This window comes from Bacillus sp. AFS012607, from assembly GCF_002558005.1.
In the GTDB taxonomy this organism is placed as follows: Bacteria; Bacillota; Bacilli; order Bacillales; family Bacillaceae_G; genus Bacillus_A; species Bacillus_A thuringiensis_S.
Window position 1 is genome coordinate 1 of record NZ_NTVM01000038.1, and the last position, 41,904, is coordinate 41,904.

Here is a 41,904-nt window from a genome sequence, read left to right on the forward strand (position 1 = left end):
AATAGAAGTTTTAAATCCATCTGCGTTTTGCTCAGATTTCGTCATACGTTCCGTAAGCTTTCCTTGTTCGTTTTGAACATTAGAAACAGTAGTGTTAATCCCTTTAATAGTAGTCTCAATTTCTACTGTCTTTTTGGTGAAGTCAGTTGTTGTTACTTGATCTCCTGGTGCTGGAATCCAGTCTGTAGGCTTGTTTCCAAACTCGATTTTCCACTCCCTAAAATCCACATAAATATCCGTTTGTTGGACCGTTGGAGTTGAAAGGATAAATCTAATTCCAGTATATTTAGACAGGTCACTTGGCATTGTAAGAGTGGTCGATATAGTAGCCCAACTACCATTAACTTCAAATGTTTTATTTCTATCAGGAAATGGAAATTCTGAGCCACCATATAACAGTGCCATCAATGTCATACTCATTGCTTTTGATGCCCTAACTTTGTGAGAGAAAGTAACCTGCCTACCAGCAATGTTATCCGATACGTTTGATAGTAAAAATCCATTATACAAACTAAGCGTAACAGTATCTGTACCTTTTTTAGAGTTATTAACCCTTAAAAACTTAACTGTACCTTCCGTTTGTTCAGATACATCTATTGGATAGATAGGTGCATTATTAGAATAAATAGCTGGCAATTGACTATTTAGTAATATATTACGAACACCAATTTCAGTATTATCAACTTTAGTTTTAAGTTCAGTAAGGGTTTGTTTCGTACCCTCAGCTGTTGTCTTAATCTCGTTTGTCTTCTGCTCTAGCTGTGATAAACCTTCATTCGTTTTCTTTAATTCAGACTTCTCCGCTTTCTGTGTAAGAGCTTCATTCGTTTGACCAATAGACGTATTAATATCCTTGAATTTCTGTACGTTCCCTTGTTTATCAGTTTCATAAATTTGTTTACCTATGAAACCATCTTTAATTTCATCTTTCGTATAAACACCAGATTTATCAGCCTTATCTTTCAGCTGATTATCAATCCAGGTTTGATCCACTTTGTCATTAACTTGCTTTTGAACATCCACTATTTGTCCAGCTATTTCTTGTGCTTTACTTTCCACACTTTGAACCTTTTGATTTAGCTCCGTTTTAGCTATTTCAATATCTTTCTTAACATCTTTAATACTTTGCTGCAATGGTTCTGTATCAGGGACGACAGGTTCCCACGCTATGCCTGTCCATATTTTTAAAATACCAGGCTTACCATTACTAATATCACGCCATAGCGTTTTATTAGGTTTAAGACCAGTAGTAGGTGGATTAGCTCCTTCTATAATATCTACAAGGTTTTGATCCATATAATCTTTAGTCTTTTCTGCTATATCCTTTGCTACTTTACTTTCTTTTTGAGCTTGTTCGGCTGTACCCTTCGCTTCTTCTGCTAACTTTTCTAGTTGTTCTAATAGTTCTTTATTGGCTTTATTACCTAAAGAAGCAAGCACTCTATTGTATAATTTTCGCATTTCTTCATTCGGATCGGTAATTTCACGGTAGTCACCAAATATATATTTATCTTGTGAAGGATCAGTAAATGATTCATCACCAGCGATTGCCCGTGCTTCTAGATACAGTTCAGGAGTAAAACCTGTATCTTTAATTCGGATTGTGTCACCTTCATTAATCAGCTCGTGAGCTAGGCCAAATACACGTCCAATGCTTTGTGCTTGAACATCGTAAGAAATAGAGGAATTTATCCGTTTGGCTAATTCTGTTTTCATAAGAGTCATTAAACGTTTCGGTGTTATATCGCCTTCTGTTTCTGGTGTATAAAATCCAAATTTATGTTGCCCACGTTCGTTCCATCGTTGGAAAGCATCACTGTCCACAAGATAAGGAATACCGTCATTTATGTCAGTAATTGTAATAAATCCGTCTCCTTCTTTTTTGGAGAAACCAAGTAATGCTGTACAAATGTTTTGTGAGTTCTCAACACGTTTAATTCCCACTAAATCTTTGCCAAGTGTTACTTCTTTCCCTGTTTCTTGACCGCGTTTCTTTACCATGTCCACATAGCGACTGACAATTTGAGAACCAACTACTTCAGCACGGTATTGGATTTCTAACTCGAACAAAGAAGCGATATCTTTTAAAAATTTCAGTGGATCTATGAATTCATCAATTGTCATTGTGTGGAAACCAACGTATTCTGTTCTTCCTCTTTTCCACTTCGTACCTACAAGAGCCATATCAATAAACTCATTTACTGTTTTACCTTCCACCTTCTGTGGAGTAATAATGCCAGCTTTCGCAAGTTGAATCCATTCACCAGATGCATAAGCAATGACTGATCTATCATTAGAATCCTTTTCGGTTTCAGTAATAACATACGGAACGATACGCCCGTCACGCACTTCTTTTAATACTAAATTTTGCTGCATGAGTGTAGCTGCATGTTCCGTATTATCAAACACTTTAAATTCTAATGTATCTATATTGTTCTTAATTTCCCAATGTCGTTTATCATCCCAATAATCTTTTGTTTGTATATTAGAAACGATTTGACTCGTTTTAAAATCAACAACATGTAATGTTCCGCTTGGTGTTCTCATCTAAATCGCTCCCTATACGTTATTTTGGCTATTCCCACATCGGAAGGCATAATTTCAAGCTTGTTTAATCCTTTGTTAACAACTGGATAATCACTGAATATATCTTTTAGATTAATCGCCTTTTTACCATTGATTGATACAAGGCTTCGCTCGGTATCAATAACTACTTTATCTCCAACATCAAAAATATAAGGCGGATTATCTTGGGTATTCATATTGACTTTCCAAATTTTTAAGTCATCGATGCTCATGTCTGTACAAAACATGTTATCCGAAAATTGACTGATGCTTATTTGAACTTGTGCCACTTTATCCATATTCATATTGTTTTCATCTTCCCACACGACAAAGCGTTCCGAATCATCCTTTTCGGTATTCCATAAAAACTTAGAAATATAAGCTTCCCATCTATTGCCGGTACGTGCTAACCATAATCGACCACGATATTGATTCCATGTAGTAGGATGATCTCCAGGTTCATTTATAAGCACTTGCTCGCTGTTTGGTTTCTTTTTGTTACCAAGCTTAGCGAACCCTGTATTCTGTTCTGCTTGCCAATGAACATCATTCATAGAAATACGAGCCACATAGTCGCTATTTTCATCTAACAAACCTATTTCAACACGCCCCATTTGATCGGGGTGAGAGCTTCTTACCCCAACATACGCCTGCATAATAAAATCTTGTAGCGGGCCTTGTGGGATGTTCTTTTTAGCTATGCAACCATGCCATCCTTTTATATTTGTTTCACCTAAATAAACCGGAACTAGGCGTGAGCCTGCATCTACTTTAAAAGCCCCGCCCCCTACCATATCTTCTGCACTCGGAACATCCGTCCATCCTATAGTGGTAGACATTTCATCCCACATTACCCGCTGATTTCTTTCGACAGGTATCTGATTTACGCTAAGCGGCCATCCGATACGAAAATAATTGTCTCCATTCCATACATCAAGAAATGTGGAAGGCTTTGTTACTTCAACTTCTATAATTGGATTAGATTCTACACTACCTTTGTTTTGAATATTTGCTATTAACCCACGCCCATCCATTTCAAATTCTACTGTTTTAGTAGGCCCTAACTTATATGGCATTGGACAAACGAAATTCAAAGTACCTTTACCTAAAGTAACGAAATCATCAGGATTAAAATCCTCATCAATTATAGCTAAATATGTTCTATCAGGGGTTGCATCAAATACTAGCTCAACTGCTTCTTCTGTAATTAACCATGCTGCTATTTCTTCTTTTAATGTTTCTAAATCTGTTCCATCTGGAACGATAATTCCTACAGGGACAGGAAGTGGACGAGGATCTGTATCCGTTCCTAATAATCTTGCGCCTGGATATCCAGGTATTTTTAAGAAATTACGTTTTAGAGGTGCCCATGTTGGTGGGCTCCATCCTTTTTCTATTTGGATATATTCTTTTCGTTGATTGTTGAATGTAAAAGAGCTCATTTTGACACCCCGTTTCTTTATAAAATAAAAGAAACCCAAACCTAAAAGGCTGAGTTTCTCTTGTTTTCTCTATCTTGATATTCAGTTGTGTATCGATAAGTACCACGTGCAACTTCTCGTCCATCTAAATTAACAGGCACTTCAATTGCTAATCCACCACCTGGAACCGCAAATTCACCATTTATTCCTTGAGTTTGATACAATCCATTAGCTTGCGCCCCTAAATTGCCTACATTAACTGTTGGTACTGCCGCTGCACTCATTGTTTTAGAAGCTTGATTAATAATCCCTATTGAATTCTTCATTCCCTCCGCAAGTCCATCCCCAATACTTTTCCCAGCTCTGTTACCCATATGACTAAACTGTTTAAAAGTATTATTCACAGTATTAAAGATGTTTTCAAATGCGGAGGATAACATGTTATCTTTATTTGGATTTAAATTCGGATCATTATAGAAATCTTTAAAAATTTGTTCTCTAAATCCAGCAACTTTTTTACCGATTTCTAGCCACTTTCCGGATTCTACAAATTCCTCTTCTAATATTTCTTGAAATGGATTGCCACTCTCTAACACACTACGTATATAACGTGCTACAGGGTTATCAGCACTCATACCGCTATTAACATCATAACCCTCTAGTTCTTTACCAACTGCTTTCAATGCATCTCTCATGTCCACTGGTAAATGTGTAATCCAGTCATTTAGATAATCACCGTCTTCAAATATTGCTTCAAAGTATTTTTGAAGTGGATTATTATTCATCATTCCATTCATATTTGAACGATTAAATGCATTTAAGGTGTTTTCTAGAATACCAAATACAGAATTTGATAGGTCTTGTACTACTTGAAGAACCCCACCTGAAGATTGTTGAATACCGACTGCAAGACCACTACCAATATGTTTACCAACTTTATCACGCATCACACGTGATGGACTGTGAATATCAAAGAATCCAGTAAAACCATCTAAAATGCTGTTACCAATTGATCTAACTTTGTCCATTACTTTTCCAGCCATACTACCAAGACCGTCAATCAGACCACTTATAATGTCTTTCCCTATCTTAATTAAATCAACTTTTCTTAAAGTATCAACAATCTTCGGTATAATATCTGTTACAATTGTAGAGCCTAATTGTCCTACCATGCTTACAATCCCTTTTATTAAAGCCAAAATCAATTGAACACCAGCTTCAAGGATTTTTGGTAAATTCTTAATTAATTCTCCAGCTAAAGTAATAATAAGTTTTAATGCTGCGGCTATTAATTCTGGTAGAACTTTTATGATACCAGCAATTAACATAAGCAATATATTGATACCAGCTTCAAGGATCTTTGGCAAGTTAGCGATTAATGTGGATGCTATTTTAACAATTAAATCTAAGGCTGCATTAATAAGTTGCGGTAAGACTTTCACAATCCCATCGATAATAGCCATTAGAATTTTTATACCGGATTCAATTATTTTAGGTAAGTTTGCTAGTAATGTATCTGCTATTTTCGTTATAAGATTTATCGCTAAATCTATTAATTGCGGTAACATTTTAATGATTCCATCTATTAAGCTAATTAATACTTTTACACCAGCTTCAATAATCTTTGGTAGATTTGATGTAATTGCTTCAATCAAAGTTGTAATGACGGTAATAATTGCTAAAGCGATCATAGGTAATGCTTGTGTAATACCTGTGATTAATGAAACTAATAAATTTATTCCTATTTCAATTAACTGAGGTAAAAATGACATAATTCCATTAATAATAGTTTCTATAATCGTTACAGCTATTGGTATTAATTGCGGAATCATCTGCATAATTCCATTAATTAAAGTCATAATTAATTGAAGACCAGTTTCTATAAGAGTAGGTAAGACTTGTACAATTCCAGAAATTAAGGTTTGAATAATTTGGATTCCTGTTTGAACGATTATAGGAAGATAAGTTACAATCATTTGCGAAATCGTATTAATGATTCCAACAATGGCTTCAAGAATAATTGGAGCCGCTACAACCAAACCATTCACAAGACTTGAAATCATTTGAGATCCAGCTTCAAGAAATTGCGGTAATGCTGTTGTTACGAAATTAGCTATATTGGTAAATATATTTGTTATGGTTTCAAGAATAATTCCTGAATTTGCATTCAAATATTCTGCAATCGCTGGTAAATAACGAGATACAGAAACAAGGACACCAGGAAGACCACCGATAATTGCCCCCGCTATAGAAGGACCAATTGTTTTAAAAATCTCTCCTAATTGGCTAAAATCTCCTGAAAATACCGCTTTTATAGCATCAAAAAGATGTAGACAAGCGTCACGTATTTTAACAACAGCTAAGCCAATTTTCTCCGCTGCGGCTTGAAAACTCTCAGGTAGATAACCTACCCATTGATTCATATGATCTCCTTCAGCCGCTGTAGTAAATAGATACTTACCTAAAGCGATAAGAATCCCAATAAAGTTCTGTATACTAGTAATCACACCAGATAGACTATTATTGAAACCTTCATTTGCCTGCCATAAATGTTTCATCCACACGACTACTCCTGCTATAGCTGCAGTGGCCGCTATTAATCCTCCAACTACCAATGCAACTGGACCAGCAACAGCCCCAATACTTACACCTACTATTCCGGCTATACTGGATAAGGTGACAAATACCGGAGCTAGAGCCATGCAAGCTCCAATTAATATTCCTAATGCTACAGCAACCGTTGTTAATGCTGCGGCTAATGCTGGATGTGCTGAAACCCAACTTGCAAAAGCTCCGATAATATTAGCTACAATACCCAAAAGTGGCTCAAGTGCCATTTTTAAGTCACCCATTGCTTTTTGGAACTTCACAGCTGGACTTGCATCCATTTTCTTTATCATGGCATTTAACTCTTCTTGACTTACGTTTAAATCAATGACCTTATCTTTAGCATTTAAAAGCGTATCTATAATATTCTGTCCTTGGTCTTCAAACATGGTCCCGAATAGTTTTACACCAATCTCATTCCGCTTGGTTTCATCCTCAATCTGATTTAAAGCTTTAGCGATATCTGTCATAGCGGCTGAACCTTCTTTACCGCCTTTTGCTACAGATTGTCCCCATTTTTGTAATTGATCGGCTGAAATTTTCGTACCTTCAAGGGATTCCTTCATTGATTTATCGACTTCTTTACCAAACTCAGCTGCTTTAATACGCCCTTCTTTCAAACCATCTAAGAGATTATCGATCATTTACATTCAACGTGATTCGCAAAGTCACGCCCGTTCTCTCATGAACTGCTATACGTCACCGCATAGATTAGACTATATCTTCAACTACTCGAGTTGCTCCCCGTTTCGAGTGTCATTTGCTTACACCCTACGTCTTTCGACTAGTCGTTGCACGTTCCTTAATTAAAAGGCTTCGCTCAGTATTGTCTCACTTGAGAGTTTCACTGAATTAAAGGAGTTTTTCATTGTATGTCGCCATACAAGGGAACTATAATCTAATTCCAGGTTCCTGTATCTACCCCAGCTGCCATAATCGCTTGTACTTCTTCAGCTGTATACCCAGCTCGTGTTAACTGCCCGCCATATTCAGCAATGATATCTAACTGTTCTGGGGGGAATCCCATTTTTAATAAGGCATTTGTTAAAGCTAGCGCACTATCATTGGTTATCCCCAATTCACTACCAACTTCATTGGTTTCTTGGATTAATTCGGTAAAATCAATACCTGCATAAGAAGCTGATATTGCGGCTGCTCCCTTTACAATTGCTGCATTCGCTTCATCACCAACTGTTTTATTTAAAGCCCATTGTCTACGAGTTCCTTCAAGAGCTTCTTCCACATCTACACCATATGCTTCGATTCCTCGAACCGCTTGTTCAACTGATTTCTTAGATGATGCTGGGACTTCAAAAGTTACATCAATTTTCGTTTTTAATTTTGAAGTATCAAGAGCCTTTTCAATTACACCTGAGATGCCCCCAGCCGCCATCGCTCCGCCTAACATATTTTCTAAACCGATATCTAATTCTTTGAAGCTTTTCCCTGCTCTTTCAGCTTCACGTGAAAGGTCCCTTAAATCATTTCGAACTTGTTGTATTGAATTACCATCATCAACAGAACGAAGCGCACGTTGTAATTTTTCAATATCAGCTTCCGCTCCCAATGCTTCACGACCAATAAGACCAATGGCTTGATCTAACTGCCTACTGGTAGCCGTGCCACTTTTAATTGCATTCACAAGACGATTTCCTAACGCTCCTGCAAAATCATCAACACTTTTACCTGTAGCTCTAAATAATGTTTCTAATTGCCTTGTTGAACTCGCTACATTCTCTTGCTCAGCTTTCATGTTTCCAAGTTTATTTTTCAGACCATTAAGCGATCCTTCTGTAAATTCAATTTCACGCCTGAATGCACGATATTGTTCTTCAGAAATTTTACCGTTTTGAAATTGAGCTTGTACTTGTTGTTCCGCTGCTTTCAACTTATCTAGTTTTTGCGTTGTATTTTCAATCTGTTGTGTAAGTAACTGTTGTTTTTGCGCTAATACTTCCACATTACCTGGATCAAATTTTAGCAAACGCTCGACATCTTTTAATTCTTTAGCCAAAGCATCACTTTGTTTATTTACATCTTTTAAAGCATTTTGTAACGGCTGAGTATTCCCGCCAATTTCTATCGTAATTCCTTTAATTTTTCCTGCCATTTTCTCACCTCTCTTCTTTAGAAACTATTAAAGTCTGCTTGCGTTGCTTTACGTGTTTTTTCTTGTGGTGGTTTCTGCATTTCTAAATATTCATCGATATAATCAAGGCACATACCAATCGTCATATCCTCTAAATCAGCCTTTGTAAGTTTGCATTTATAACACAAAACAAGGAACGTCTCAGTGGTGAATACATCACCCTGATTCGCTCCTTGTTGACTATTATTACTATCTACAACTTTTTTTTAGATTGAATTGTGGAAGCTATCATATCTTGAATATCTTCTAAGATTTCAATGATCGGAAATTCATCAAATGAATCTAACCATACCATCGGTTCTGGTATCTTTGGATCAGCTGTTTTCGCCATAGTCCAAACAAGATTATAAAACACTTCGAAATCCACACTATCTAACTTACTTGGATCTAGATTTTCCATATCGATTTTCCCAAGTGGTGCTAACTTGAGAAGTTGTGCAAAATAATCCTTTCCAAATTGCGCTTTAAATCGGACTGGTGTTCCTCCTGTACTTTTCAAACGAATATCTTGACCATCTACTGTAATTGTCTTTTCCATTTACTATTACGCTCCTTTTGGTGCTGCTGGTTTTTTAACATATACTTCTTTGTACCAATTATCATAAATTGCTTGAGTTGTTTTAGATGTTGTTTTTGTTTTAACCATTGGTCTTCCACCAGGAGCTAAAACGATTGGACTAGAAACAAACTTCAGTTCATTTGTATTTGGTTCAGCTGAATTTGTTTTTGTTTTAGATGCAATTGTTGGACGACTCGCTGCACAGTTATACATAACATGTCGAGTAGCATTTACATCGCCATCGAATTCAAATAGTAATGCAAATGGTTTCCCTTTAGCATCAGCTAATTCATTTAATACACCATCTGTCTCATCTAATTGTTCGCCTAACGCATCAATAGCAAATTGCTCTGGAATAGTGGCAATATTTAATGTTCCATCGTAACCTTGGTTATTACTTGCTGCGTAATAAAGCATGTCATCTGCATAGAATTCAATTAAATCACCACGCGGCTCAAATGTTAGTTCAACCCCACCAGGCAATGGAATAGGTGTCGCAAACTTTACTAAAAAATCTTGAGTATCAAATGGGACATAATGTACATTCTTTAAACCAAACGTAACTTTATTTTCTTTAAGCATTTATATCAACCTCATTTCATATATTTTCTGATACATATTTTCAGATTCAATAATTCCTTCAATCGGTGAGTCATAAGGAATCTCATGATCGTCTAGAACTTTTTCAAGTTTGGCTTCTACAACTAAATTTTTTTTAGTAGTGTAAAGCTCAATATTTACATCATTTATTTTGTGATAAACCTTGTTATCTGCCATTAGGTTTGCTGATCCATCCACAAGGAAACAAATATATGGAGGACTTGGCACAGGATTACCTGGTGTTGCTGTGAAATGCGAATAAGCCACAGGATAACCTGTAGCTTCAAGAATTTTTGTTAATTCAACTAATGTCATTGTTGAACCGCCCTTTCGATACGTCTTGGCAACTCATCAATTACATACTGTTCAACTGGAAGGATATGAACTTGTGCCGGAACACGCCCACCCCCGACTTTCGCATGTCCATTTTCTAAAAGATGCGTTAATTGTCCTTGTGAATTGTGGACGACAACACTATTACCTTCTTTTTTCTTACGCCATCCTTTACGATATGCCCCTGTTTTTTTAGGACTACCTTGCTTTAATTTTTCTACAGCAACATCAGCAACTTCTTCTTGCGCTGTCAGTAATTCTTCTTCCACAACATTTGCATATCTTTGCAATTCTCTAGCAAGTTCGCTCGCAAAATCATTCATATCAAATATGCTCCTTTGCGATAATAGTCAATGTTTGATACATTTCATCATCATTCATTGGCGGTTCGATAATATCAAAGATACGACCTTTCATATTGATTCGCATTAATTCTGTAATACCTGCTGTATAAGGCGTCACAAACCGATAAATCCGTGTAGATTGTGATGCTGAAGCTTCAATGTACTCCGAACCTTTTACCGTTTTTATCATTGCCCATGCTTTTTTTACTTCTTGCCAATTACCTGTTTCAACTTCTTGATTTAATTCATCTTTTATTACTTCAGGTTGTTCAATGATAATTCGATTTCTACAATCGCCTGTATTCAGTGGTTTTTTATACTGAAAAGGACGCATATTAATCACCGTCCAATTTAATTTCTTCTAATGCTTTATCGATACCTAAACTATTAATCTGACTTAAAAAATTCTTGTCAAAATACTCTAATGCATCGTTATAGACATAACGAGAACGTTCAAAGACTAATTCTTTGAACTCCTCGTCTTTATTTAAATCATAATTCCCACAAACCCTAAGTAATGCCTTGTTAGACGTAGAAAGGATGCGCTTTAGGTTATCATCTTCCTCAGCCCCTAAGTGCATCCTATCTTTAAATTCTTGTAATACTACATCTGAAATTACTGTTTCCATTCACATCATCCTTGTGTCGGTGGCGTTACTTCTTCAAGTTTCAGTGTATAAACTTGTGAAGTGTATTTATCCTTCGGTTTACCTGTAGCATATTGTTTAGCAATATAAACAGTTGCATCTTCTAAAGCTAATGTTTCTTCATACTTCTTGATTGGCTCTGTTCCACCCATTGCTGCAACATATTGACCTTTAACAAAGAATAATACTTTTCCTTGAGGTACAAACACTGATTCTGTAAGGATTGGGTTAAATGGCAAGCTAGTTACATATACTCCGGCCGCATTTTGAATTGTCGCGTTTGCCTGAATATCAAAAGTATCAAACGGATTAGTTACCATAACTACTTTACCAGCAATATTTTTTGGTCGATCTGCGTCTGAACCATCAGCATTTAATTTTTTAGCTAACAATTTAACAACGCCTTTTAATTCGTTGATTGTTTTACGACCTGGTTCAAATGTTAAAGTACCTACTGGCTTTTTATCTGGATACACTCCGCCAACAACACTTCCACTTGGATCTTTTAATAACCCAATAGGTTCATTCTTACCTGTACCAGCTACAAATCCACGTTCTAAGCCTACTTTCATCGCTTCTGTAATCATTGTACGAACATAACGTTCTACCCATACAGGTCCAAGTTTCAACATGTCATTTGCTAATGGAATAAACGCCGTTAATTTAAGTTGTGAAATGCTATCTTTACGGAATGTAGCGTTTAATTGACCTTTAATACCATCAAATAATGGCCCCCATACCGCTGCACCTTCTGGATCTCCGTAAACGAATTCTGTTACTGCACCTAAATTCTCTAAACCAATATGTTGTAAGAAAGGATGATCTTCAACTAAGTCATCAAAAATACGTTCTTGAGTTGTTTTAGGTAAAGTTTCAGTAGACTTAAATCCACCTTCTTCAACTACTGCATTAAAGAATTTCATTTCGTCACTTGTTAATACATTAGCGCCACGAGACTGCATAATAGAACGATCTACCATTGATTCATTTACTTGATTTAAAATATCTGCTCGTACATCTGTAGCAAGTGCTCCAATCATAGAATTTAATGCTGCTGTTTGTTCTTCTGGAGTTCCCTCCTGTGTTGCTTTCGCAAATGCTAGTTTCTTTTCTTCAAAATTATTAAATTTAATAACCATATTTTATTTTCCTCCTAAATTTAAAAAGAGCGTACTCAAATTCTGTTTTGTATTAACAGGTTCTTGAATAGGCTCTTTTGGATTTGTATTTGTTTGTAAATCATTCAGAATTTCATTTTTTAGTCCTAATAGTGCAGCGTTTAAATCTTCTTTTGTAATCCCTTGGCCTTTATTCATTGTTCCATTTCTAAAACCATCGATTACTTTCTGTGGAAGCATGGAAGCAGTAGTAGTTGAAGCTGTCATTTTAACTGGATTCTCCATAAACATAATTTCATCCACAAAGTTATTTTCTAATGCTTGTTGTGGACCCATCCAAGTTTCTTCAGCCATCATATTAAGTAGTTCTTCTTCTGATTTACCACTCTTAATGACATAGGCGTTTACAATTGCTCGATCTGTCGTTTTCAACATTTCAGCCGCTTTTTCCATATCACGATGATCTCCACCGTTCCACATCGAAGCGTTATGAATCATGATTTGTGCAGTTGGAGAAATTCGGACTTTATCAGCAGCCATTGCAATAACAGAAGCCGCACTTGCAGCCAAACCAACAATTTGAACTTCCACATGACCAGGATAATTCTTTAACGCTGTGTAAATCTCTGAACCTTCGTGTACATAACCACCAGGACTATTAATTGATACAACTAAGTCATCGCCATTTGCATCATCAAGCGCTTTTGAAATCTTACCTGGGCTTGCAGCATCCATTTCAAACCAATCATAAATCCACGCTTCATCATTTGAAATAATTGGGCCTTTAACGTCAATTTTCACCGTCATTTTGTTTCTCACCTCCTTCTTCTGTATTCATTTCAGCGTAGTTTTTCGTAATATAATGCTTGTTCAAGTTAGGATCATCCGATATTTCATAGTCTACTTCTACCCTGATTTCATTTCCTTTAAATACACCAGAAGCAATCAATTTATCTATTTTTTCCGCCAAATCAAATATACTTTGATAAGAAACAGCTTTTACTTGAATCCTTTGTCCTTTTAGATACTCTTCTTTTTCAAAAAATTTAACGTTTGCTTCATCTGATATCTTTTTTAGCAAAGGTTTCACTGTGAAAAGCATGTAATTTTTCGTTTGCTTCTCTACATCAGCCATTTCACCATATAATAAAGCTGTCGGAATACCAAAAGCCATTGCTACTTGATTTAGAAAGCCATTAGTTACTTTATTGATTTCTTCCACACTAGGGCCATTAGCAGAACCATTATAAACTTCTTTGTACTCAATCCCTTTTTGTTGTGGAACAATAGCTATATCTTTCTTACCGATCGCTTGATACATGTCATCTATAAATTTTTGTAACTTATCGACCTGTTCTTGTGTTTTAGCACCAATCATATCCATATCAACCGTGCCACGAATTTGATTTTTTCGTTTCTGAGAACTTAAAATTCTTCCGAATAAGTCGCCATAATCAGCAAAGAGTCCATCAATAAGTGGTGATAACTTATCATTTCGATATCTCAAATGAATAACTTCACTTTGTTTAAAACTTCTTTTAAACTGATAATCTTTTACTGTGACATTCGTAAAAGTATCTTCAAACACGGCATATTCGTTATGTTCAAAATCATCAGCAATAAGTAAATCACCATCATCAGCTTGGATAACTAAACACTCATTATCATAAACAAGCTTCTGAATGAATTTTTCCCAAAATGTACTTGCTGTCATATTCTTATTAGGTCTAACATTTAACCGGTAGTAAAGTTCATTCTTTTCAAATGCTTCACCATTTTTAACTCTAAATTCCGATTGACTAATTGTTCTTCCTAAAAATGATATACAGGTATCAATCGCTAGTCGCTTCATGTGGACTCTGTTCGCTGTATCAATGAACATATCTACATCAAACATAAACGCAATTTCTTTGTTTTTGTTTAATACATCACTGATCCATCCAATTGTCATCACCCCCTTTATTAGAATTTAATGTCGCCTATAACAAAATCAGTTACTTCTTGTATTTCATCAGCCCTATAAAGAGCATGTACAAAACACTGGAAGCCATCAGTCTTTCTACGAACCGGCTCTTTCTTCTCATAAACTTTGTTACCATCGGCTTTAATAACAACCAATACGTTTTGTGTATACCAACGCATCATAGGATTATCATCAAAAACGATTTGTTTATTTGCGAATGCCATTTCAATTCGAGGTGCTAGTAAACTATGAATTGCTCTAGGATTTCTTATAACTTCTATTTCGAATCCTTCCGCTTCTAATAACGGTCTTATTGCTTCCATACGGAAATTATCAGCAATAATTTTCTTCAATCCATAAGAGTCACGCATTTCAACAAACCAATCGACAATATGTTGAGGATTAATTGTTGGTTCATCCACAACAGTTAACAAACCTTGTTCTTCCCATTCTCTAATTGGTGCATATTTTTCTTTTTTAAATTCTTTCGCTTTTTTAGAGTAGCCATAGTAAATATCAACAAATTCTTTACGAACAAAAGAATGCGTTTTGAACACATATTCACCATCTACTCTAAATAAAAGCCCACAAGCAGCGAAATCTCTAATACTAGCAAAATCTAGGGCTCCAATACATTCTCGCCCATACAAATCAGGAAACGGACGGTTTGTTGCTTTAATCTCTTCCCACTTCGCAACCGAACGTTCTAAATCTGACACAGGTAAATTCATTCGTTTTGTCATGAATTCAATTCTGTTGTCTGGATCGTCTTCTAAATCTTCATATTCTTCCTTCATCGTTTCAAATAAGCCTTCAGCATATTCACTTAATGGCTTTGATAACATAGGATTTGCGAATTCCCATTTATCTAAATCGTCAACTTCTCTTTCGTCATTAAGCTTACATATAAAGGGGAAAACAGCGTTCGGACGCGCTTCACCTCTTAAAACTTTCATTGCTTTTTCTTTTAATTTATCTAAGAAACCATCTCGTACATATCCATCTGTACCAATATAAAACTCACGCGGATTCTTTCTTTTTCCCAAGCCGCTGATGTGGACGCGGACATCTTTATTACTTTCATATCGATGTATTTCATCGAAAACTACCGCACCGTCTCGCAAACCATCTTTTGTATCTCCGTTTGATGTTCTAAACTTCAATACACTTGCAGTAGCTCTTGAAGTAGTTTGTGTTTCAGTTGCTTTGAAAGCCTTTTTTAACGTTTCATGTCTGCGAACTGTTTTCTTTACTTCATCAGGGCTTGTCTTCGCTTGTTCTTCACTATTTGCAACAACAGATATGTTATATTCAGGTATTCCATGTAATTCACTAATTAAAAAATGAGCGATAACTGATATTAAACCGTTTTTACCGCCACCGCGCCCTAACATCCACAAGAACTTGCGATAAAATACACGGCCATTCTTCTTATAAAGTAAAAAAACGAATGCTATTAAGAATTTTTGAAATGGTTGCAAAGGAAAATACCACTTCTCACCGAAGTTGATACAATCCTGAATCATTTCATCATCAAAATACAAATCTTCTCTGTTTAAAACATATTTTTCTAGATAATTAATTAACAGTTCTCTTTCTTTGTTGAACTTTACCTTTCCTGAACGATAAAGCTCAATGTATTCTTCCACATACTTTTGCTTAATCATGTTAAATCACTTTTGCTATATCCAGTATTAGAATTATCAGTCTTAGGAGGATTAAAATCTAATCCTAAATCCTTTCCTAATGCAATTAATGAACTGTTAATTTTATTTTTCTCCGCAATCGCTGGGTTTGGTTTGGTGAACTTTTGCGATCCGTTAATTGTAGTAATCATTGTCCCAAACTCTTCAATAGCTTCATCCAATTGATAGTACAATTCTAAGAGGTTTAAATACCTCTCAACCTTCTCAACTTGAATGCTATTTTCTTCATCTATTCGATTTAATAGTTCTCTTTTTACTTTCGCTTTGTTCTTCACAGTCACCACCCCCCTTACGTGCGTAAATTTAGTAAAAAAACTCGACAGTTAACCCCCTCCTCCGGTGCCCCTTAGAGCATTTTTTGATGAAATTTTTTAAGGGGGGGTGTTATTATCGAATCATTTTTACCACTTTTCATCGTTTTCCCATTTGTTTATCTTTTTTACAAACACTCTACCGTGTTCTTTATTATGACAATCCACACAGACTGTTTCTAAGTTATCTATTTCTAATGCAAGTTCTGGATGATGTTCTAGTTCTTTTATATGATGGACAATAAGTTGAATCTTCTTACGCTTTGCACTCTCACTGTACTCATTGGTATCTGTTTGTACTCGACCATTGCGTTTACATTCCTGGCACTCATAAGAGTCTCTCTTCTTTACTTGCTCACGTATCCTCTTCCACTCACCACTGTCATAGAACTTACGCTTCTGTTGTCTGGTTTTATATTCATTCATGAAGCTTACCTCTTTGTTTATAAAACAACTTAGCTATATCAAGAGCTAACAGGATAATCCAGAATGGAATTAAAAAGAAGATAACAGCAATTGATATAACAATTGTCGCTATCAACCATACAGCATCGTCCACATTCTTATATGCAACCTCACATATCGATGGATATAACCTGATTGTTGTATATAGTAGCCCGACAATAAGATAAGCTAATAGCCATAACATCTACCTCACTCCTTTTAACCTTGATTTATCAATCACCCACGTCTTACCAATCTTCTTTGCTACAATCTTTCCTTCAGCGCATAAGTTCTTAATATGACCAGGTGATACATTAAGAATAGATGCAGCTTCATTTACACCGATTACATTGTGTAAGAATATATTCATTCACAACCACCAGAATATAAGTGTTGTTCCAACTCTAAGATTCTTTTATAGCTTTCAATGTAAGCTGGATTACAATTGTTAATAAGCAAACAATACTTCTTTACTTTAGTTAAATCGTATTTAATAGCCCATGTTTCTTTTGTTGTATGATTGATTTGTACATCTTGCTTTAGCTTTAAGGCTTCAATAAGATCCTCGGTTGAGAACTTAGCTAATAATTCTGTTACACTTTTAGATTCAGCCTTCTGTTCATATACACCATCCATCTACTCACCCCTTACACTTAAATCTTTTCTCCATTTATCTTTTTCCAGTAATTCTTTTATTGATGTTTGCATGAGATATTCCACAGAATAAAACATAGGTTTCCCGCCATACAGCTTGTAATACTTAACATCTATTCCAGACTTTTTGTGTGCTTTTTCAAGTGGTTTAAGGTATTTGATATATGCTTTCTTATCAATAGGCATAAGACCAAGTGCAGCAATCTTACCGTTTAAAACACTGTCCATCTATCTTCACTCCTTAATCGCTCGACATTTAATAGAATCTATAGATTCCGCTATAATCTTTCCATCTAATGCAGTACTGATCTGTATATCTTTTAATTCATTCTTATTAGTAAACCTACCCATAACCTTATCCAACTTCTCAAATGCTTCCACACATGCATAAGCTACGTTTGTTAATTCCTTCATTTGTTTCAATGCTTCAGTCGTATCAACATTCACCTGAATTGCTAATTCACTAGTTGTACTTTGATCAGTTTGCTTCTTAACCGGATTATAAGGTTTAGGTGTTGCTGGTCCGCCACACTTGACACATCTCATCCCATCTAAAAAATGTCCAAACATCACGGTACGACACTCATTGTCCATACATTCTAATTGCGTTTTAAATTTCATCTTTCATCCTCCTCCAAAATAAAAAGCACCCGAATGGATGCTAAAAGAATCTTATTTTAATAATTTTGTAGTCTGATTTAATTTATACAGGGAAATGAATGAACACAACATCCTATTATCTGTAAGAATGGAAAGTAAACTTAACATTAACTTCCGATAATAAAAAATTATGTAAACAAGATATTTTCTCGGAATGTAGTGATATCAGTCATTTCCCCGTTTTACCTATTTTATTGTTTAATTTGTAATTAAATGTAATTGTATGCAAATTTCATACATTGCTGTATTTATAGGTGTTTTCACTGTCAATAGCTAATTTGCTATGCATAAACTTCACCTTGTTAACTAACTATATTTTCGTTCATTTATTTTGTAACATATCGATAATACATGTAAAGGATGATTATCCATATTAGAATTCCGAAGAAGTCTACCCAACCCATTCCCTAATCACCATCTTTATCTCTTCTATTTATATTCCGGTACGTGATATTTTAATATCCACTCATAAACAAAAGAGCAACCGTTTCGTTCAGTTGCCCTTCCGTTAATTCTTTATGTTATTACTATAAACCCTTTTTGCAATAGTTAACATGAACTGAAGTGAACTTAACATTTTGTTAACTTAACTTCTGAGCATATTCAATCATACGCTTTATTTGTGCGTGTTTGTTATAAATGTATCGTGGACTATAATCTAACTCTTCAGCAAGCTTTTCCAATGTCTTGCCTTCCACATACTTACCATACATAATCTTATGTTCCAAACCGTGGAATGTACTGATTACCTTTTTGAAATCAAACATGTCGTTCATTTTGTGAGCTAAGTCATGTTCACGTACAGCAATACGATCTTCCAGTTTCCCGCCTTCTGAACCTTCAGTTAATCGAACTTCTTGCAAGTCGCCATACACCCATCTTTTTAGTTCGCGCTTACTTCTATCTAAATCATTTTCTAAGTAGATAATTTCATCTTCTAATTTATGATAATCTTTTAACCATTCCAATGTGTATGCCACCTCACTTATTTTAGGATGCCAGCTTGTACAAATATATTTCTCCATGCATCATTCGTTCTTTGTTTATCAAATAATTTACCTCTACGAGCAATCGCCTTCTTTATTTTCCGTTTTTTAAGCTTTTTCATCGTTTTTCCCCCTTGCATTTTCACCTCAAACCGATGAATCATTTTATACAGTGTTATTACACGTTTTTAGACGTTTTATATTGTCCAAGACCTATTACATTCGAAATTAATTTAAACGTTTAATTTCCTTATTATATAGAGCCGTTTTTTCGTGAGAAATGAAAATTAACCTTTTCCATTCCTATAACTCCTATTTTTCAGAAACATATTCATAAAATTCGATTTCTTTATCGATTTTTTCAATTGACCATTCATCAAAATAATTAAATTCAATATTTGCACCTTCAACGAATTCAATCAAAGACATTAAATGTAAAACCTTTTTATATCTATTCATTCCTCTACCTCCTATTTCAAATCCTCAATCATCCATTGAACTTGTTTCACCATTTCATGAACATCAAAATCATTTTCTTTACAAATTTTAATTGTTTCCATTTCTAACACTTGAAAGCTTCCACAATCTAGAAAAATATCTGTTAACCTCCTAACGTGGTCATCAAACGTTTTACAATCTTGTTTATTTATCGGTTTACAGTACATTTTCCTAACCTCACTTTCTATTCAAATGAGGCATTTCAGTCATTCCAATTATGAAAGTATTGATATTTTCAGGTGTTCCAGTAATAATTATTTGCCCTAAATCAACAGTCACTTCATCCTCTTTTCGAGATAGGTTTATTACGGTTTCTGGCTTCTTATTAATAATTCTTAACTTGCTTAATATCTTAAAATTAAGATTCTTCATATTAATTTCCCCTTTTCTACAAAATGAAATTTTTATACTAATCTTCATCAAGAACCGTAACAGTTAAGTAATTCCTAGCTCTCTTTCGCTTTGCTAACTTCCTTTGATAAGTTGGTGTTGTATAATAACGAACTGTTGCAGGAAGTACACCCATATGTTGAGCGCATTCCTTTGCAGTTCCAATACATACGAATGATTCACCTTTATAAACGACGTACTCCTTTAAGTTCATTTTTTATTCTCCTTTTCTATTAAAATGAAGTTTTTGTTTAGTTTTCTTTATCCCACCCTTGATACTTTCTGAATAATTCAGCCATTGTCATATTGTTATGTTTTGCTAGATCTTTAGTTAGGGCACATACATTTTTAAAAGATGTACATCCTTTTTCTATATCGAGATATTCTAGCAAATTAACATGCCAACCATTAAAATATGGTCCCTCACCGTCATTAACTTCTTCCGCCCAACAAAATAGCCTTTGATTATTAACCGTTATCGTGACATTCGGTATACCTTGATTACTTCCCTCACACCAACGCCAACCGCCGCTTTCCCAATGACCATCATCCGTATCTCTTTTGCTTGCATCATCACTCAGTATCTTAAAATCCTCATCCGAAACTTCATATACTTGATATGATGTTGTTTCGTCACCGTATGTTCGTGTAGCATTAACCCCTAATCTTTTTAAATCTTCAGTTATGTTTCCTTGTACTAATATTTCTTCCATTTTAATTTCCTTAGTTAAATTAACAGTTCCGATTTCTTCGTAGGGTTGTACTTTGTAACCTTTTTCTTGTAGTATTTTTAATACTTCTTGTGCATCCTTCCACGCTGATATACCTTGTCCAAATTTAATAGTCACTGTATTCATTTCCATTCTCCTTTTCTAATAAAATAGCGTTTTTGTTCATAATCCTTAATATTTATTTGCAATGCGGTTATAGTTCTTATCGTTTTTAGCCTTATACGCTTCATACATGTCATCAAAATCCATTCCGATAAGTTGCCCGATTTGAATTAAAGAAGCTAAAGCGAATGTGTAGTCAACTTGATTACTAAAATTAGTTCTATAAATTAAACTGAATAATTGATTTAAAGTTTGTCCGGTTCTAATGTCATATTCCAGACTAGCTTTGATAATATCTTGCCCTTTATCAGATAAAACGAAATCAGTATGGCCGTACATATTGCCGAGTGAAGGTAGGAAATGCATGCAGTCCGCAAATTCTTCCCATCGATCGTGAATGTTGTCTTGTTTTCTATTAACCTTCCAATGTTTGAAAAACTCAATTTCATTCGCTAATTCACCTAATTCAACATATAAAGCGGTTGTTGTATTTGCAGTCAGATTGATACCTTCTAATCCTCGTTCTTTTACAAACGCAGCATCTAATTTTTCTTGTCTTTCAAAAATAGGTTGTAAGTTCAACATTTTCATCATCCTTTTCTTAATAAGTTTTTTAAGTTCATTATTCGTTTTTCTAATTGACCAATGGCTATTGTTGTTTTTGACATTTCAGATTTCAACATTGATTTATGAAGAAATTGGTTTTGCAAGTCACTCTCCGCGCTTTCTAATTCTGATTCAAGTTGAATTTTTGTTTCTTTCTTCATTCAATCCCTCCTATACTCCTAATCTGGTCATTACCTTACCTTCTTGGAAACCATGAATCACTGGGTCATTTTCGATAATTAGAGATGGCATTGTCATGAGATCGTGTTTTTGAATGTAATGTGCGTTTTTAGGGTCTTCCACATTGAGATAAGTTACATCTAAAACAGCAACATCAGAAGGGAAATTGTCTAACATCATTTTTAAACGTTTGCAGTCATTACAATTGTTTTTAGTGAATACCGTAATCTTAATCATTTTGTTTTTTCTCCTTTGCATCGTTAATTAATTTAGTAATTTCATAAACACCGTTTTCCATCGCTACCATTCTTCCCATCCCCTTTTAATAGTTGTTTCAGTTCTGTTGTTGTTCCTTCGTATAAGTCCCGCCCATCCGGCAACTTAAATATATTTATCTGAATCAATTTTTCTATTAACCTGTCTTTCCTGTCCATTGTTACTTCCTTATCAATTCAATTGCGTCTTCTGGTGAACGTGCAACCCCAGCAATCGCTCCATTTTTATGCATCGTTTCGATAAAATGCTTTTGATCCGGTCTTAATCTGCCTTTTTCATTTTTTACTTCAATAAAAAACATTTTTCCATCTGATTTACGATAACCAAATAAATCACTAAATCCTTTAGGCAATCCGGTTGATACCGTTCGACCGTCTGCCGTTTTAAATGTTCCCACATTTGCCCTAAATACAATGGCATACGGATTCAATGCCAATCGAATAGCATTTTGCACATCTATTTCTTTAATAACAATCAACTCCTAATCACATTTGGACACTTTGGACGGATACTACCGTTTTTTCAAAAGCTTTATATATAATAAAATTAATTTTTTTATATACTCTTTATTCCTTTCAACTATCCAACTATCCAAAAAAGAATAAATAAAGTAATAAAAGAATAGATATATCAAGGGTTTGAGAGTTTGGACAGTTTTAACAGAACTGTCCGTAAACCTTCCTAAACTCTCCCGAAAAATCAATATCCTAATTTGAAAAAGGGCTTTTTACAATCTTCCAATAAGTCGACTCCTTTATAATAAATTGTTCCACTTTTAAACTTTAAAAATTTCTTACCCATCTCACGACCGAATTTTGTACTACTCATCATATATTGACCGTTATCGCTCGCCCACTCTCTATATGATTGATAGAGGTCTTTGGCTTGTACTTCTAAATTTGTACCCCGATTACAGCATTCTTCAATAAATGCTTCTACTGCATCCATTTCTGTGCGGTACTCATCACGTTGATCCTTAATAACTTGTGGTTCTGGTAGGCCATTTTCACGCCACTTTATATATCCTTCCACAGCCCAATGCAAGATTGCTTTTAATTCACGTCTTAGCTTATGTTTTAAACGCTTATCTACCTTTTCTTTCGGTATCTGTACTGTGAATGGAATAATCGCCATACGCCTCCAAATACCATCATCAGTACCCCGTATAATTGGTTTATGGTTTGTTGCCATCCACAATTTGAACTGTGGCATAAAATCAAATTCGTTTTCGTATAAGAAACGTGCTGTTACTTTATCGCCACCTGTAAGCTGTTTAACTAAACCTTCATCTAATCGCACACCTTCATTTGGCTCTGTAGTAGTGACTAGACGCGCTCCATCTAATCTAGCAATATCTGAATTTGCTCCAGAGCTTTGTTGTTTAACCATAATCGTTTGTGGTTGAATGTTAGTTGCATAGTTTCCGAATATTTCGGTAATTATATCTAAAAATACTGACTTACCATTTCGACCATTTCCATATAGAATAAACATCATTTGTTCCTCCGTAGAACCCGAAAGAGAATACCCAACAGCCCTTTGCATATATTCAATAAGTTCTTGATTACCATCGAATATTTGATTTAAAAATTCAATCCATAATGGACAATCAATTTTATCTGTATACTCAACCGAAGATATTTTTGTGAAAAACTTCGTTTTATCGTGATCGTATAATTTTCCTGTTCGCAAATCTAAGTACCCGTTTTGAACATTAAATAAATCTAGTTCATTATCAAATTCATGCGGCTTAATAGGTAGCAAATGTTCACTTTCTTTAATCATGTTCGTTTTCCCGTTACTACCTCGCGATGATTTCAAGTGTTTATTAAATGCTTTTGTTGCTTCTTCTTCATCTACACCGTCCATCACATGAATTGGTTCATTTTTCATCTTCTCAATTACTTTATCAGCAATATTTTTAATCATCCCTTGTTGGTCAATCAACCATATCTTACCGTCATAAAAGTACCAATTCTTACGGATGTAGCTATATCTAATAACCTCGCCATATGCATCTGTAAATCGTTTTGCATTACCTGTATCATCGTAACTATAAAATTTCTTTTCAATTGTTTTCACATCGTCTTCAAGTACATATAAGTTAAATTCTTCATCACGCTCTCTTGGAATAAAAACGTTCGTACAATCAGTAATTGCTTTATTTAATGTTTCAGCACCGTATGTGGAATTATTTTGTTTTCTATCCCATTTTTCACGATAAAGAGAAGATTTCCGAAAAATACTGTCCATCTTATTGAAATCACGATTTGTCCAAAATGCTAAATCATTTGCAAAAGCCATATCCGCTTCTGATTGTGAATCATAGAATTGTTCCCATCCACCACTCATAAATAATTTGAAACGCACCCCATTTTTACTGTTACAAGCAATCTGAATGATTTCTTCTTCTGGAATATCTACACCTTTTTGCGTACTATGTGAAACGCTACTTTCAGTCACTTCACTTTTTGCAATATATTTATTGTGGAGGTATCCTACTTTCCCATAATCATCATCTTCAACTCGTGAATAATTACTGATAATGTTTCCCGTCATTGCAAAGAAGCGACCACTATCATACATTTCTACATTCCCTTTGCGTCTACCACCTTTAGGCAATTCACCTTTAGCAATAATATGAATGCCATTTCCGCTCACCGAGTATTCTGTATAACTACACATCATTTCAATGAATTCAGACACAATATTGTCCTCATGATCTCCTGATTGATAACGTTCAATTTCCTCACGTACATTATCAATATCAATTCCGAAGTAAGGTGGTTTAAAATAAAATCCTATACCGTCACAATTAAATGTATCGATAGCATCCATGGCGACTTCGAAAGTCGCCCATGTGCTTTCATCGTTTGATTTACCTAACCCTCCGGTATTAGCATCTATAGGAATTTTAGTCATTTTCTCTCCGCGTTGTTGCAACTTAAAACAGCACCATTGCTTTAGTTCTTGCAACTCTTCTGGTATTGCTTCATACATGTTTTAACCCCCTTAGAACGGAAGATCCTCATCCTTGATTGTCATTCCACTTTGTTGCATTTCAGAAAACGTTTGATTTTTTTTATCATTTTTAAAAGTATGATTTAAAGGTCCTGTAACTTTTGATGGTGACCAATTTTTCACGTTTGTATTGTCATATGTTTTTCCGTTGTATTCAGATTGTTCATTTTTCACAGTTACCATTACCGTTTTCTTTATGAAGTCATTTAATAATTCTTCTAATGATTTATAACTCTTACCATTTTGTAATAGACACGATTTACCGATTGTATTAAAAGTTTTCATATTATACTTCCCAGTATCTTTCGCCTTCCAAACACGGTGGAAGATATGACAATTTTTATAAGCTTGCTCTACATCATTACGAATGATTAAATCAAATTGGATAAATTCAGCACCGCCTGGTGTAGCATCTTCATTACATTGATTAATGACTACCTCATAATTACCGTCTGCAATACGTCCATTACTTTTAAATACTTCATTAAAATTTAAAGTGAATCCCATTTTCATTCTCCATTCTGGTTTTTATTTTAAATAAATCCTAATAGTTTCCCTTGATGGTACGCCCATCCCCGTTTATAGTTACGTGAATTTGCTAATTCATACAGTTCCTTCATATCCTTACAATCCTTCGGTTCTCTAAAATCAAGTGTTATATGAACGTCTTCTTTTGTGATTTCTTCAAGTGTTGCAGTTTTATCCACTTCATATTCTGTTACAGGTTTTATTTCTGGTTTGTAACCACACTCAGGACATTCTTTTTCACTTGATGGGTAAACCGCAAAACAATTTCCACATTGTTTTATTTTTATTTCTGATTCAGTGGATGATGTTTTTCTACTTGATAAGCTCCAGTGTCTCTTTTGATCTGGCAATCCAAATCGTCTTACATTATCTACATGATCTATAATGATTGATGTTTTATTAGGCTTGTACCTCATCCCTCTCATGCTTTGTTGAATATAGAGGGAAAGGGATTGTGTAGGTCTAAGCATGATAACTGTAGAACAGTCTGGTACGTCAAAACCTTCCCCTATCAAGTCCACATTTGTTAACACTTTGATTTCTTTATTACGAAATTTTGTAATGACTTCTTCTCGTTCTAGCTTTGGTGTTTTCGCATCAATATGTTCTGATACAATGCCATAATTCAAAAATTCTTGTTTTACCATTTTGCTAGATTCGATATTGTGGCAATAACATATTGCTTGCTCTCCTAATGCTAATTTTTGATAATGCTCAACCACATCACCATAAATCGTTTTGCTTTCCATCGCTTTATCAATAGAACTACTTGAAAACTCGTGTAGATTATTCAATTTAAGTAAAGATGTATCTATTAATTTCGGTGCATAGTATTTATATGGAGATAAAAAGCCATTTTCAATGAGCCATTCAGCATCAACTTCTTCAATAAGAACATCGTTTATGTCTCCTAATCCGCTCCCATTCAGGCGAATAGGTGTAGCAGTAAAACTAAGACGTAACACATCATGAAAATATTCATATATCTTACGATAGGAAGCGGCTAAACCGTGATGTGATTCATCAGTAATGATTAATGAAGGTTTAACTGTTTTATCTAATCGCCTTACTATTGTTTGAACCATTCCGAACTCTACAAAATCCATATTCACTTCATTTTTAATGAATGTGTTACGAATCTGATCAATTAACTCTTTCCTGTGGACTAAAAATAAAACTTGTTTTCCGTTATTCGTTGTCATTCTAGCAATATCTGAAATAATGACTGACTTACCAGCACCACATGGAGCAACAACACAAGGGGATTTAAACCCTTCCATATAAGCTTTTCTTGTCTTTTCAACTAATTTTTTTTGATAATTATGTAGCTGAAACATCGGAATGTAACAGCTCGCTTTGTACACAGCCTTTACGCTCATCGATTTGATTTTTCGCGTATGTGCTATTTGTTGCGCTTAAAACAAACCCTCGTGTACCATCTTCCTTTACTTGCAAACGCCCCACAATATCACATAACCCTAGAACATTATTCATGATTTTCTTGTTGATTTGAGGGTAAGATCGGTTATATTGTTGTCCTTCACTATCGATATAAAGATCATCAGTTTCCCAAGCCGTCCAAATCAGATTTGCACCCAAGTTTTTTAAATATCGTAAACTGTTAACAATCCTAAATTGCATATATTGATAGTCACCTTGAGATGGAACACCTTTATTTTTCCCTTTACTTCCAAGATCGGATAATAGACAACGTTCTAATTCGCTTATGTTATCTACTACAATGTTGTCATATACATCTTTGTAATTCTTGTCCAATTCAAGAATTAGTTTTTCCCAAAATGTCCATGTATCAGTATTATCCACATATACAATATCGATGTTTTCTTGACCTTTTAACACCTTCGAAGTTCGGTCTACATCTAAAACAAGTGTTTTCCCTGGAAAGTATTTAATTGATGTTGTTTTACCCATTCCAGGTGGAGCGTAAATCAAATATGTTTTTTGGGTATTTGTGATTTCCTTTGCATTAGTTATTTGCATTTAATTCACCTCTACTCTTCCTAACAGATAATCTGTTGATACACCTAAAGCTGTTGCTAAATCGCATAATACATAAATGGTAGGTCTAGAATCTCCAATTTCATAATTTGAAATCGTACATCTATCTTTATTAATCATTTCTGCTAGCTCCTGTTGAGTAAGGTCTTTCTTTTTTCTTATCTCTCTCAGTCTTGCAGGGAACATGTTATTTACTCCTTTTCCATGCTTTTCAGAATAAAGATTGAAGCTTCAATGTCCTTTATTTTGCTTTCAATGTCCTTAATGTTTTGTTCAATGACTGGCTTTCTTTCTATTACCCACTCTAATTTGCGATGACGCTCCTTTAAATTTCCTTGTTCCACACTTAATGATTTTTCTAATTCTTCAATAGCAGCGTTCAAAATGGAATCCCTTCTTTCTTCTTAAGGTCCTCATATATTTCCATGAGGTCTTGTAGTCCATGTTCATATGCCGTAATCATTAATGAAGCATGTGGATCATCACTATTTTTATATCTTTCTATTAAATTCATCGTGATTTGAATTTTAGATTCAATTCTTCCTTGCAACATCCAATCTTGCAAGTTCATATCACTCACCTGCAATCTTTCTTGTGGAATGAGCTAGTACGTATTGTTGAATGCAATCTGTTTCATCATGTATGTAATCTCCATCAATATCTCTATACTCTTCACCAAAGTAGATTTCCTTACAGCAACTCTTACAATTACTCATAACATCACTTACGACTGATTCCTGACGATTTCCAACTACCATTGGGTTTTCTACTATTATTAATCCCTCCTAGCATATTCCACAGTTTTGCAGACCACTTTTCCACCGAGATCATCTGCTACCTGTTTTGATTTTTTATATTCAAATTCCATTGCATTCTTAACTAACTTCGTCACCATTAACGGATTGGAATTACTAACAAACAAATCACCTACACTTACTAGATATGTAGTTTTAGGTATTAATTGTTCATTCATCTTTTTTAAGCTCCTTTACATGAGTTGAATTCATGTTATAATCATGTTGAAAATTGATTTTATCTAGATCACCTGTTGGAGCAGGTGGTTTTTCTTTAATGATCGCGCTCCTAAAAAGTACGATTTTTTTTTAGTTGGGCTATAATTTGGATTAATTTTTAAAAATGCTTTATTTTTCTTATAATGAACTGTAGACCTACCGATTCCGAACTTTAAGGCTATCTCTTCTGCTGTATATCCTTCGCTAATATGTAGAATGAGTATCTTCTCTTCTTCATCAAGTACACTTGTTATTTCTTCAAATTCAATAGATGATATTACTTCTTCTTCCGTATTTATAGGAGATACTGCGAAAAACTCATTTATTACTTCTCCCTCTTGGTGTAAATCAATAGACTGTATACTAATTTGATTTCTTTCTTCAATGCTTGTGCGACTATTCAATATAAAAATTGTTCCTTTATTATGGATTTCATCACTCATACGCCATTTCATATGTTTCATTGCGTATCCATTAAATGATTTTTCCCTTTTTGGATCATATCGTAAGCACAATTCCCATAATTGCATCTGTCCCACTTGTATTAAATCGTCTATTTCCATATTGTTATTTTCTGCAATTTGTTTAGCGTTTTGGTAACTGCCAAATTGTTGTTCTATTGCCGAAAACACTAAACGTTTTTTAGCCTCAAACAACTCTTCAGGTGTCATTATCGCTCCCCATCCCTTCATTATTTTTCTAAATATCTTTTAATCGGTTTATCTAATAAAGCTGCAAGCGACATTACCACACAAATTATTACTGATAAGATGAATAGTGACATTGGATTGTCTTCCATTTTTTTCACCCTCTCTTTATCCACACAACTTGTTGCGAATTACACAACCTTGTTACAAAAAAAATTAACTTTGCCTGAGAAACTTTTCAATATTTATATCGAAAGTCTCTGAATATAACACGAGAACCCTTAAGCTAGGACAATGAATACCCGATTCGTACTTTGAAATAGATGTCTTATCAAGGTTAAGTAGATTAGCTACTTGAGTTTGTGTTAATCCTTTTTCCTTCCTGATTTCACGAAGAAATTCATTATTGATAATCATAAACGATGAACACCTCTTTCATAAATCGAGTTTATAACAAAGTTGCGAATTACGCAACAATTATTTTAAGTTTTTATAAAAAGAATTATTTTGTTGATTTAAACTCAACTTTTCGTATAGAATGTAGATATACATAAGGTGTGAAAAACACATCTTATTAATTTGAATGAAAAGAGGGGCAAAAAATGTTTGGACAACGCTTAAAAGCTTTGCGCCTTGAGAAGGGGATGACGCAACAACAACTAGCAGATTTCTTGGATATTGAAAAATCTAATATTTCCAGATTTGAATCGGGAAAACAATCTCCTTCAAGCGATAATAGAATAAAAATGGCTAAACTTTTTAATGTATCTGTTGACTACATGTTGGGATTATCTGAGCATAAATCATTAGATAAGGAAAAATCAGATAAGATTTCAAAAGAAGCCGCTGCTCTCATGGAAAAGATAAATAAACTACCTCCTGAGAAGCGTATATTAATAGAAAACTTGATTGATAACTTTTAAAAATAAAAAAGAGAGCTTCTCAGCTCTCAACCTTTTTCCCTCATATTCTTCTTTTTTCGGCAAATGTCTGTTATGATGATGGGTAGATACATAACTTTTAAACAACTAAATTTAAAAATAAAAATAAAAAAACCCCAGCGGTAGTTTTTAGATGGTCAAAGGTTGGTCGCCATGACACCATTTAAAAACTTCGAAAGCAGAGGTTTTATGAGTTACGTCATTAAGTTAATACTGTCTATAACGATAGTATCATAACTTCAAAAAAACGTAAACATAAATCCTCTATTTCTGTATACCCAATTTTAGGCTGGGGAAGAAAATGGAGGATTTTTTATTATGTCAAACTTAACAAAAGTAACGGAAGAACTAGAAGTAAGAGAACTTCAACGTGTAGTAATTAAAGAAGAATTAGTTGAGTTAACAGGAAAACATTTCGAAGCAGCATTATTAAACAATTTAATCTTTTGGTACAGAATCACCGAAAAAATGGACCAAAGCCTATTAGTGCAAATTAGCCAGTTAGAAAAACGTGGGGCGAAACAAGGTGCTATTAATAAAAAGAAAAAACAAATTCGTGATGGTTGGTTCTTTAAAACGGCTGATGAACTATCAGCGGAATTAATCGGTTGGGGAAGTCCTCAAAAGATTGGTAGAGCGTTAAACGAGTTATCAAAAAATGGTTGGATTGAAAAAGGTAATAATCCCGATCCAAAAATGAAATGGGATAGAACAACTTGGTTAAAAGTAAATATCAATAAAATTGCTACTGATTTATTTAAAATGGGTTATGCATTAGAGGGATATTCATTAGTTCAAGAAACAGAAAAAAAGCCCAAAGTGTTTAAATCTAATAGCGGAAAAAACGCGTCGTTACGCAAATTCCATTTTGGAATATGCAAATTCCATTTTGGTAGTTCCAAATTCCAAAACGGTAGAACAATACCAGAAGGTTTACTTCAGAAGGTCACTTCATTACCTATTACTGAAGAAGAAGAAATTATAACTAACCCTGTTACTGAATCTATGATTCTTGATTTAATGAATCAAAAGATTCAAGAGCGAGAGATTACAAACACAAAAACTATTAAAGCTATCCACGATGTTGTTTCTAAATGTAAAGCGATTGGATCTACTGATTTAAATTCAGCTGAAAACTATGTAATCAAAGTTGTGGAAGAAAAGATGTCTAAACTTGGCCAGAAACAGAAAGTTAGAACAGGTAAAGCAAAAGTATCAGGCGCTAAGAAAATACGCACTGAGATGGTTCCTGATTGGGTTAAAAAAGAAGATAACGAATCATCAACTGTAGAAGACAACGGACAAGCTACTGAAGATTTAGAGGAAAATCAGAAACGTTTAGATGCTTTATTAGGTAAAAATAAAAAAGAAGAGAACTGATTAACAGCCCTCTTCCACAAAGAGTAAAATAATGTAATATTTTACCGCTATAAGTTGGGAAACATTTCTTCTATGATGGAAGTATATTACAACAAGTCCTTATTTCTAAGTAGCATATCAGAGTAAACAGCTATATGTCTTGCATATTGCCCTTGTTCACGCCCGTCTAGCTTACTGTAGTCCTTTTGAATGTCACTTAATAGTAAATCTAACAAAGGGTCGTTCTGTTCGTTCTCAAAGCCGAGAAGTGTGTCTGTTGTAACGTTAAAAAATGAAGCAAGAATCTTCAAGCTTCCAAGATCCGGTTCATATCGATCTGTTTCCCAGTTCTTGAGTTGACCACGAGTAATACGTGTCTTTTCAGATAGTTGTTCTTGTGTTAAACCATAAGCTTTTCTTAAACGTTGAATGTTTTGACCGACTGTGTTTTTCATAGTTTTGAGTATAATTACCAAAATATCACTATACCATATTTGGTCGGTAACATGACGTTATATAAAATTTTGTCTTCTAAGATATCTATAAAAATAAATATAGAACAATTGTTCTATAAGTGGTAAAATATTCATGTACTATTAAAATATTAGTTAATATGCAAAATTGCATATGCACCGAAATGTTGATTTATAGCGATAAAAAAACTTTCTCAATATTTGTTCTGTAAGTGTTTTGTCAAAATTGTAAAAATTCGTGATAGTATTTAATTAACTAAAAACGAACGAAAAAGACCCATATGAGCGTGTTAACAAGGAGGCTCCTACACTCACCTTATTAACCGTTCCCTAACTCACGCTTAGGAAACACTTACCCATACGAGTCACATCCAAGTATAACACAAAATTGAGATATTCCCTTCTCGTAATCTGTTTCCAACTTGAGAAATTGTTAGGATGGCGTCCTGTGTTCATCAGGAAAGGGAAGTGTTGTTGTGGAAGAGTTAATGAAACGTATTAAAAAACAATCTGAGAGAAGGGAATTAACATTCCCTGATATTGAACGAAAAACCGGAGTAGATCGTGTAGTAATAGCAGATGCGGTAAGTGGTAAAACAGCGGAAATGAAATTTGATAAGTTTTTACCTGTAGCTTCGATTCTTTTTGAAGATATGGAAGAACGAAAAGAGATTCTTAATGAATTTATCATGCTGTGTACGGGAGATTTAAACATTCGCAAAGCATTATGTTATTGTCAGGGCATTGGTGAGTATGAAGTTATAGATCAACTCATTGAAAAACATAAAGATCATAAAAAATTACAAAAATACTTTAAAATTTATCAACTGTATAACTTCAGGAACCAGAATAAAACTCGTGGACAAGCCATGATTGATAAAATGGACGCTGTTACATTTTCGACTGATTCAGAAATACAGGTATTAGTAAATATGTTATATAGCTTTTCTATGTATGATATTTTCAATTATAGAGCAATGCTTCCTTATTCTGATAAGGTAGAGAAAAACTTAAATGAAATAAAAAAAGGATTCATCAAATCTTGTTTAGAAATGCATTATAATGACCGAGTTGCATATATCAATCTTTTTAACGAAGAATTACATACGTGTAGAAGCAAATGTGAAGAGATATTAAATTCTGACCTTGAAGCACCTATCATAAAAGCTACTGCGTTATGTTGCCTTGGAGAGAGCTATTTGTTCACAGATGTTTTGAAATCTGAAAAATTTTTATTAAAAAGTCTAAAATACTTAGACGAAAACGGGATTTCGAAAGATAGTAGGAAGTATAAGTCTTTTCAGTCCACATTGGCCTTCTTGTATATAGACAACGGCTTTAACCTCGATAAAATTGATTTTACATCTATTGATCTATCTGAAGTAGCTTATTATGAAGGGCTATATGGTGACAAAGAAAAAGCATTAAAAATGTTTGAAGAATTAGCTAAGGAAAGAAAATTAGATTCACCGTTCACAATGTACTATATTTCCAGAATTAGCAATGATATACTTGGGTTAAGAGAAGCCTTGAAGCGTTTCGAACGTGTCGGAAACTATCACTATGCTAATGCTGTGAAGCGTGTATTAGTATCATTAGAAAAGAAAGTGGGATGAATATGAAAAAAATTAGTATAGCAGTTTTATGTATTATGAGTGCTTTTACTCTATCATTGAATGTAGGGGCAGCGGCAAAAGATACTAAAGAACAACCGGTGCAATATATGCAAGTTGAACCGGGTGGACATTGATAATAAAAATTAAATAGTTAATAAAAAGTTAGAGGTTGCGATTACGCAGCCTCTTTCGTGATTTTAGGGAAATGTTGGTTTTTGGACAATAAACCAAAAATCGACACCTAATTTTTACCAACAACCAAGGGAGGAAATATAAATGATGAATCAAGGGGTAGCACTACAAACGAAAGAAGAGATCACTGTGGAGGAAAGAGTACATAAATTAAGAATCATCATGGAGAAAGCGGAACAAAGTGATTTAGAAGCAATTGCACTTTTAGAACAAATTAATGCATTGACTAAATAAGGGCTTCGGCTCTTTTTTTATGAGCTAAAATGGTACTAAATTTATGACGTATGTTTAGCATCGTTTTTTTACTCAAAAATATAGTGAATTCTCGTGACTAAAAAGTGCTTAATTTTATGAGGCATTTTTTTTACAACAAAATTTGTATTTTTTGCTGATTTTGTTATACTTACAGTAGTCACATTGACGATTTAGTGTATGACTACAGTAATATTGAATAAAAAGTTTGTTCATAATAAAAAAGAGAGAGGTTGCCGCCTCTCTCCTAAGTAACTGCTACCTTATAGGTGGGTAGTTATTTAATATTATTTTTCTTATAAAAAAGCCACCCTAGCAACTTTCCACGGTCGAGGGTGGTTTTTTCATTGTCCTCATTTAAAAATTGCTTTCTGAAAAGATACGCAGACCCTTCACGCATAATTCCTTTTGCTATTTCTTTTAAAAGTTCCACAATGAAATCCATGATTTATCACCTCCCACCTTTCGAATAAAAAAAGAAGGGATAACAAACCACCCGATCGATAACAGTTACTTGTAGGACAATCATAACATGAAAAATGGTAAATTTAATAATCCTAATTAACAAAAAAGATTTCAATATTAATATCCTACTAATTAATTCGATATGTTTACATAGTGTAAAAACATAATGATTTCTTGATTTAGTTACCCTCTTTATCTCACCAGCTGTCGTTTTCCAAGCACGCCACTGTTTTGCATCTTCTTTTTTAATGGACGTGGTTCACGTGCCAATAAACATTTTTACATAACATTATTTGCACCACTTAAAATTTCACATACCATAATGAAAGCATTTTATAAAAACATAACAGAAATAAATAGTCTCTAAACCTCTTATTTTCCGTTTTAAGCTATAATAGAATAAGAGAATATAAAACTATATGCGATAATACAAACTCGCTTCAGGAGGCTTATAAAATGTTTCTAGGTAAGGGATTTAATAAAGCACCGTATTACAATAAAATTGATACGTTAAAAAACGAAGATTATGTTAGACAAGTTATTTTAAAATTACGTAGCATTGTGGATGAAGAAGAGAAACGAAAAGCGATTGAAAAAGAGGCGAAAGAGTTATTAAGCAAAGTATCTGTACATTTACTTAAATATCCTGAACCATTAGAAAATCTATTGGTTTTACTAAAAGATGAAGATGAGCATGATATTTATTTAGTTTTGAGACTTGAGATTGATATGTTGTATATGCATGCGATTCAGTTTAACTATAAAACATTAGAAAAGGCTGCTAAAACTTATAAAAAATTTCGTGAGAACCCACTAGCATTTCGTGGATAAATAAAAATGAGGTAGCCTTTGAGCTACCTCTATTTCCTTTCTATTCTATCTAAAAGCATTTCTAAGGCTTGATTGACAAGTTCAGTCTTAAAACCTTTCTTTTTACCTTTAGCAAGTTTGTCTAATCGTTTAATTGTTTCGTTCTTAATTAGCCAAGTTTGACGCGTATGAGTATCCTCTTTCGTAGCCTTTTCAGTAAACTGTTTAAGAAACTGTTCAGTAAACTTATCATGAACATGTTCATTTTCCTCTTCATGTTCTTCTTTAGTTTTAGGAGTTGGAGTATGTTCAGATTCAACCACCTGAACAGTCGGATCATTAGGAGGTGTAGGTGGTTCGTCTGGTGGAAGTTCAATTACTTTTGTATCAGCAACATCACTGAATTTGGTTACAGTAGGCTTTTCTTTTTTAACTTGTTCTTTCTTTTTTCCAATATCAGTTATATCTTGTTTTCCTGATCGTGCCATTATATTTTCACCTCTTCAAAAATCTCATTTGCTAAGTCGACAAACAAATCTACAACTTTATCTTTCTTTTTATTAAAAATTGCTGGCTTCTTCTCGTAAGCAATTGATTTAGCAAATTTAATTGATTTCGGGATAATTGTTTCAAATACTTTAATGTCGTTCAGCAAACAGAACTGTCGGCATTCCTGTAAAATTTCTTCATGTAACACGGTTGTTCTATCGTATAAAGTTGGAACAACACCAAGTATATTAAGTTCACTATTGGATTTTCCTTTAAACTTAGCGATTACTTTTAGCATTTTAGTTAACGATCTCATGCTATAAACTTCTGGTTGGAATGGAATCAATATATCGGTAGCGAATTCCAGGACGTTACCTTGAACTAATCCTAAGTTTGGTGGTGTATCGATTAATATGTAATCATATTCATTTTGTATATCTTTCATTGCATTTTTTAATAGTAAAAGTGGTTCATGATATTTGTCTTTCTCAGGAAGTACATCAAGTTCAAAATATGACATGTCATCATTCGATGGAAGAATGTCTATATTTTCATGTACGTTCATAATTGCGTGCTGCACTGGTAATCCATCTACCAATACATCATATAAAGTGTAATGGCAATCATCTGGATTTTTATTAAAAGAAACTAATGCATTCCCTTGATTATCTGTATCGATTATTAGTACACGATTCCCTTGAGTAGCTAACACACCAGCAAGGTTTACAACCAGCGTTGTTTTGAGGACCCCGCCTTTGTTCTGGGATATAGATATAATTTTAGTCAAAGTATTTCCTCCTTTTTTTCGGCTCAATAATAACACATTGAAAATGAATAGTAAAATGAATATAAAGATTAACAATTTAATAAACAGTTTACTGTTACGTAACATGTTCATTAGTTTGTTCATAAAACTGAACAGTTTAATGATAACTTTAATGGTTATATTTATGTTAATATTTCTCTTAAACTTCATAAAACCCTTTATACAAAAATCCACATGTTTAGCGGTTTTTCGTATACATCCCTTACATTACTGTCCAAAAATTGGTATGATTTACTTAATTTAAGGGGGCGTTTTTATGGAATTGCGAACAACTGCGGATGGTAATTCTTATATTATTGAAGTTGAGAAAAAGAAAGCTTCAAAAAAGGGGATTGTAGCAAGAACGTTATCATTTTTAACAGGATCATTCTTTTTAGTTATAGGAATCATTTTATGTTTAACCATAATTGGAGCAATTGCTGGTATACCGTTAATTATCTTCGGATTACCTTTCATTGTTGGTTCTTTTGGTTTTCAACGTGTAGATTGTCCCAACTGTAATAGAAAACAGACAGTAAAAAAAGGTATCGGCAATTTTAAATGTCATAGCTGTAATAAAAACACTCTAATTGAGTGGAAATAGCAAGGGGAAAACTACTATGAAGGTCATTCGTTCTATTTTTAATGGATTTCGTTTAATCAGTAGGATTGTTAATCCGATATTAAAGGCATTATCTAAAAGTAAATTTTAATTACATATAAATAAAAAAAGCCGCCCACAGGACGGCTCTTATTTTTACTTTTCAAACTTCACATATTCACCTGAAACCCATTGGTCACCACCAACATTATACCAACCATCTTTACATCTCCACGCTTGATATTTTTCACCTTGGTACACATTTTTCACGATTCCATAATTAGTCCCTGGGCCAGTACGAACGCGTAATACATCAGCTGTGATAGTTACTACCCCTACACCATCATTTGAAGGTTGCGAAGTTGTGGATGATTGCCCATCCGCTTCGAAATGTAACCACTCTGAGTTTTCGTAAACCCACTGATCGCCACCTAAATTAAGCCATCCGCCAGAACGCCCCCATACTTTATAATTTTCAGGTGTATTTAGCTTTCTAATTGAATCATATTGAGTACCTGGTCCTTGTCGTAAGTTCACGTTTTTACCAGTAATATAAACAACACCTGTCCCACTTGTAATTGGTGGTTGTGGAATCTGCGGTGTTTCTGGAATTTGAATTGTTTCACCAGAACCAGAAACTAATTGTTGTTTAAACCATTGTACACGCCCTTCGTTAATCATTCTATGAGGGCAATACTTTCCGTTTCGCTCTTGGTGTGTTTTGACTTTAGAAATCGGAATGTTGAACATATCCATTAGCTGACGAATTACTTGAATGGCATTCAATTCAGCTTGTCGGTATCTTTCTCCACCTGACATAGAATAACAAATCTCTATGCCGATACTATTACGATTACCCGGCCCGTTCCCATCACCTGCATGCCAACCGTTTCTATTAAACGGAAGTAACTGAATGGCTTCTTTATCGTCTACAGCAATATGGAACGAAGTGCCTGTACTATTGTTAGCGACATTATTGCGTTCTTTTAATGCTGTAGCATCATTATAAGTGTTGTGGAAGGTAATTTCCGTTGGATTCATTGCATTCGGGCATAAAACTGAATAACGACTTTCTGGTACTAACATTTTTTTAATTTCCATTACTCAACATCTCCTTTTAGTGTAAGTCATTTTTTTCTAATACATCTTTTTGTTGTAAGCCTTTGTTGCTCAAATAGTTGTTCTTCCAAGCCATATACAAAGTGAATGCTCCTGTAATTACGGCTACTAAATCATTTGTGATTTTGTCATCAATCGTTTGGTATCCCACAAGATTTAAAACACTATTAATTACAGCAATTACTAATACGACATAACGACTAATTGAAGCTGTATCAAAGTTCCTCATCCTTTCACCTCCCTTCATTTCATGTAATTTAAGATGTTAAATAAAAACAGGACTGCCAATGACAGTCCTGAAATCCACATGGATATATGTGCTTTTTTGTTAGCATCATTTTTTTCTTGCTCTTGTTTTAAGTCGTCAATTTCACGATCACGAAGTTTAAACATCTCAATCACTTCTGTACGAACCATATAGTTGCTGTGATTTCTTTCTAAGTTTTTTTCAATTCGCATCATAGTTTCGTTCATTGATTCGATCTTTACTTCAAGTTTTGTAATACGTTCGTACTCCTTTTGTTCCATGGCGAACACTCCTTTTAGGCAAAATAAAAAGACCAGCTATCGCTGCTCCTGCTCTGTTTGTGTGTTATTTTCATTAGTTGGTGTTGGCGGTTCTTGAGATGGATCATTCCCTGTAAGTGATGTATAACACTCTTGGCAAATATTCTTTTTCGCAAACCCCATATCCAGTGCATACAATCGCGCGCCACGTTTACATATTTCGCATCTTGTTGCAATACGGAAATATATCGTTCCATCCGTTTCTCCCCACACCTCTACTTTATTCGCACCATATAAACCGGCATTGTTTAGCATATCAAAAGGAATTCGCACAAATACTCCGTTTTCGTTTCTTTCTGAATCTACTAACCTACCAGCAAATGGAGCGCCTTGCCCTGCTTGTAAGGGATAACCTTGTAAATCTTTGTAATCATCCATATATTTACCTCCTAAACGTTAGGTAGCTTGTACCATTGTCCTGCCATGCCCATAAAATAAAACCCATAGCCTTGACCACCATCAAAGAAACGAGCGGATCCAGCTTGGCCCATTCTATTACGCCCTAAATTTATTCCCTGCGTTAGAATAGGTTGATTTATGAATACATCCTTTTCTGTACTTATATCAAAGGTCTGCCCGTTATCAGATGGACCTATGTTGTTATTTACACCGCCTATAGCAATTCTATTAAACGGTTGAAGACCATCGGCCCTTTCTGCTGCTGCTCGATCCCAGTTATACATAGATGCATATTTACCACTGTATAGCGTTACACCCGATACACAAACCGCTGTCCCTTGTCTCATGTCAGCATTTCCAGAACAAACCTTAATAATTAATGCATGCTGTTGCGGAATATAGTTTGTTGGCACTTTGAAAGTGAAAGAGTATCTTCTGATTTCTCCATAATAGGTAGACGGTTCAGGGAAATCCATTTTTTGTTCATGCCATGTATCGTAACTTACATTATCTCGGAATGTAACGCAGCATACTTGTAAACGTGGCTTCCCTGTTTTACGTACCCCATTTATCATTGCTGTTCTAAAATGAGCAGATAATGTGTATTCATTTCCAGGATGTATCCCATTATTCACGATTGCTTCTGGATAGTTATACATATCTACCCTTGTAGCATTCACCATTTGCTCGTAATCGAATATATGTGTATTCTTTTCTATTACGACATTTCCCCAGGACTTCCAAGTAAGACCATATCCACCTTCAAATCCATAATAATCTGCATTCCCAATGTTTTTCTTTGTAACACTAGAAAAGTCGGAATCTGCTATTAGGTTTCGTCTTGATACCGCAGTTGTTTTTGTTCCCCATTCATCTTCAAAAAGGAAGTCTAACATTTTAACAGTAACGCCGTTTTTATCGATGGTAATTTTATCACCGTTAATTCGAATAAGATTTGTATCAATACCTTTTGCAGTTAACCATTTCACCATTGTATCGGCGTTAATAGCAAGCTTTGAAACATCAATTGTTATTTGCTCTGCCGTTTGATTGATAGAAGAAATAATATCGCCTTTTTTGACTGTAGAATTAATTTGATTAGACATTAATGTAATAGAACTTTCGTGCTTTTCCACCATTGCCTTACTTCCAAATTGACCGTTAGCTTCTGTTTTGGTGTATACATCCGTTTTCTCTGCTTTTAGGTCAATACGGTTAGATTGCTGATTGATTGTAGTTTCCATTTTAGAAACTTTACTATCAAAATCAGCAGTCGCTACTTTCTTGGCAATCTCGCCTACAAGTTGGTCATAGTTGGCATAGTCTTTCGGATTCTCCATAAAACTAGAAGGTGTAATACCTTGTTGTAATTGTGGTTGCGATACCCAAAGTCTACCGTTTTTTCTAATAACCACTACGAAACGTATCGTAGTAACACCGGATACGGGAGCTGGCATAGTTACACTAATAAATTTCCATGATCCATTAGTCAGTAACGGTACAAGTTGTATAACTTTATTCGTAACCCAAGTAGAACCATTGTAAAATTCAATCATTACAAATGCTGTATTATCTATGGTAGCAACTGCATCTGTGTAGAACCATGCAGATAACACATAATCACCGGAGTTAGGAGATACAGGTAATGATTGATAGAAAGATGCATTTCTGTCTACTGTTTGCCCGGACGATTCTAATTTAACGGAATTCATACCGTCATGGTTTCTCGCTGTTTCTGGAACAGCTGTAAAATTACTACCGTTTGGACCCACACTCCATTTAGAAATACTCGGTTTTCTGCTTGTTACAGCTCCTGTAGTAGCATTTATTACTCGGTCTTCAAATGCAGCATTAAACAGTAAGTTCGTACTTCCTAATCCACCCACATACTCTTGCATTTGAGTATCTGTTACTTTGGATTTGATTTGATTATTCAACTGTGTGATATCACTCGTGTTTTGTTGAATAACCTCTCCTTGTTTGCCCTGTGTTTGAGATAGAGTTGTAATGGTTTGTGAATTAGAATCAGTTGTTTGTTTAACTTGATTCAAGGTAGTTTGCATTGTACCTTGATTTTTTTGAACGGTTGATACAGTAGAGGTAACGCCCTCCACACTTTTTTCGATTTCGGTTGTTTTCTTAGTGAATTCATCACTCGTTACTTGATTTTCTGGAGCTGGTGTCCAATCCTGTGGCTTATTACCTTTATATAAAGCAACCCATTCTACAACCGCTTTTGTAGTATTACTTGGAAAGTTATACAGACTCAATTTTCTTTCGTTTCCACTCGTTGCTGCTACGGCTTTAAAAGTTACATAGGTAATTCCGTTCGCATAAATATTTGTTGCATATCCAACATTGCTAGACCCGCCATTCATCCAAATACCAAACCTTTGACCTGCAGGTACAGCCCCTTTAATTACAAAGGTATATTCTTCACCTGTAGAAAAATTTTCAGTTAGAGAATATTGATTAATTAAATAGTCATTTTTTTCGTATTTAGCATTTGAATCTAATAAAAGGTTACGCCCTCCAGATTTATCGTTATTAACCTTTGTTTCTACAGTTGTTAACTTTTCACTAAGCTTTCCTGCTTGTTCTGTTATTTCGGTTGTTGTTTTCTTTAGATCATTAGTTGTTTGCTGCACATCAGAAATAGTCTTCTTTGTGCCTTCTACAGTCGATTCAACCGTATTTAATTTATTACTAATTTCAGTAGTTAACGATTCAATAGAAGT

Annotated in this window: 59 protein-coding genes and 3 pseudogenes; 7 read left to right on the forward strand and 55 right to left on the reverse strand. The window is 34.5% G+C overall.

Annotated features, from left to right (window positions below):
* The 46 genes and pseudogenes from CN409_RS28265 to CN409_RS28470 all read right to left on the reverse strand — a co-directional run.
* Positions 1–2,547, reverse strand: a 2,547-nt coding sequence (locus CN409_RS28265) for a phage tail spike protein (protein WP_170955823.1), incomplete at its 3' end; no start/stop codon positions are given.
* Complete coding sequence (locus CN409_RS28270; RefSeq protein WP_097981764.1) at positions 2,544–4,007, reverse strand: distal tail protein Dit; 1,464 nt, start codon at positions 4,005–4,007, stop codon at positions 2,544–2,546. The genes CN409_RS28265 and CN409_RS28270, both read right to left, overlap by 4 nt.
* 41 nt (positions 4,008–4,048) lie before the next feature.
* Positions 4,049–6,982: a phage tail family protein gene (locus CN409_RS28275; protein ID WP_240518678.1), complete on the reverse strand. Its 2,934-nt coding sequence runs from the start codon at positions 6,980–6,982 to the stop codon at positions 4,049–4,051.
* Between the two features lie 512 nt (positions 6,983–7,494).
* Positions 7,495–8,703, reverse strand: a pseudogene (locus CN409_RS28280) (hypothetical protein); the annotation flags it as partial.
* Positions 8,704–8,720: 17 nt separating this feature from the next.
* Positions 8,721–8,870 carry a hypothetical protein gene (locus CN409_RS32090; RefSeq protein ID WP_000338227.1) on the reverse strand — a complete coding sequence of 50 codons (150 nt, stop codon included), beginning with the start codon at positions 8,868–8,870 and terminating at the stop codon, positions 8,721–8,723.
* Positions 8,871–8,935: 65 nt separating this feature from the next.
* Entirely contained in the window at positions 8,936–9,280 is a 345-nt protein-coding gene (locus CN409_RS28285; RefSeq protein ID WP_000415940.1) for a hypothetical protein, read from the reverse strand.
* Between the two features lie 6 nt (positions 9,281–9,286).
* Entirely contained in the window at positions 9,287–9,883 is a 597-nt protein-coding gene (locus CN409_RS28290; protein WP_089148342.1) for a major tail protein, read from the reverse strand.
* Positions 9,884–10,216: a hypothetical protein gene (locus tag CN409_RS28295; protein ID WP_097981769.1), complete on the reverse strand. Its 333-nt coding sequence runs from the start codon at positions 10,214–10,216 to the stop codon at positions 9,884–9,886. It lies immediately after the preceding gene.
* Positions 10,213–10,557 carry an HK97 gp10 family phage protein gene (locus CN409_RS28300; RefSeq protein WP_097981771.1) on the reverse strand — a complete coding sequence of 115 codons (345 nt, stop codon included), beginning with the start codon at positions 10,555–10,557 and terminating at the stop codon, positions 10,213–10,215. The genes CN409_RS28295 and CN409_RS28300 overlap by 4 nt, the downstream gene beginning before the upstream one ends.
* A 1-nt stretch (position 10,558) precedes the next feature.
* Positions 10,559–10,912, reverse strand: coding sequence for a phage head closure protein (locus CN409_RS28305; RefSeq protein WP_097981773.1), 354 nt, complete (start codon positions 10,910–10,912; stop codon positions 10,559–10,561).
* 1 nt (position 10,913) lies between these two features.
* Entirely contained in the window at positions 10,914–11,207 is a 294-nt protein-coding gene (locus CN409_RS28310) for a hypothetical protein (protein ID WP_097981774.1), read from the reverse strand.
* A gap of 5 nt (positions 11,208–11,212) precedes the next feature.
* Positions 11,213–12,364 carry a phage major capsid protein gene (locus CN409_RS28315; protein ID WP_050843024.1) on the reverse strand — a complete coding sequence of 384 codons (1,152 nt, stop codon included), beginning with the start codon at positions 12,362–12,364 and terminating at the stop codon, positions 11,213–11,215.
* A gap of 3 nt (positions 12,365–12,367) precedes the next feature.
* The gene (locus CN409_RS28320) at positions 12,368–13,150 is read right to left on the reverse strand and encodes a head maturation protease, ClpP-related (RefSeq protein WP_097981706.1); all 783 of its coding nucleotides are present in this window, start codon (positions 13,148–13,150) and stop codon (positions 12,368–12,370) included.
* Complete coding sequence (locus CN409_RS28325; RefSeq protein WP_430981349.1) at positions 13,134–14,297, reverse strand: phage portal protein; 1,164 nt, start codon at positions 14,295–14,297, stop codon at positions 13,134–13,136. Before CN409_RS28325 ends, CN409_RS28320 begins: the two co-directional genes overlap by 17 nt.
* Positions 14,298–14,305: 8 nt before the next feature.
* On the reverse strand, positions 14,306–15,973 hold the full coding sequence (locus CN409_RS28330) for a terminase TerL endonuclease subunit (protein ID WP_097981709.1): 1,668 nt from the start codon (positions 15,971–15,973) through the stop codon (positions 14,306–14,308).
* Entirely contained in the window at positions 15,970–16,287 is a 318-nt protein-coding gene (locus CN409_RS28335; protein WP_097981711.1) for a P27 family phage terminase small subunit, read from the reverse strand. Before CN409_RS28335 ends, CN409_RS28330 begins: the two co-directional genes overlap by 4 nt.
* 126 nt (positions 16,288–16,413) lie before the next feature.
* Positions 16,414–16,749 carry an HNH endonuclease gene (locus tag CN409_RS28340; RefSeq protein ID WP_097981712.1) on the reverse strand — a complete coding sequence of 112 codons (336 nt, stop codon included), beginning with the start codon at positions 16,747–16,749 and terminating at the stop codon, positions 16,414–16,416.
* Positions 16,742–16,972: a hypothetical protein gene (locus tag CN409_RS28345; RefSeq protein WP_000964491.1), complete on the reverse strand. Its 231-nt coding sequence runs from the start codon at positions 16,970–16,972 to the stop codon at positions 16,742–16,744. The genes CN409_RS28340 and CN409_RS28345 overlap by 8 nt, the downstream gene beginning before the upstream one ends.
* Entirely contained in the window at positions 16,973–17,137 is a 165-nt protein-coding gene (locus CN409_RS28350; protein ID WP_097981714.1) for a helix-turn-helix domain-containing protein, read from the reverse strand.
* Positions 17,134–17,403 carry a hypothetical protein gene (locus CN409_RS28355; protein ID WP_097981715.1) on the reverse strand — a complete coding sequence of 90 codons (270 nt, stop codon included), beginning with the start codon at positions 17,401–17,403 and terminating at the stop codon, positions 17,134–17,136. The genes CN409_RS28350 and CN409_RS28355 overlap by 4 nt, the downstream gene beginning before the upstream one ends.
* Complete coding sequence (locus CN409_RS28360; RefSeq protein ID WP_097981716.1) at positions 17,404–17,649, reverse strand: hydrolase; 246 nt, start codon at positions 17,647–17,649, stop codon at positions 17,404–17,406.
* 6 nt (positions 17,650–17,655) lie between these two features.
* Positions 17,656–18,042, reverse strand: coding sequence for a hypothetical protein (locus CN409_RS28365; protein ID WP_170955825.1), 387 nt, complete (start codon positions 18,040–18,042; stop codon positions 17,656–17,658).
* Between the two features lie 620 nt (positions 18,043–18,662).
* Complete coding sequence (locus tag CN409_RS28370) at positions 18,663–19,106, reverse strand: hypothetical protein (protein ID WP_097981718.1); 444 nt, start codon at positions 19,104–19,106, stop codon at positions 18,663–18,665.
* Positions 19,067–19,189 carry a DUF3983 domain-containing protein gene (locus tag CN409_RS28375; RefSeq protein ID WP_097981719.1) on the reverse strand — a complete coding sequence of 41 codons (123 nt, stop codon included), beginning with the start codon at positions 19,187–19,189 and terminating at the stop codon, positions 19,067–19,069. The genes CN409_RS28370 and CN409_RS28375 overlap by 40 nt, the downstream gene beginning before the upstream one ends.
* A gap of 190 nt (positions 19,190–19,379) precedes the next feature.
* A complete protein-coding gene (locus CN409_RS32095) occupies positions 19,380–19,526 on the reverse strand; it encodes a hypothetical protein (RefSeq protein ID WP_170955827.1) in 147 nt (48 codons plus the stop codon).
* 11 nt (positions 19,527–19,537) lie between these two features.
* On the reverse strand, positions 19,538–19,732 hold the full coding sequence (locus tag CN409_RS28380) for a hypothetical protein (protein WP_097981721.1): 195 nt from the start codon (positions 19,730–19,732) through the stop codon (positions 19,538–19,540).
* A gap of 10 nt (positions 19,733–19,742) precedes the next feature.
* Complete coding sequence (locus CN409_RS28385; RefSeq protein WP_097981722.1) at positions 19,743–19,937, reverse strand: hypothetical protein; 195 nt, start codon at positions 19,935–19,937, stop codon at positions 19,743–19,745.
* A 37-nt stretch (positions 19,938–19,974) separates the two neighbouring features.
* The gene (locus tag CN409_RS28390) at positions 19,975–20,169 is read right to left on the reverse strand and encodes a hypothetical protein (protein WP_097981724.1); all 195 of its coding nucleotides are present in this window, start codon (positions 20,167–20,169) and stop codon (positions 19,975–19,977) included.
* 37 nt (positions 20,170–20,206) lie between these two features.
* A complete protein-coding gene (locus CN409_RS28395; protein WP_141527750.1) occupies positions 20,207–20,668 on the reverse strand; it encodes a hypothetical protein in 462 nt (153 codons plus the stop codon).
* Positions 20,669–20,737: 69 nt separating this feature from the next.
* A pseudogene (locus CN409_RS32890) lies at positions 20,738–20,818 on the reverse strand (DUF8088 domain-containing protein); the annotation flags it as partial.
* A gap of 39 nt (positions 20,819–20,857) precedes the next feature.
* Positions 20,858–21,373, reverse strand: coding sequence for a dUTP diphosphatase (locus tag CN409_RS28400; RefSeq protein ID WP_097981727.1), 516 nt, complete (start codon positions 21,371–21,373; stop codon positions 20,858–20,860).
* Positions 21,374–21,378: 5 nt separating this feature from the next.
* The gene (locus CN409_RS32100; protein WP_170955819.1) at positions 21,379–21,555 is read right to left on the reverse strand and encodes a hypothetical protein; all 177 of its coding nucleotides are present in this window, start codon (positions 21,553–21,555) and stop codon (positions 21,379–21,381) included.
* Between the two features lie 10 nt (positions 21,556–21,565).
* Positions 21,566–21,811 (reverse strand): glutaredoxin family protein, encoded by a 246-nt coding sequence (locus tag CN409_RS28405; RefSeq protein WP_098300922.1) that lies wholly within the window; start codon positions 21,809–21,811, stop codon positions 21,566–21,568.
* Between the two features lie 41 nt (positions 21,812–21,852).
* Complete coding sequence (locus tag CN409_RS28410; protein ID WP_097981730.1) at positions 21,853–22,008, reverse strand: Fur-regulated basic protein FbpA; 156 nt, start codon at positions 22,006–22,008, stop codon at positions 21,853–21,855.
* A 2-nt stretch (positions 22,009–22,010) separates the two neighbouring features.
* Positions 22,011–22,304, reverse strand: coding sequence for a VRR-NUC domain-containing protein (locus CN409_RS28415; protein ID WP_240518676.1), 294 nt, complete (start codon positions 22,302–22,304; stop codon positions 22,011–22,013).
* A gap of 245 nt (positions 22,305–22,549) precedes the next feature.
* The gene (locus CN409_RS28420; RefSeq protein ID WP_097981731.1) at positions 22,550–24,850 is read right to left on the reverse strand and encodes a phage/plasmid primase, P4 family; all 2,301 of its coding nucleotides are present in this window, start codon (positions 24,848–24,850) and stop codon (positions 22,550–22,552) included.
* Between the two features lie 12 nt (positions 24,851–24,862).
* Positions 24,863–25,378 carry a DUF669 domain-containing protein gene (locus CN409_RS28425; protein WP_097981733.1) on the reverse strand — a complete coding sequence of 172 codons (516 nt, stop codon included), beginning with the start codon at positions 25,376–25,378 and terminating at the stop codon, positions 24,863–24,865.
* 26 nt (positions 25,379–25,404) lie between these two features.
* Positions 25,405–26,736, reverse strand: coding sequence for a DEAD/DEAH box helicase (locus tag CN409_RS28430; protein ID WP_097981735.1), 1,332 nt, complete (start codon positions 26,734–26,736; stop codon positions 25,405–25,407).
* On the reverse strand, positions 26,720–27,400 hold the full coding sequence (locus tag CN409_RS28435; RefSeq protein ID WP_097981736.1) for an AAA family ATPase: 681 nt from the start codon (positions 27,398–27,400) through the stop codon (positions 26,720–26,722). Before CN409_RS28435 ends, CN409_RS28430 begins: the two co-directional genes overlap by 17 nt.
* Positions 27,401–27,604, reverse strand: a complete 204-nt coding sequence (locus CN409_RS28440; protein WP_061659284.1) for a helix-turn-helix domain-containing protein — start codon at positions 27,602–27,604, stop codon at positions 27,401–27,403.
* A 5-nt stretch (positions 27,605–27,609) separates the two neighbouring features.
* Positions 27,610–27,801 (reverse strand): hypothetical protein, encoded by a 192-nt coding sequence (locus tag CN409_RS28445; protein ID WP_097981737.1) that lies wholly within the window; start codon positions 27,799–27,801, stop codon positions 27,610–27,612.
* On the reverse strand, positions 27,798–27,989 hold the full coding sequence (locus CN409_RS28450) for a hypothetical protein (RefSeq protein WP_097981739.1): 192 nt from the start codon (positions 27,987–27,989) through the stop codon (positions 27,798–27,800). Before CN409_RS28450 ends, CN409_RS28445 begins: the two co-directional genes overlap by 4 nt.
* A 1-nt stretch (position 27,990) precedes the next feature.
* Positions 27,991–28,176 (reverse strand): hypothetical protein, encoded by a 186-nt coding sequence (locus CN409_RS28455; RefSeq protein ID WP_097981740.1) that lies wholly within the window; start codon positions 28,174–28,176, stop codon positions 27,991–27,993.
* 17 nt (positions 28,177–28,193) lie between these two features.
* Positions 28,194–28,391, reverse strand: coding sequence for a hypothetical protein (locus CN409_RS28460; protein WP_097981742.1), 198 nt, complete (start codon positions 28,389–28,391; stop codon positions 28,194–28,196).
* A gap of 63 nt (positions 28,392–28,454) precedes the next feature.
* Positions 28,455–29,102, reverse strand: coding sequence for a sigma-70 family RNA polymerase sigma factor (locus CN409_RS28465; protein WP_097981744.1), 648 nt, complete (start codon positions 29,100–29,102; stop codon positions 28,455–28,457).
* A 192-nt stretch (positions 29,103–29,294) separates the two neighbouring features.
* The gene (locus tag CN409_RS28470) at positions 29,295–29,495 is read right to left on the reverse strand and encodes a helix-turn-helix domain-containing protein (RefSeq protein ID WP_097981745.1); all 201 of its coding nucleotides are present in this window, start codon (positions 29,493–29,495) and stop codon (positions 29,295–29,297) included.
* Between the two features lie 185 nt (positions 29,496–29,680).
* Between CN409_RS28470 and CN409_RS28475 the strand changes: the two genes are divergently transcribed.
* Together CN409_RS28475 and CN409_RS28480 are read left to right on the forward strand one after the other, a co-directional pair.
* Entirely contained in the window at positions 29,681–30,001 is a 321-nt protein-coding gene (locus tag CN409_RS28475; RefSeq protein ID WP_097981747.1) for a helix-turn-helix domain-containing protein, read from the forward strand.
* Positions 30,002–30,337: 336 nt separating this feature from the next.
* Positions 30,338–31,399, forward strand: a complete 1,062-nt coding sequence (locus CN409_RS28480; protein ID WP_097981748.1) for a hypothetical protein — start codon at positions 30,338–30,340, stop codon at positions 31,397–31,399.
* Between the two features lie 86 nt (positions 31,400–31,485).
* Here CN409_RS28480 and CN409_RS28485 read toward each other — a convergent pair whose 3' ends face one another.
* Positions 31,486–31,833, reverse strand: coding sequence for a helix-turn-helix transcriptional regulator (locus tag CN409_RS28485; protein ID WP_097981750.1), 348 nt, complete (start codon positions 31,831–31,833; stop codon positions 31,486–31,488).
* A 494-nt stretch (positions 31,834–32,327) separates the two neighbouring features.
* Here CN409_RS28485 and CN409_RS28490 point away from each other — a divergent pair, with 494 nt between their 5' ends.
* The 3 genes from CN409_RS28490 to CN409_RS32105 all read left to right on the forward strand — a co-directional run bounded on the left by CN409_RS28490 (position 32,328) and on the right by CN409_RS32105 (position 33,893).
* On the forward strand, positions 32,328–33,467 hold the full coding sequence (locus CN409_RS28490) for an AimR family lysis-lysogeny pheromone receptor (protein WP_097981751.1): 1,140 nt from the start codon (positions 32,328–32,330) through the stop codon (positions 33,465–33,467).
* A gap of 2 nt (positions 33,468–33,469) precedes the next feature.
* Entirely contained in the window at positions 33,470–33,601 is a 132-nt protein-coding gene (locus CN409_RS32600; protein ID WP_255260084.1) for a hypothetical protein, read from the forward strand.
* A 142-nt stretch (positions 33,602–33,743) separates the two neighbouring features.
* Entirely contained in the window at positions 33,744–33,893 is a 150-nt protein-coding gene (locus CN409_RS32105) for a hypothetical protein (protein WP_170955821.1), read from the forward strand.
* A gap of 295 nt (positions 33,894–34,188) precedes the next feature.
* On the opposite strand, the gene CN409_RS32110 is transcribed toward CN409_RS32105, so the two are convergent.
* On the reverse strand, positions 34,189–34,356 hold the full coding sequence (locus CN409_RS32110) for a hypothetical protein (protein ID WP_170955829.1): 168 nt from the start codon (positions 34,354–34,356) through the stop codon (positions 34,189–34,191).
* Positions 34,357–34,832: 476 nt separating this feature from the next.
* On the opposite strand from CN409_RS32110, the gene CN409_RS32190 reads away from it, so the two are divergent.
* Entirely contained in the window at positions 34,833–35,207 is a 375-nt protein-coding gene (locus CN409_RS32190; RefSeq protein ID WP_097981753.1) for a hypothetical protein, read from the forward strand.
* A gap of 29 nt (positions 35,208–35,236) precedes the next feature.
* Here CN409_RS32190 and CN409_RS28500 read toward each other — a convergent pair whose 3' ends face one another.
* Both CN409_RS28500 and CN409_RS28505 read right to left on the reverse strand, forming a co-directional pair.
* Positions 35,237–35,674: a hypothetical protein gene (locus CN409_RS28500; RefSeq protein ID WP_097981754.1), complete on the reverse strand. Its 438-nt coding sequence runs from the start codon at positions 35,672–35,674 to the stop codon at positions 35,237–35,239.
* Positions 35,674–36,462: a ParA family protein gene (locus CN409_RS28505; protein WP_097981756.1), complete on the reverse strand. Its 789-nt coding sequence runs from the start codon at positions 36,460–36,462 to the stop codon at positions 35,674–35,676. Before CN409_RS28505 ends, CN409_RS28500 begins: the two co-directional genes overlap by 1 nt.
* A 295-nt stretch (positions 36,463–36,757) precedes the next feature.
* Here CN409_RS28505 and CN409_RS28510 point away from each other — a divergent pair, with 295 nt between their 5' ends.
* Positions 36,758–37,084 (forward strand): DUF5362 family protein, encoded by a 327-nt coding sequence (locus tag CN409_RS28510; protein WP_097981757.1) that lies wholly within the window; start codon positions 36,758–36,760, stop codon positions 37,082–37,084.
* Positions 37,085–37,237: 153 nt separating this feature from the next.
* Here the strand turns inward: CN409_RS28510 and CN409_RS28515 are convergent, their stop codons facing one another.
* The 5 genes and pseudogenes from CN409_RS28515 to CN409_RS28535 form a co-directional block, all read right to left on the reverse strand.
* Positions 37,238–38,182 (reverse strand): N-acetylmuramoyl-L-alanine amidase, encoded by a 945-nt coding sequence (locus CN409_RS28515; protein WP_097981759.1) that lies wholly within the window; start codon positions 38,180–38,182, stop codon positions 37,238–37,240.
* Positions 38,183–38,198: 16 nt separating this feature from the next.
* The gene (locus CN409_RS28520; RefSeq protein ID WP_001243443.1) at positions 38,199–38,429 is read right to left on the reverse strand and encodes a phage holin; all 231 of its coding nucleotides are present in this window, start codon (positions 38,427–38,429) and stop codon (positions 38,199–38,201) included.
* A gap of 14 nt (positions 38,430–38,443) precedes the next feature.
* Positions 38,444–38,728, reverse strand: a complete 285-nt coding sequence (locus CN409_RS28525) for a hypothetical protein (RefSeq protein ID WP_000435483.1) — start codon at positions 38,726–38,728, stop codon at positions 38,444–38,446.
* A gap of 36 nt (positions 38,729–38,764) precedes the next feature.
* Positions 38,765–39,145, reverse strand: coding sequence for a hypothetical protein (locus CN409_RS28530; RefSeq protein ID WP_097981761.1), 381 nt, complete (start codon positions 39,143–39,145; stop codon positions 38,765–38,767).
* 11 nt (positions 39,146–39,156) lie between these two features.
* Positions 39,157–41,904, reverse strand: a pseudogene (locus tag CN409_RS28535) (gp58-like family protein); the annotation flags it as partial.

What these genes read in the sequence shown, in the direction of transcription:
- CN409_RS28270 (WP_097981764.1), bottom strand. Translation starts at nt 4,007, where the DNA reads ATGAGCTCTTTTACATTCAACAATCAACGAAAAGAATATATCCAAATA.
- CN409_RS28275 (WP_240518678.1), bottom strand. Translation starts at nt 6,982, where the DNA reads ATGTTTGAAGACCAAGGACAGAATATTATAGATACGCTTTTAAATGCT.
- CN409_RS28285 (WP_000415940.1), bottom strand. Translation starts at nt 9,280, where the DNA reads ATGGAAAAGACAATTACAGTAGATGGTCAAGATATTCGTTTGAAAAGT.
- CN409_RS28290 (WP_089148342.1), bottom strand. Translation starts at nt 9,883, where the DNA reads ATGCTTAAAGAAAATAAAGTTACGTTTGGTTTAAAGAATGTACATTAT.
- CN409_RS28295 (WP_097981769.1), bottom strand. Translation starts at nt 10,216, where the DNA reads ATGACATTAGTTGAATTAACAAAAATTCTTGAAGCTACAGGTTATCCT.
- CN409_RS28300 (WP_097981771.1), bottom strand. Translation starts at nt 10,557, where the DNA reads ATGAATGATTTTGCGAGCGAACTTGCTAGAGAATTGCAAAGATATGCA.
- CN409_RS28305 (WP_097981773.1), bottom strand. Translation starts at nt 10,912, where the DNA reads ATGCGTCCTTTTCAGTATAAAAAACCACTGAATACAGGCGATTGTAGA.
- CN409_RS28310 (WP_097981774.1), bottom strand. Translation starts at nt 11,207, where the DNA reads ATGGAAACAGTAATTTCAGATGTAGTATTACAAGAATTTAAAGATAGG.
- CN409_RS28315 (WP_050843024.1), bottom strand. Translation starts at nt 12,364, where the DNA reads ATGGTTATTAAATTTAATAATTTTGAAGAAAAGAAACTAGCATTTGCG.
- CN409_RS28320 (WP_097981706.1), bottom strand. Translation starts at nt 13,150, where the DNA reads ATGACGGTGAAAATTGACGTTAAAGGCCCAATTATTTCAAATGATGAA.
- CN409_RS28330 (WP_097981709.1), bottom strand. Translation starts at nt 15,973, where the DNA reads ATGATTAAGCAAAAGTATGTGGAAGAATACATTGAGCTTTATCGTTCA.
- CN409_RS28340 (WP_097981712.1), bottom strand. Translation starts at nt 16,749, where the DNA reads ATGAATGAATATAAAACCAGACAACAGAAGCGTAAGTTCTATGACAGT.
- CN409_RS28345 (WP_000964491.1), bottom strand. Translation starts at nt 16,972, where the DNA reads ATGTTATGGCTATTAGCTTATCTTATTGTCGGGCTACTATATACAACA.
- CN409_RS28350 (WP_097981714.1), bottom strand. Translation starts at nt 17,137, where the DNA reads ATGAATATATTCTTACACAATGTAATCGGTGTAAATGAAGCTGCATCT.
- CN409_RS28355 (WP_097981715.1), bottom strand. Translation starts at nt 17,403, where the DNA reads ATGGATGGTGTATATGAACAGAAGGCTGAATCTAAAAGTGTAACAGAA.
- CN409_RS28360 (WP_097981716.1), bottom strand. Translation starts at nt 17,649, where the DNA reads ATGGACAGTGTTTTAAACGGTAAGATTGCTGCACTTGGTCTTATGCCT.
- CN409_RS28365 (WP_170955825.1), bottom strand. Translation starts at nt 18,042, where the DNA reads ATGAAATTTAAAACGCAATTAGAATGTATGGACAATGAGTGTCGTACC.
- CN409_RS28370 (WP_097981718.1), bottom strand. Translation starts at nt 19,106, where the DNA reads ATGGAGAAATATATTTGTACAAGCTGGCATCCTAAAATAAGTGAGGTG.
- CN409_RS28375 (WP_097981719.1), bottom strand. Translation starts at nt 19,189, where the DNA reads ATGAAAAAGCTTAAAAAACGGAAAATAAAGAAGGCGATTGCTCGTAGA.
- CN409_RS32095 (WP_170955827.1), bottom strand. Translation starts at nt 19,526, where the DNA reads ATGAATAGATATAAAAAGGTTTTACATTTAATGTCTTTGATTGAATTC.
- CN409_RS28380 (WP_097981721.1), bottom strand. Translation starts at nt 19,732, where the DNA reads ATGTACTGTAAACCGATAAATAAACAAGATTGTAAAACGTTTGATGAC.
- CN409_RS28385 (WP_097981722.1), bottom strand. Translation starts at nt 19,937, where the DNA reads ATGAAGAATCTTAATTTTAAGATATTAAGCAAGTTAAGAATTATTAAT.
- CN409_RS28390 (WP_097981724.1), bottom strand. Translation starts at nt 20,169, where the DNA reads ATGAACTTAAAGGAGTACGTCGTTTATAAAGGTGAATCATTCGTATGT.
- CN409_RS28395 (WP_141527750.1), bottom strand. Translation starts at nt 20,668, where the DNA reads ATGGAAGAAATATTAGTACAAGGAAACATAACTGAAGATTTAAAAAGA.
- CN409_RS28400 (WP_097981727.1), bottom strand. Translation starts at nt 21,373, where the DNA reads ATGTTGAACTTACAACCTATTTTTGAAAGACAAGAAAAATTAGATGCT.
- CN409_RS32100 (WP_170955819.1), bottom strand. Translation starts at nt 21,555, where the DNA reads ATGAAGAAAGAAACAAAAATTCAACTTGAATCAGAATTAGAAAGCGCG.
- CN409_RS28405 (WP_098300922.1), bottom strand. Translation starts at nt 21,811, where the DNA reads ATGATTAAGATTACGGTATTCACTAAAAACAATTGTAATGACTGCAAA.
- CN409_RS28410 (WP_097981730.1), bottom strand. Translation starts at nt 22,008, where the DNA reads ATGGACAGGAAAGACAGGTTAATAGAAAAATTGATTCAGATAAATATA.
- CN409_RS28420 (WP_097981731.1), bottom strand. Translation starts at nt 24,850, where the DNA reads ATGTATGAAGCAATACCAGAAGAGTTGCAAGAACTAAAGCAATGGTGC.
- CN409_RS28425 (WP_097981733.1), bottom strand. Translation starts at nt 25,378, where the DNA reads ATGGGATTCACTTTAAATTTTAATGAAGTATTTAAAAGTAATGGACGT.
- CN409_RS28430 (WP_097981735.1), bottom strand. Translation starts at nt 26,736, where the DNA reads ATGTTTCAGCTACATAATTATCAAAAAAAATTAGTTGAAAAGACAAGA.
- CN409_RS28435 (WP_097981736.1), bottom strand. Translation starts at nt 27,400, where the DNA reads ATGCAAATAACTAATGCAAAGGAAATCACAAATACCCAAAAAACATAT.
- CN409_RS28440 (WP_061659284.1), bottom strand. Translation starts at nt 27,604, where the DNA reads ATGTTCCCTGCAAGACTGAGAGAGATAAGAAAAAAGAAAGACCTTACT.
- CN409_RS28450 (WP_097981739.1), bottom strand. Translation starts at nt 27,989, where the DNA reads ATGAACTTGCAAGATTGGATGTTGCAAGGAAGAATTGAATCTAAAATT.
- CN409_RS28455 (WP_097981740.1), bottom strand. Translation starts at nt 28,176, where the DNA reads ATGGTAGTTGGAAATCGTCAGGAATCAGTCGTAAGTGATGTTATGAGT.
- CN409_RS28460 (WP_097981742.1), bottom strand. Translation starts at nt 28,391, where the DNA reads ATGAATGAACAATTAATACCTAAAACTACATATCTAGTAAGTGTAGGT.
- CN409_RS28465 (WP_097981744.1), bottom strand. Translation starts at nt 29,102, where the DNA reads ATGACACCTGAAGAGTTGTTTGAGGCTAAAAAACGTTTAGTGTTTTCG.
- CN409_RS28470 (WP_097981745.1), bottom strand. Translation starts at nt 29,495, where the DNA reads ATGATTATCAATAATGAATTTCTTCGTGAAATCAGGAAGGAAAAAGGA.
- CN409_RS28475 (WP_097981747.1), top strand. Translation starts at nt 29,681, where the DNA reads ATGTTTGGACAACGCTTAAAAGCTTTGCGCCTTGAGAAGGGGATGACG.
- CN409_RS28480 (WP_097981748.1), top strand. Translation starts at nt 30,338, where the DNA reads ATGTCAAACTTAACAAAAGTAACGGAAGAACTAGAAGTAAGAGAACTT.
- CN409_RS28485 (WP_097981750.1), bottom strand. Translation starts at nt 31,833, where the DNA reads ATGAAAAACACAGTCGGTCAAAACATTCAACGTTTAAGAAAAGCTTAT.
- CN409_RS32600 (WP_255260084.1), top strand. Translation starts at nt 33,470, where the DNA reads ATGAAAAAAATTAGTATAGCAGTTTTATGTATTATGAGTGCTTTTACT.
- CN409_RS32105 (WP_170955821.1), top strand. Translation starts at nt 33,744, where the DNA reads ATGATGAATCAAGGGGTAGCACTACAAACGAAAGAAGAGATCACTGTG.
- CN409_RS32110 (WP_170955829.1), bottom strand. Translation starts at nt 34,356, where the DNA reads ATGGATTTCATTGTGGAACTTTTAAAAGAAATAGCAAAAGGAATTATG.
- CN409_RS32190 (WP_097981753.1), top strand. Translation starts at nt 34,833, where the DNA reads ATGTTTCTAGGTAAGGGATTTAATAAAGCACCGTATTACAATAAAATT.
- CN409_RS28500 (WP_097981754.1), bottom strand. Translation starts at nt 35,674, where the DNA reads ATGGCACGATCAGGAAAACAAGATATAACTGATATTGGAAAAAAGAAA.
- CN409_RS28510 (WP_097981757.1), top strand. Translation starts at nt 36,758, where the DNA reads ATGGAATTGCGAACAACTGCGGATGGTAATTCTTATATTATTGAAGTT.
- CN409_RS28515 (WP_097981759.1), bottom strand. Translation starts at nt 38,182, where the DNA reads ATGGAAATTAAAAAAATGTTAGTACCAGAAAGTCGTTATTCAGTTTTA.
- CN409_RS28520 (WP_001243443.1), bottom strand. Translation starts at nt 38,429, where the DNA reads ATGAGGAACTTTGATACAGCTTCAATTAGTCGTTATGTCGTATTAGTA.
- CN409_RS28525 (WP_000435483.1), bottom strand. Translation starts at nt 38,728, where the DNA reads ATGGAACAAAAGGAGTACGAACGTATTACAAAACTTGAAGTAAAGATC.
- CN409_RS28530 (WP_097981761.1), bottom strand. Translation starts at nt 39,145, where the DNA reads ATGGATGATTACAAAGATTTACAAGGTTATCCCTTACAAGCAGGGCAA.